Raw genomic sequence first — 57,671 nt, 5'->3', positions numbered from 1 at the left:
CCGTTTTCAGCCACCCCTGAGGCATAACCTACTGTTTTTTTACTTGCGGCGGCACAGCCCCCTTATAGCGTCGATCGAATGACCTCGGCCAGGCGCAAATGTGGGTAGGCGGCATCGATTTGCGCCAGGTCATTGTGCATTTCGGTAACGATCCAGTCCCTCACTGCCGCCACCAAGGGACGCAACGGCCGATTGCCCGGCGACACCAGGCAACAACGTCGCGCACTGACCCGAACCTGGTCCGCCGCCGGCAGCAACTCGCCCTTGGCCAGGCAATGGGAAACCACATTCAACCAGCCCAATGCCATGCCCTGGCCGAGCAAGGCGGCTTGTACCACCACCGCATAATCGGAGAACACCAGGCTGTTGTCGGCCCCCCCCGGACGCTGGCCCAGGGTGTCGAAATGCTCGACCCAACCGCGCTCCTGGCTGTCCATGCTGATCAGGGTCCGGGGCTGTTTACGCGCGCCCTGCTGGAGCAGGTCAGCGTGGTACTGGCGGTTGCACAGGGGAATGGTGATTTCTGGCAACACCAGCATATCCGTGGCTTTCAGGCTTCCGACCTCGAGGTAGCGCATGCCCAGGTCGACGTCCACCAACGGCCCGCCGATCTTCCCCGACATCAGCTGGAAGCGCAGGTCGACACTGGGAAAGGCTTCGCTGAAGCGACTCATGCGCGGCATCAACCAATGGGTGGTGAAGGCCGTGGACACCGACAAGGTAATGGTCTCCAGGCCCGTGGCCCGGGACTCGATTTCGCTGATGGCGGCCTCGATGGTGGCGAACCCTTCCTGGACCCGGCGATAGAGAATGCTGCCGCTTTCAGTGAGCCGGGCGCCGCCCCGCACACGCTCGAACAACTGCACCCCGAGGTGTTCTTCGAGGCGCGCCAGCATGCGACTGACCGCCGGCTGACTGACACAAAGTTCTTCCGCCGCCCGGGTAAAGCTGCCACAGCGGGCGGCTGCCTCGAAAACGAACAGGGAACTGGAGCTGGGGAGTTTACGACGGAGATTTGACATGACTTGATATTATGCCTGGCCCAACTATTAGTAAATTGCCGTCGCACAAAAGCCGCGACTAATCTTGCGACGCCAGACGCCCCGCCCGCCCCATTCCTGTGCCCGGCTCGCGGCGTACTTTTCAAGACCAGCAAGAGGCGCCAACTTCATGGAACACGCTCTGCAGTTCTACATCGACGGTCGCTGGGTCGAGCCCCACGGTCGCGAACGCCTGGCGGTGATCGACCCGGCCACTGAAACCGCCTTCAGCGAGATCGCCCTGGGCGACCGCAACGACGTCGAGGCCGCCGTGCAGGCGGCGAAAAAAGCCTTTCCGGATTTTTCCGCCACCTCCCCCGCCGAACGCAAGGCCTTGCTGCAGGATGTGCTGCAGGCGTACCTGCAACGCTACGACGAGATTGCCGATGCCATCACCCGCGAGGTCGGCGCGCCCCGCGCACTGTCCCATGCCTGGCAGGCCGGGATCGGCCGTATGCACCTGGAACAGTTGATCCGCAGCCTGGAGCACTTCGACTTTCAACGGCAACGGGGCACCACCCTGATCAACCAGGAAGCGGTGGGCGTGGTGGCGCTGATTACCCCGTGGAACTGGCCGATCAACCAGATCGTGTGCAAGGTCGCGCCGGCCCTGGCCGCCGGCTGCACCATGGTGCTCAAGCCCAGTGAAATCGCCCCGCTCAACGCGCTGATTTTCGCCGAGGTGCTGCACAGCGCCGGGGTGCCGCCCGGGGTCTTCAACCTGATCAATGGCGACGGCCCCACGGTCGGCGCCGCCCTGGCCGCCCATCCGGACATCGACATGGTGTCGTTCACCGGTTCAACCCGGGCCGGGGTGGAAATCGCCCGACTGGCAGCGCCCACGGTCAAGCGCGTGCACCAGGAACTGGGGGGCAAGTCAGCGAATATCCTGCTCGACGACGTGGCCCTGGAGGCCGCGGTGACCCAAGGGGTGAATGCCTGCTTCAACAACAGCGGCCAATCCTGCAACGCGCCGACACGCATGCTGGTGCCCGAGGCCCTGCACGACCAGGTGGTGGCGATTGCCGCCCGCGCGGCCCAGGCCCATCGCCCGGGCCCGCCGGATGCCGACGACACCACCCTGGGCCCGGTGATCAGCGAACGGCAGTACCTGGCCATCCAGCGCATGATCGGCATCGGCCTGGAACAGGGCGCGCAATTGGTGGCCGGTGGTTTGGGGCGCCCCCAGGGCCTGGAGCGCGGTTACTACGTGCAGCCCACGGTGTTTGCCGGAGTGACCCCGCAAATGACCATCGCCCGCGAGGAAATCTTCGGCCCGGTGCTGGTGATCCTGCCCTACAGCGATGAGGCGCACGCCATTGCCATGGCCAACGACAGCGTGTTCGGCCTGGCCGCCTACGTGCAATCGGCGGACCTGCAACGGGCGCGCAAAGTGGCCCTGCAATTGCGTGCCGGCAGCGTCTACCTCAACTACCCGGACTGGGACAGCGCCGCGCCCTTTGGCGGCTACAAGCAGTCGGGCAATGGCCGGGAATACGCCGAATGGGGTTTGGAGGCCTTTCTTGAAACCAAGGGCATCGTCGGCTACGGCCACTGACCTTGCAGCAGTAAAACCGCGACCGCCCCTCAGGCGGTCGCGGCCTTCCGGGCCTCCTGTGCCGCGTCAGCCTTGATCAGGTCTGCGATACGTTCGGCCAGCATGAGGGTCGGCACGTTGGTGTTGGCACAGGGGATCGATGGCATCAGCGAGGCGTCACACACCCGCAACTGACTGACGCCGATCACTCGGCCATCGCTCAGGGTCACCGCCTGCGGATCATCGACGCGGCCCATGCGGCAGGTGCCGGACGGGTGCCAGGTGCCACCGACCTGGCTACGCACAAACGCCCCCAGCGCCGCGTCGTCGGCCAGCAACCCTTGCAGGGTCACGCCCTGGGTCACCAGGCGCCGGATCAGCCAGCCACGCAGCGGCCCGGCCAGGTCCAGCAAGCCGCTCAAGGTGCCACGCAACAGCCCGTTGATCCCTCCCGGGCGCGCCACCTTGGCCACCCGAGGCGAATAGCTGGAAGGGAACACCACGCTGCGTTGCGCATCCAGGGAGGCGGCCCCCAGGGTGCGAGCGCCAAAGCGCAAGGCGTCTTTCAGGCGTTGAAAATCCCGCGGGTCGGAGAGCATGTCGAACTGCACATCGGGCTCTTGCAACGGGTCCGCCGAGACCAGACGTACTCGCCCTCGGGAATAGGATTTGTTGACCCAGAAAAACATCGACCCCAGGCGATAGCCGATGGAGTGCCAGCCCGAACGGGACAGGATGGCGCCGTGCATATCGCCACTGGGCGTCTGTGCCAGGCCGGAAGAGAAGCGCACGATCGCCTGCTCGTGGTGTTCGTTGGCAAAGGGCGTGCGGCCCTCGCGGGTCAAGAGTGCCGACACCGCAATCGACGGGTGCTCCATCAGGTTGCCACCCACACCAGGGCGGTCCGCCACCAGCTCGATGCCCAGGTCCAGCAATTCATTCAACGGGCCGACGCCGCTGCGCATCAGCAACGCCGGGCTGTGGATCGCCCCAGCGCAAATGATCACCTCACGGGCCTCCAGCTCCAGGGTTTGCCCATCGGCCAGGCGCAGGCATGCGCCCACCGCACGCTTGTGCTTGAACAGCACGCGTTCCACCAGGCAATCGGTGCGGATGCTCAGGTTACTGCGCCGGCGCACCTCATCGGTCAGGTAGCACACCGAGGTGGGAATGCGTTCGCCCGCCTCGCTGACGCCAATCGCACCGACGTACACCCCGTCTTCCCAGGGGCCGTTCTGGTCCGGTTTGCGCGGCAGGCCCTGCTCGCCCAAGACGCCAATCACCCCTTTGACAAAGGGTGAGAGGGCCGCGTCCGGGGTCCGACGAATGCGCAGCGGGCCGTCCTGGCCATGCAGCGGGCCGTTGAAATCCGTGTCGTTTTCCAGCTTGCGAAAGTACGGCAGGCAGTTGTCCCAGCCCCAGCCTTCGGCGCCCAGTTGCTGCCATTCGTCATAGTCGGCGGGAGCACCGCGATTGGTCATCAGGGCATTGATCGCCGAGCCGCCGCCAAGGATTCGCGCCTGCTCGTAACGCCGCTGCTGGCGCGCGCCGGTGCCCATCAAGGCGTTGAGGCGCTGCCAGATATTGCCCAGGTCCAGGTAGGCCCGGCCTGGGTAGCGACTGCGAATCTCCGGCGGCATGCTCGACGCCGAAATATCGCGCCCGGCCTCCACCAGGCACACCTGTTTGTCCGGGTCCTCGGAGAGCCGGGCCGCCAGTACGCAACCGGCAGAACCGCCCCCGAGGATGAGGTAGTCGATCATCGTGCTCATGGCATTCCCTGTGGACGACCCATCGAATCAGCAACCCCGGCCGGCACCGCCACACGGCAGCTCGCCGCCGGGTACGGCATGGCGTTACTGAACGAACTTCAGCCAGCGGTCCTTGGCGGCGATACCGGCCGGCGATGCCCACCACTCTTCGGACAGCAACGCTTGCTTGGCGGCGTTATCCGGGGCGCTAGGGAGCTCCTTGGCGCGTTCCGCGGTGATCTTGCCGGTGCTGAACGCCGCCGGGTTGCCCGGGCCGTAATCGATGTGCAACGGCAGGTTGGCCTGCAGGTCCGGGGACATGGCCTCGTTAATGAATTGCAAGGCGGTGGCGTAGTTCGGGGCGTTTTTCAGCACGCACAACTGGGTGTTCTGCAACAGCCCGTCGTTGTAGGTGAACTCGACCTCCGGCTTGTCCTTGCGCACCGCGCTGGCGCGGCCGTTCCAGATCATCAGCATGTCCACTTCGCCGTCGCTGAGCAGCTGCGCCGACTGCCCACCGGAACTCCACCACACGGCAATGTCCGGTTTGATCTGTTCCAGGCGCTTGTAGGCCCGGTCCACATCCAGGGGGTAAAGCTTGTCCCGGGGCACGCCGTCGGACAGCAGCGCGGCTTCCAGGGTGCCCATGGGGTCGTTGCGCAAGGCGCGCACGCCGGGGAAGTCTTTGACGTTCCAGAAGTCGGCCCAGCTCTGGGGCACTTTTTTCAGGGCCTTGGTGTTGTAGGCCAGCACCGAGGAGTAGAACTCGTAGGCCACCGAATACGGGGTGCGATAGGCCTCGGGCATGCTCTGCACGTTCGGCAGCTTGCTCAAGTCCAGGGGTTCGATCAGCCCTTCGCGACCGCCGCGCAGGCAGTTCGAAGGCGGGGTGTCGATCACGTCCCACAGCGGCTTGCCGGCCTCGCCCTGGGCTTTGACCATGGGCCAGGCATCGGGAACGCTGTCTTGTTTGATGGTGATATTGAGGCGTTTGGCGGCGGGGTCGAGGATGGCCTTGGTCTGCGCCTCCTGGTAAGTGCCGCCCTGGGAAACAAAGGTGATCTGCGCCGCCAGCGCCGGCAATGCGGCCCCGGCAGTCAGGCACATCACGGAGAAAACTGAACCGAGCGACAAGACTTTCATGGCAATCATCCTATTAAGTCATTTGATTCGGCAGACTCAAAAAATGCGACTGAACACCTTGGAACCTTGTGGCGGCTTCGGTCTGTTTTTTGTTTTTACCGAGCGGGCCCCACCGACGTTACAAGAGTGTGCCGTGCCGGACAACTCACCAATAGTCAGGATCACCATAGCTTCAAGTTATGCAAAAACCCTCGCAACCCTGACCGGTCATGGATGCACCGCATAAGGCAGGCGTTTGGCCAGCTGCTGAACCAGGTACTGGCTGAACACCGAGATGCGCTGGGGAATATGACGGCGATGCTGGTACACCGCGAAGATGTCCGCCCGCGGTGCCTGGTGATCCAGCAACAACCCACGCAGACGCCCATCCTCCAAGTATTGCTGGACATCCCAGCGGGATCGCAGGATCAATCCATGCCCCTCCAGGGCCAGGCTCAGGGCCACTTCACCGTCGTTGCTGGACAGGGTGCCGCTGACTTTATGGGCGTACTCGCGGCCGTCCTTGTGGAAGCGCCAGATCGCGTAATCCCCGGCAAACTGCCGCAGCACGATGCAATTGTGCTGGGCCAGGTCCGCCACCACGTTCGGCTCAGGCATGTTTTCAAGGTATCCAGGCGCTGCACATAATAGCCGCGGATTTTCCAGCAGCCGCACGCTGATCAAACGCGAATCCGGCGGCTCGCCCATGCACACCGCAATGTCGAACTGATCGTCCAGCAGGGCCAGGGGCTGGCTGCTCAGCTCCAGGGAAATCTCCAGTTGCGGGTGCAAGCGGGCGAAGCTGGAAACGATGGGCGCCAGGTGGCGGCGACCAAAACCCAGGGTGCCATTGATCCGCAGCCGCCCGTGCAAGGTCGGCTGACGCTGGTTCAGGGCGCTCTCCAATTCTTCCAGTTGCCGCAGGATCGGCCGACCGCCTTCCAGGTACAACGCGCCCTCCGGGGTCAAGGCCAGCTTGCGCGTGGTGCGTTGCAGCAACTGCACCCCCAGGCGCTGTTCCAGCTGGCTCAGACGCTTGCTCACCGCCGGCAGCGACAGGCCCAGGTGGCGCGCCACTTCGGTGAGGCTGGCGCGGCTGGCCACCTGCTGGAAGAAACTCAAGTCGTCGATGGTGCTCATGGATTCTTTCCAAAAATCTAAGAATGGCTTTCGTTTCAGGCTAATTATTTATTTCGCGGTCATACATACACTCAGTGCCGCTACCCAACAATCCCTGGAGTCGAACCATGAGCAAGTCCAGCTACAAAATCGCCGTGATCCCTGGTGACGGCATCGGCAAGGAAGTGATGCCCGAAGGTGTGCGCGTACTCGATGCCGTGGCCCGCCGCCACGACCTGGAACTGCAGTGGGACTGGTTCGACTTCGCCAGTGCCGATTACTACCTGGCTCACGGCAAGATGATGCCCGACAACTGGTTCGAGGTTCTCAAGGGTTACGACGCCATCTACTTCGGCGCGGTGGGCTGGCCCGACGTGGTGCCGGACCACATCTCGCTGTGGGATTCGCTGTTGCAGTTCCGTCGCGAATTCGACCAGTACGTCAACCTGCGCCCCTGCCGGCTGATGCCCGGGGTCAAGGCACCACTGGCCAACCGCAAGCCCGGCGACATCGATTTCTGGGTGGTGCGCGAGAACACCGAGGGCGAGTACTCCAGTGTCGGCGGCAAGATGTTCCCCGGCACCGAACGCGAGATCGTGCTGCAGGAAACCGTGATGACCCGGGTCGGGGTCGACCGCATTCTCAAGTTCGCCTACGACCTGGCCCAGAGCCGGCCGAAGAAGCACCTGACCTCGGCCACCAAGTCCAACGGCATCGCGATCACCATGCCCTACTGGGATGAACGCGTGGTGGAGATGGGCAAGCGCTACCCCGAGGTCAAGGTGGACAAGTACCACATCGATATCCTCACCGCGAACTTCGTCCTGCACCCGGACTGGTTCGACGTGGTGGTGGCCAGCAACCTGTTCGGCGACATCCTCTCCGACCTCGGCCCAGCCTGCACCGGCACCATCGGCATCGCCCCTTCGGCCAACATCAACCCGGAGCGCAACTTCCCCAGCCTGTTCGAACCGGTGCACGGTTCGGCCCCGGACATCGCCGGCAAAGGCATCGCCAACCCCATCGGGCAGATCTGGTGCGGGGCAATGATGCTTGAGCACCTGGGCCACCCCGAGGCCGGTGCCGCCGTGGTCAAGGCCATCGAAGCCGTACTCGAACAAGGACCGGAGGTGGCGCCGCTGACTGCCGACATCGGCGGCAAAGGCACCACCGAAGCCTTGGGCAAGGCCATCGCCGCCCTCTGCTGAGCCCCGAGTGGCCGCCCATTCGGGCGGCTGCTGCGGCCGGTGGAATAAAATTCAAAAGCTGCCGTCGCGGCGCAGCGATTCAAAAGAATCTACTGTCGGCGCTGGGATAGGCTGAGCACAGTCCTTCAGGCGGAGCCTTCCATGGCCCTTCTCTACAAAGCCGATTCCGAGCGTGGCCAGCAGTGGCAGGCCTTGTTCGCCGAGCACGCCCCGGACATCGAAGTCAGGCTCTGGCCGGACGTCGGCAACCCTGCGGACATCCGTTACTTGATGGCCTGGCAGCCGCCGGAAAACCTGCGGGACTTTCCCAACCTTGAAGTGGTGTTCGCCACCTCGGCGGGGGTCGATCAGTTCGACCTGCGGCAGTTGCCCGAGCAGGTGCCGGTGGTGCGCATGCAAGACCCGGGCATTGTCCAGGGGATTGTCGAATACGCCTGCATGGCGGTGCTCAGCCTGCATCGGCAATTGCCCTTGTACCTGCACCAGCAACGCCAGGGGCAATGGCAGGAACAGCCCTGGGTCCCGGCCCGGCAACGCCGCGTGGGGGTCATGGGCCTGGGCATGCTGGGCAAAGCGGCGCTGCAACACTTGCGGCCGTTCGGCTTCAACCTGCGGGGCTGGTCGCGTTCGCTGCAACCACTGGACGGCGTCGAGTGCTTTGCCGGCGTCGAGCAGTTGCCGGCCTTCCTCAGCCAGTGCGACACCCTGCTCTGCCTGCTGCCCCTGACCGAGCACACCCGCGGCCTGCTCAACGCCCGCACCCTGGGCTTGCTGCCCCGGGGCGCGAGCCTGATCAACCTGGGCCGTGGCGCGCACCTGGTTGAGCAGGATCTGCTGCAGGCCCTGGACAGCGGGCAACTGAGCCACGCGATTGTCGATGTGGTGCAAGAAGAACCGGCCCCCGAGCAGCACCCGTTCTGGCAACACCCGAACATCTGGCTGACCCCGCACATCGGCGCAGTGACCCTGCCCGAGTCGGCGTTCGCTCCATTGCTGGACAACCTGCGCCGCCACCAACGGGGCCAGGCCATGTCCGGTGTCATCGAAAAACACCAAGGCTACTGAAGAGGGACCACCCCGACACTGACGCTCTGCATAACAACAAATCAGCCCGGAACTTCGAATGTCCGGTAGAGCAACCGACGCGGCACCGACTCGTTCCCGCCCCGTCGAGCTGACACTGCCCTTAGCACTCCATTGCGGTACTACTTTTTTTGGGAGTTTCACCATGTCGAAAACACTGAAGTTTGTGCTGCTCAGCGGTTGCCTGAGCCTGGCTGTGGGCCAGGCCATGGCCAAGGACCTGACCGTGATTTCCTACGGCGGCGCGAGCAAGGACGCCCAAGTGGCGGGCTTCTACAAACCCTACGAAAAAGCCACTGGGACCAAGATCATCGCCGGCGAATGGAACGGCGAGATGGCCAAGGTCAAGGCCATGGTCGACACCAAGAGCGTCAACTGGGACGTGCTCGACATCGAAGACAACGACCTCAGCCGTGGTTGCGACGATGGTCTGTTCGAGAAAATCGACATGAGCCGCATCGGGCCGGTGGACGACTTTGTCGACGGCACCGTGCAGACCTGCGGCGTGGGGATTTTCGTCTGGTCCAACGTCCTGGCCTACAACACCGAGAAGCTCAAGACCGCGCCCCAGGGCTGGAAAGATTTCTGGGACGTGAAGAAATTCCCCGGCAAGCGCAGCCTGCGCAAATCCGCCCGCGGCGCCCTGGAATTCGCCCTGATGGCCGACGGCGTGGCGCCCAAGGACGTGTACAAGGAACTGTCCACCGACGCCGGCGTGAGCCGCGCCTTCGCCAAGCTCGACGAACTCAAGCCCTACATTCAGTGGTGGGAAGCCGGCGCCCAGCCGCCGCAGTACCTGATCTCCGGCGACGTGGTCATGAGCTCGGCCTACAACGGCCGGATCTATGCCGCCAAGCAATCCGGCGCACCGCTGAAAATCGTCTGGGACGGCAACCTCTACCAGTTCGATGAGTGGGCCATTCCCAAGGGCACGCCGAACCTGGACGAGGCCTACAAGTTCATCAAGTTCGCCATGCAGCCGGCGCAGCAGAAAATCTACACCGAGCACATGGCGTACGGCCCTTCGAACAAAGGCACCATCAGCCTGCTGAGCCCGGAACTGGCCGCCGACCTGCCGACGGCGCCGCAGAACATGCAGAACGCCCTGCAGATGGACGTGGACTTCTGGACCGAGCACGGCGAAAGCCTGGAACAGCGCTTTATTGCCTGGTCGAGCAAATAACCCCCAACGCCTGACAACCGGCCAGGGCGACTATTGCCCTGGCCCGTCGGCAACGCCCCTCTCCACCGATTGCTGCGCCGCAACCGCCCTCCTTCCCCGCCCAGGCAGCCCCTGCCCCGCCACACCCGCCGCCGCTTGTGCGCCACAGAGAATCCTTGCGCAGGGACTTCGCCCTACACTAGCATTGGGAATACTTCTCAATTGCAAAATCCGACCTGCCATGAGCGATAGCCCCGCCGCGATCCATGCCCAGCACCTGCGTACCGTCGAAGCCCTGTACAGCGGCCACCATGGCTGGCTCTACGCGCGCCTGCGAAAAAAACTCGGCAACGCCCTGGACGCCGCGGACCTGGCCCATGACACCTTCACCCGGATCCTCGCCTCCGGGGTCGCGGTGATCGACGAACCCCGGGCCTACCTGAGCTGCGTGGCCAAGGGCATCCTGGTCAACTGGTATCAGCGCCAGGCCCTGGAGCGCGCCTACCTGCAAGCCCTGGCGCAGATGCCGGAAGCCGAGGCGCCCTCGCCCCAGGCGCGCTACCTGATCCTGGAAACCCTGCACGAAATCGACGCCATGCTCGACACCTTGCCGGCCCCGGTGAAACGCACCTTCCTGCTGTCGCAGATCGCCGGCCTCAAGTACGCCGAGATCGCCGAGCAACTGGGGGTCTCGCTGATCACCGTCAAGCGCTACATGAAGCAGGCCTTTATCCAGTGCCTGGCGTTGGTGCACTAAGTGCCTGCCCAGCCGACTGTGCCCCTGGCCGAGCAAGCCCTGGACGAAGCCGCCGACTGGCTGCTGCGCTTCAGCGAAGGCGATGTCAGCGCCGCCGAGCATGAGCAATGGCAGTACTGGCGCGGCAGCAGCCCGGAACGCCAACAGGCCTGGGAGCGGGCGCAGGTGCTGCTGGGCAAACTCGGCGGCCTGCCCCCGGCCCTGGCCATGTCGGCCCTGGATCGCCCGGCCAACCCGGGCCGACGCGCCGCCGTGGCCAAGCTGGCGGCATTGCTGGCCCTGCTGCCCGGCAGCTTCGGCGCCTGGAAGCTCCTGGAAACCCAGCAATGGACCGCAGACTTCCGCTCGGCCGTGGGCGAACGCCGGGAGCTGCAGTTGGCCGACGGTTCGCAGATCACCTTGAACACCGATTCGGCGATCGACGTGCGCTTCGACAGCCAGCAACGCCGGGTGCACCTGCGCCAGGGCGAGATCCTGGTACAGACCGCCCGCGACCCTGGCGACCGGCCGTTCCTGGTGACCACCGAGGCCGGCTGGATGCAGGCCCTGGGCACCCGTTTCACCGTGCGCGAGCAAGCCGGCAGCACCCGCCTGGTGGTGCTCGAAGGCGCGGTGCGGGTGCAACCGGCCGAGGCCGGCGGTGCCCAGCAGGTGATCAACGCCGGCCAGCGCACCACCTTCAGCGCCAACCAGCTGGCCCCGCCGGAAACCGCCAACCCCGCTGCCAGTGCCTGGACCCAGGGCATGCTATTGGCCGACAACCTGCGCCTGGCGGACTTCCTCGTGGAACTGGCGCGCTACCGCAAGGGCTTCGTGCGCTGCGACCCGGCCATCGCCGACCTGCGCATTTCCGGGGCCTTCCCCATCAGCGACAGCCAGCGCTCCCTGGACATGCTGCAGCAGACCTATCCGTTGGTTATCCGTCAGCATTGGCACGGTTACTGGGTGATGCTTTCCGCCGCCTGAAAAAAAACAGCCTGGGGGGTGATACTTTTTCCGCGCTCGGCGGGCTAGGGAAGGAAGCACTTCTCAACCTTGTCGAATAGGTCCTCCCCCATGTTCGTTAACCGCCCTCCGCGTCCGGCCCGACCCCTCCGCCCCGCCCTGCGCAACGCCCTGCTGTGCCTGAGCCTGGGCACCGCTTGCAGCACAGCGGCCTGGGCCGCCGCCACACCGGCCCTGGACAACACACCGCGCAGCTACGAGATCCCGGCCGGCCCCCTGGGCCCGACCCTGTCCGGCTTTGCCCTGGCCACCGGCCTTCCCCTGTCGTTCCAGCCCAACCTCACCGACGGCCTGGAAAGCCCCGGGCTGTCAGGCCGCTACAGCCCCCGGGAAGCCCTGGAACAATTGCTCGCCGACAGCGGCCTGGAACTGGTGGCGCGCACCGACGGCAGCTACACCCTGGCCCGGCGCCCAGCCGCCGCAGACACCGGGCTGACCCTCGACGCCACCACCATCAGTGCCAATGGCCAGGCCCCCGACAGCCTGCCGTCGGTGTATGCCGGCGGCCAGGTGGCCCGTGGTGGCCGCCTCGGCCTGATGGGCAACAAAGACCTGATGGACGTGCCCTTCAGCGTCAGCAACTACACCTCCACCCTGATCAAGGACCAGCAGGCGATCACCGTCGCCGACGTGCTGGAGCGTGACTCCTCGGTGCGTTCCACCGGGCAGACCGGCGGCGTGGTGGACTCGTTCTTTATCCGCGGTTTTCCCATAGGCGAAGGCAACCTCGGGGAACTGGCTTTCGACGGTGTCTACGGCGTGGCCCCCAACTACCGGGTGTTCACCGAGTACGCCGAGCGCGTGGAGGTGATCAAGGGCCCCGGTGCGCTGCTGTACGGCATGTCGCCCAACAGCGGGGTCGGTGGGGTGATCAATATTGTGCCCAAGCGCTCCCTGGACGAAGACCTGACCCGCTTCACCGCCAGCTACGCCAGCGACAGCCAGGTCGGCGGCCATCTGGACCTGAGCCGGCGCTTCGGTGACCAGCGCCAGTTTGGTGTGCGCATCAACGGCAGCGTGCAGCAAGGCGACACCGCTATCGACAAACAATCGCGGGAGATCAACCTCGGCGCCGTGGCCTTCGATTACCAAGGCGAGCGCCTGCGTGCCAGCCTCGACATGATCAGCCAGGAAGAACAGTTCGACGCCCCATCCCGGCCCTTCCTGATCAGCCGTGGCCTGGACATTCCCTCGGCCGCCAACGGCCGGCGCAACGTCACCCAGGAATGGTCCTGGGCCAAGACCCGCGACCGCGCCACCCTGCTGAGCGGTGAATACGAGGTGAACGACGCACTGACCCTGTTCGCCCACGCCGGCGGTGGGCGCTCGCAAGTGTCGCGGCTTTCCGACCAGACCCCGACCCTGCTCAACAGCGCCGGCGACACCTCGTCGATTCCCGGCTATTACAAGTTCGAGGTCGAGCGCTACACCGTCGATGCCGGTGCCCGGGTGCGCTTCGACACCGGCCCGGTGAGCCATAACACCAGCCTGCAAGTCACCCGCTATCGCGATGAGTTGTCCCGGGCGATCATTTCCGGGCCGGCGATCCTGTCCAACATTTACCACCCGGTGCAGCGCCCGGAGCCCGAAATTGCCACCCCCGACCCACTCAAGGTCTCGGCCAGCGAACTGTCCGGCGTGGCCCTGGCCGACACCTTGTCGGTGCTCGATGAACGCTTGCAACTGACCCTCGGCCTGCGCCAGCAAAGCATCGAGTCGCACAACTACAACACCGCAGGCGCAGTCACCACCACCTACGACAAAACCGCCACCACACCACTGTTCGGCTTGGTGATCAAACCCTGGGAGCACGTGTCGCTCTACTACAACTACATCGAAGGCTTGAGCAAGGGCGACTCCGCACCGGCCACCGCCGACAACTCCGGCGAGGTGTTCGCGCCCTACATCTCCCGCCAGCAGGAAGTCGGGGTCAAGGTCGACTACGGGACCTTCACCTCAACCCTGAGCCTGTTTCAGATCAAGAAGCCAGCGGGCGAACTGGTGGCCCAGAGCAATAACCGACAGATTTTTTCGGTGCAGGGCGAGCAACGTAACCGCGGCCTGGAACTCAACCTGTTCGGCGAACTCAGCGAAGGCACCCGCCTGCTCGGCGGCGTGACCCTGCTCGACGCCGAATTGACCCAGAGCGGCACCCCGGCCTACCGCGGCAACAAACCCGTGGGCGTACCCGAGGTCCAGGCCAACCTCTGGGCGGAATGGGACACGCCGTGGATCGAGGGCCTGACCCTGACCAGCGGCGCCATCTACACCGGCAGCCAGTACATCAATCAGGACAATACCCAGAAACTCGACCCCTGGACCCGGATCGACGCCGGCGCCCGCTACAGCACCCACATCGACGGCCGCCCCACCACCCTGCGGGCCACGGTACAAAACCTTTTCGACCGCAGCTACTGGTCGGGGGTGGCGTCCTACGGCGCCTTCTCCCAGGCCTCGCCACGCACCTTACAACTGTCGGCCACGGTGGATTTCTAGGCCCACGCGAGGAGCAAGGCAAGCCCGGCACCAGCACCCTGGTGCTGGACACCATGATCAAGGTGCAGTCCCTGGCCTACCCAGTCTTCAACCTGCCCAAGCAGCTACCGGAGTTCATGACCGAAAAGGTGGCGGACTAGAAGGCCTCGCGGGCCAGGCAAGCGGGGTTTTGTCTATTTATTGACCGTGCCTCGTATCACCTGTGCTGTCGGCCTCCTGCGCAGTTATCCACAGAGATACCCACGGTTTTAGTGAATAACTTCAGGCGTTTGCGCGCGCGGTGCAGGCCCCAGGCCCGGGGCTCGGACTGCGCCGCCCCATAGCAAAATCCCCCAGGTCCCAGGCGCTTTACGCACCGGAAGCTGGGGGATGGCAGACGCTTGGCGGCTGTCGGGTTTACAGGGTGTAGGCGATGCCCAGTTGCACGGTGCGCGGTGCGCCCGGGTAGGCGTAGACGTTGCCGAAAGCGCCTTCCTCGTAGTCTTCGTTGAACAGGTTTTTCACGTCCAGGTTCAGACGCACGTGCTCGTTGAGTTTGTAGTAGCTCAACAGATCAAAGACCTGGTAGCTGCTCATGTCGAAGGCGGTGCTGGAGGTTTGCCCGGCGCGGTTATCCACGTACTTGGCCCCCAACCCCAGGCCCAGACCCTTGAGGCCGCCGTCCTGGAACTCATAGACGTTCAACAGGCTGAAGCTGTTGCGCGGAATGTTCATCAGCCGCGTGCCGGTCGGGATCGCCGTGTCCTTGGTGACCTCGGCGTCCACATAGGCGTAGCCGCCGATCATCCGCCACTCGGGGGTGAGGTTGCCGGCCACGTTGATGTCCAGGCCACGGCTGCGCACTTCACCGGCGGCCACTTTGAGCACACCGCTCGGGTCCGTCGGATCGTTGGTCAGCACGTTCTGCTTGTCGATCTGGTAGATCGCCGCGTCCACGCTCAACTGGCGCTCCAGGGCTTCCCACTTCACCCCCACCTCATAGGACTTGCCTTCTTCCGGCTTGAAGCCATTGCCCGTGCGGTCGGCACCCGAGTTGGGCTTGAACGAGCGCGCCGCGTCGGCATACAGCGCCACAGTCGGCGTCAGGTTGTAGACCAGGCCGGCCCGCGGGGTGACGGCGTTGTCGCTCTTCTCCCAGGAGGTGTTGTTGAGGTAGTTGTCGTACTGGTGCTCGAAGCGCTCCAGGCGCGCACCCAACAGAACCTTGAGGTCGTCGGTCAGGCTGACCTGATCCTGGACAAAGGCCGCGTAGGTCTTGAGGTTTTCCTTGTCATCGGTGGTGGTGCGGGTCAAGGCCGGACGTGGTTGGCCGTAGACCGGGTTGAAGATATCGATGGGGTAGTTGATGCCGGCCGCCGAGCGCTTGATGATCGACTGGTAGTCGTAGTCTTCGTACTCGACACCGGTGAGCAAGGTGTGCTCGAAACCGCCGGTGGAAAAGTGCCCGGTGAGGTTCAACTGGTAGTCGCGATCACGCCATTCCAGTTTGCGGTAGTTGAAGTTGCGCCCCAGGGTGCGGCCGTCGGGCGCAATGCCGTTGGCCTCGATGCCATTGCCGGCCAGGGTGCCGTCGAGGATTTGCGCGCCGCCGCCCAGGGTCCAGTTGTCATTGAGGAAGTGCTCGAAACGCACCTGGCCCATGTTGTTGTCGTTGTGCAGTTTGCCGACGTCCTTCTCGCCGAAGAAGGTGTCCCGCGAGGCCACGCCACGCTGTGTCGGGTAGCGGGTCAGGCCACGATCCAAAGGCGCGTTGTTGCGCATGAAGTCGCCTTCGAAGGTGATTTTGGTACGGTCGTTGACCTGCCAGCTGAGCACCGGGGTCACGCCGTAGCGTTCGGTTTCCACATGGTCACGGAAGGTGTCGCCGCCCTCGCCGATCACGTTCAGGCGATAGGCAAAGCGGCCGTCATCGTCCAATGGGCCGGAGGTGTCCAGGGTGCCGCGACGCATGCCCTGGTCGCTGATCTGGCTGCCCAGGGTGGTGCGGCTTTCGGCCAGGGGCTGCTTGGACACCACATTGAAGGTGCCGCCCGGGTCGCCACGGCCGTAGAGCATGGTGGCCGGACCGCGCAGCACTTCCAGGCGCTCGATGGTGTTGGCATCGGGCATGTTCGGGTAGCCGCGGTTGATCGGAAAACCATTGCGGTAGAACTCGCCGGTGGTAAAGCCACGCACGGTGAAGGTGGTCAGGCCCTGGCCGCCAAAGTTGTTGGCCCGGCCCACGCCGCCGGCGTAATCGAGGGCGTCTTGCAAACGGGTCGCGCTGAGGTCTTCCACGGCGTCGCGGGTGACCACGCTGATGGACTGCGGGGTTTCATGAATCGAGGTGTCGGTGCGCGTGGCGCTGGCGGAACGGGTGGCACGATAACCCTGTACCGGCCCCTGGGCCTGTTCTTCGGCGGTGCCGTTGATGTCGATGGCTTGCAGCTCGATCGAGGCCGGGTCCACCGGTACCGATTCAGCCCAGGCTGTCTGGGAAATAGCTTGGATGACACACAGGGAAACAAGAGTTCGACGCATCGACGTAACGGCCTTTTTGGAGAATCCCGGGCACTGCGGTAGCCCGGCAAGATTGTGCCGCGAATCATATAGATACAGATTCTCATTTGATAGACTTTCTCAGTCACGTGTAGCAAAAATAATACAAAGGGGCCGCCTCCTTGCAGCCCATCGCCGACGCGGGTTTCGCGCCCTGCCCTTCAGTCCGGCGTCGGCAAGCCCGCGTCGATAATCCCCTGGGCAATCGCCTCCATGCTGATGCGCCGGGCCATGGCGTCTCGCTGGATGCGCCGGTGGGCTTCGCTTTCGGCAATCCGATAGCGGGCCATCAACAAGGCCTTGGCCATGGAGATTTTCGACACCGCCGGTTGCCGGGTCTGCAACTTGCGGATCTGCGCCAGCATGTCGATCCGCGCGCGCCAGGCGGCCCGGGCCATCAACAACTGGGTCAGCAGGCCGAACGGTCGCAGGGGCCGTTCGATCACCGCCGCCGGTTGGGTTTCCAGCACCAGTTGCAGCATCGAGGGGTTTTCGTAGCCGACCACGGCAATGATCGGCGGCGCCTGCTCGTCGAGGCTCTCCACCAATGCCTGGGTGTTGGCGCGCTGGTTGAGTTCGACCGCCAGCAGCACCGCGTCGAACGCCGCCGGCAGGAAGGTGGGCACCGGCCAGCACTGTTCAACGATGCAGCCGATGCGTTGCAGCTGGCTCAGCACCACCCGGGCCTCGGCGTCCTCGGGGTGGATGACCAGCACTCGCAGGCCCTTGAGCTCGCGCAGCAGCGAAGGTGCAGTGTTCATCTCGCCCTCCTCCGCCTCACGCTTCGGCGTCCAGTTGGTACTCGACCATGTACGGGCTGGGCCGCACCGCCTCGCGGCTTTCCAGCACCAGTTGGAACTGACGCTGGGCATCGACCCGGGCAATCCGTGGCCAGAGCCAGGTGTGCTGGGTGTCGGCGTCGATACTCACACGGCCTTGAGGGGCGTCGAAGTGGGCACCGGCCAAGGCTTCGCGCAGGGCCTCCAGGGAATCGTCCGCGGCCTGGCGTGCGGCCTGGGCGAACAGGTGCACCTGAAAATACGCCGCCTCGGCCCCCGAGGTGATCGGCGCCTGCTCGCCAAACCGCGCCCGGTAGCGGGCGACAAAGGCCCGGCTCTGGGCGTTGTCCAGGGTCGAGAACCAGGGCGCCGCGCACACGTGCCCTTCGGCCTCCTCGGCGGTCATGGCGAGCACGTCCACTTCATTGGTGGCCAGGCTGACGATCGGCGTGCGCGCCGGGTCCAGCCCGGCACGGCGGTAAGCGCGGTGCAGAGCCGGGATGTCGCTGCCGACAATGGTTGAGTAGATGGCGTCCGGGGCGGTGTCCGCCACCCGCTGCATGACCCGCTGGAAGTCCTCCTCACAGGCGTGGAACGGCAGGTAGATTTCGTCCACTACTTCGCCCCCGGCCTGCTCGAACAGCTCGCGCATGATGCGGTTGGACTCGTACGGGTAAACATAGGGCCCACCGACAAACAGCACCCGCCCGCCGTAGGTTTCCAGCACATAACGCGCCAGTTGCACGGAGTTCTGGTTGGGGGCCGAGCCGGTATAGAAGCAGTACGGCGAATACTCGAAGCCTTCATAGAGGGTCGGGTAGAACAGCAGGCGACGACGGCTTTCCACCACCGGCAAGACCAGCTTGCGGGTGCTCGACATGTGGGTGCCGAACAGCACCCGCACCTGTTCCTGATCACAGAGTTGCAGGGCGCTGTCGCGGTAGCTGGCCGGCTCGGCACCGGGGTGGGCAACCACTGGCACCAGGGGCACGCCGTTGATGCCCCCCGCTTCGTTGACTTCGGCAATCGCCAGTTGGCTGGCATTGGCCTGGGTGGTCTCCACCCCGGCGGTGAGGCTGTGCTCGGAGAACAACAGCCCGACCTTGTATCCCTGAGTACTCATGACGTAAGGCTTTCCCAATTGAAGTGCTGCTCGAAAGCATGGGCCAGGCGGTACAGCGTGGCCTCGTCGTAGTCGCGAGCGACCAGCATCATGCCCACCGGCAGCCCGGCGGCCAAGCCACAGGGAATGGAGATCGCCGGGTGACCGGTGACATCGAAGGGCGCGGTGTTGGCGTTCATCTCCAGGGCGCGGCTGACCCAGGTGCTGGCCGAGACTTCAGGCTCCGGCAACCGGGGCGCCTTGAGCGGCACCGTGGGCATCAGCAGCACGTCGAAGTCTTGCAGGTGCCCGTCGTAGGCGGCGCGCAGTTGCCGCGCCGCATTCTGTGCCTTGGCGTAGTACTGCCCGGCATGGGCGCGGTAAGCGTAGTCGCCGGCCAGCAGGCAGGTCTTCAAGTCATGGGGAAAGGCCTCGGCCTTGGCCTGCCAGCCGGCCTGGGCCTGCATCAGGCTCTCCACGTAGAGGCCCTTCCAGTTGCTGGAATAGTTGCAGCCGAGCATCTGCTGGGTGGTGCCTTCCACGGCAATCGGGGTCCAGATCGCATGGCCCAGGGCGTGCATCGGAATCGACACCTCCTCGACCTCGGCCCCCAGCTCACGGAACAGACCGGCGGCGTGGCGCACCGCTGCGTCCACATCGGCTTCCGAGTTGGCCAGGCCGAAGCCCTCGCCCACCACGGCAATCCGCAACCCGGCGCAGCCTTGGCCCAGGGCCTGGGTGTAGCGCACCTCGGGCAACTGCCGCCCCTGGCGCGGGTCGAGGCCGTCGACCCCGGCCAACACCTCCAGGAGCAAGGCGTTGTCGGCGACATTGGCGCTCATGATGCCGGCGTGATCCAGGGTCATTTCCACCGGCATGATGCCGCTGTAGGGAATCAGCCCGTGGGTCGGTTTCAGGCCGTAGATGCCGCTGTAGGCCGCGGGAATGCGCACCGAACCGCCCTGGTCGGTGCCGATGCCCAGGTCCACCTCCCCGGCGACGATCAGCGCCGCGCAACCGGAGGACGAACCGCCGGTGGAGTGCCCGGGGTTGCGCGGGTTGTGCACCGCGCCGGTGGCATTGGTGTGGCTGCTGCCGGACACGCAAAAGTACTCGCAATGGGCTTTGCCGAGAATCTGCCCGGCGGCGTCCAGCACCCGGGTCGCCACGGTGGCGTCCAGGTCCGGCACGTAGCCGCGCAGGGTCGAGGCGCCGTTCATCATCGGCACCCCGGCCAGGCAGATGTTGTCCTTGAGGGCGATGCGCTTGCCCGCCAGCTTGCCGGTCGCCGCGCCTTGCACCTGGGTCTTCACGTACCAGGCGTTGTAGGGGTTGTCGCCGGGTGCCGGTTCGTGGCCCGAGCGCTGCGGGTATTTGAGCGGTGGCAGCGTGGAGCCCAGGCTGTCGAGGCGGTCGTAGTCCTGCCACACCGCTTCGAGAATGCCCGCGTACTCGTTCAGCAACGACGCATCGAGCTGCAGGCCCAGGCGAGCACCGGCCGCGTCGAGGTCGGCCAGGGAGGGACGTTGAATAGACATGGTGAAGTAATCCTTAAGAATGAAAATCCACAAACCGTTCGGCGATGGCCGCAGCGCTGGTGGTGGACGGGTCGATCTCTTCCACCAGTTGGCCCTTCTCGATGATCAGGATGCGATCCGACAGCGCCGCGAGGAACTCGATGTCCTGCTCCACCAGGATCAGCGCCAGCCCCTGCTCGCGTCGCAGGCGTTGCAGGGTGTCGATGATCTCGTCGCAGATCGACGGCTGGATGCCCTCGGTGGGCTCGTCCAGCAACAGCAGTTTCGGGTCGCCGCACAGGCAACGGGCCAGGGCCAGCAGTTGCTGCTCACCACCGGACAGCGCACCACCCGGCTGCTCCAGCAAGCGTTCCAGGCGCGGAAAATATTCCAGCACCCGCTCCATGGTGGTGGCCGCCGTGGCGAAGTTCTTCACGCAGCCCATGCGCAGGTTTTCCCTGACCGAGAGCTGGGGGAAAATCTGCCGCCCCTGGGGCACGTAGCCGATGCCCGCCGCCGCCCGCTGGTGGGCCGCCGCGCGGGTCAAATCCTGCCCGGCAAAATGCAGGGTCCCGGCCATGGCCGGCAGCTCGCCCATCAGCGCCCGAAGCAAGGTGGTCTTGCCCATGCCATTGCGCCCCAATACCCCGACGCCGCTGTTGGCGCTGGCGCTGAGCAGCACCTCGCGCAACACCGGCACCCGTCCATAACCGGCACACAGGCCTTTGACTTCAAGCATGTTTGATCTCCTGCTTGCCGAGGTAGGCCTCGCGTACTGCCGGGTCCTGGGTGACCTCGGCGAAGCTGCCCTGGGCGAGGATCGCCCCCTGGTTGAATACGGTGACGGTGCCGGCGATCAGGCGAATGAACTCCATGTCGTGCTCGACCACGATCACCGTGCTGTGGGCATTGATTTCCTTGATCAGGGCAGCGGTCTTGCGCACTTCCTGGTGGGTCATGCCGGCCGCCGGCTCATCCAGCAGCACCAGGGCTGGACGGGCCGCCAGGATCATCCCCAGCTCGACCCACTGGCGCTGGCCGTGGGCCAGGTCGCCGACGTTGCGCTGGCGCAGTTCGCTCAGGCCGATCCGTTCCAGCGTCGCTTCAGCGGTGGCCCGGGCCTCGGCCGGCCCTTGCAGGCGGCTGGCGGCCAGGCGCAGGTTTTCCAACACATCGAGGCCGTCGAAGACGCTCGGGGTCTGGGTTTTCACGCCGATGCCCAGGCGCGCGATGCGGTGCAGGGGCAAGCCGGAAATGCGCCGACCACGAAAATGGCAATCGCCACGGCTGGGCTGCAACTGACCGCTGAGCAGTTTGAAAAAGGTGCTTTTACCGGCGCCGTTGGGGCCGATCAGGCAGCGCACCTCGCCGCTGTGGACGGTGAAGTCCACCGCCTTGACTGCGTGCACGCCACCAAAGCTGACGCCCAGGCCACGGGTTTGCAAAAGGACTTCACTCATGCCGAGCGCTCCTGTGGTTGGGCGGTGGCGCGGCGTGGCCGGCGCAGTGTCGACAGCAGGCTGGCCAGGCTTGGCAGCAGGCCTCGGGGCAGGAGCATGACGAAGGTCAGGAGGATCACCCCGAGCACCAGGCCGCTGTCCAGGCTCTGCTGTTCACCCAGGCGGGCCATCAGCGCCTGGATGACGATGCAGGCCAGGATCGGCCCGAACAGGGTGCCGCGACCGCCGACAATCACCCAGATAATGATCTGCGCCGATTGCGCCAGGCCGAACACCCCGGGGCTGACGAAGGCGCCCCAGTTGGCGAACAGGCAACCGGCCAGGCCGGCGATGCCGCCACCGAGGCTGAACACCAGCAGCTTGTGCAGACGGGTGTCATAGCCCAGCAGGCCGGCGCGCTGCTCGTTCTCGCGCACCGCCACCACCACCTTGCCGAAGCGGCTGGCCAACAGGCCGCGCAACCCCAGGTAGCAAAGGATCAAGGCAGCGCCGATGACCTGGAACAGGGTCTCGGGCTCCAGCACCCGGTCCGGCTCGAAGGGCATGTTCAGGGTGGGGATCGCCGGGATGCCGTTGAAACCGCCCAGCAAGGCGCTGCCAATGTGGTAGGCCGAGCCCGAGGTGGAGTTCATCACGTTGAACAGGATCAGGGTCACCGCCAGGGTGATCACCCCCAGGTACACATCACTGATGCCGCCATAGAACATGAAGTAACCCATGGCCGCGGCGAACAGCGCCGGCACCAGGACTGCCAGCAACACCGCCCAGGTGCTGTCGCCGAAGTTCAACACGCCAATGGCGTAGGCGTAGGCGCCCAGGCCGAAAAACGCCGCCTGGCCGAAGCACAGGATGCCGCCAAAACCCCAGACAAACGCCAGGCTCAGGGCGAGCAAAGCCATCACCAGGTAGATCGACAGCGACAGCAGGCTGAACAGGTCCAGCCACTGCGGCAGCAGCACCAGCAACAGCGCGGCCAGCAGGCTGCCGCCCAGGGGCAGCAGGTTGGGAGAGGAGATCGTCATCAGAATGCCCTTTTGAAAAAACGCCCGGTGATGCCCTGGGGCAAGACCCGGATCAACACCACCGCCGCCAGCAACAGCGCCACTTCACCGAACACCGGGGTGCTGAAGAAGGTCACCACCTGGTTGATCGAGCCGAAGGCCACCGCCGAACTCAGGGTGCCGGTGATCACCGCGCTACCGCCGCCGATCACCGTGATGAAGGCCTTGGCGATGTAGCTGGCGCCCAGGGTCGGAATCACCCCGGTCAACGGCGCCAGCACCGCGCCGCCGAGGCCGGCCAGGGCCGCACCGAGGCCGAAGGTCAGGCTGTAGATGCGCCCCGGGTTGGCCCCCAGGGCCGCGGCCATCTTGGCGTTCTGCATGGTCGCCCGGGCACACAGGCCGAAATGGGTAAAGCGCAGCAAGGCCCACATGCCGAGGACCACCGCCACCGCCACGCCGATCACGAACACCCCGTAGCCGCTGGTTTGATAGGCGCCAATGCTCAGGCCCGGCAAGGGTGAAGAAATGCCCACCGTGGTGTTGCCGAAAAACATCGTGGCAACCCCGGTCAGGGCCAGGCTCAGGCCCCAGGTGGCGAGCATGGTGTCGATCATCCGCCCGTACAGGTGGCGCACCAGCAGGCGCTCCACCAGCATGCCGAACAGGCCCACTGTCAGGGGCGCCAGGACCAGGATGGAAATCCAGATCGGCACGTGCAGTTTGTGGGTGGCGAGGATCGCCACATAACCGCCCAGCATCATGAATTCGCCATGGGCCAAGTTGATGATTTTCATCATGCCGAAGACCACCGCCAGGCCGATGCTGAGGAGCACCAAGGTGGCGATGGCGCCCAGTATTTGCAGGGAAAAAACCGCTGCCCAATCCATACCCGCCTCCTTACAGCGTCACGCTGTACTGTTTTGCATCCCGGGGGTTCTTGATCAGGTCGCACACCGACGCGGTGTCGGCCGGCGGCTGCTGGGCAAAGCTCTGCACCACCTCCAGGCGTCGATCACGGACCTCGGCGATGTGCACATCGAGAATGCAGTGGTGGGTTTGCGCATCCACCGAGACCTTGCCGCTGGGCAGCTCCAGGCTCACGCCCTGCTCCAGCGCCTCGATCACCGCCTGGCGCTCCACGGTCCCGGCCCGGCGCACGCCTTCGGCCCAGAGCTGCATGCCCTGGTAGGCGCCCATGGCCAGTTCGGTGATGTAGGGGTAATCGGCGCCGAAACGCTGGTGGAATTTGCTGACAAACGCCTGGTTGTTGGGCGTCGCCAGTTCCTGCACGTAGTTCTGGCAGATCAGGATGCCGTTGCATTCTTCCGGGGCCAGCACCACGTGCTCGTTGCCCCCGGCGAAGGTGGTGGAGGCAATCGGCAACTTGCCGGCCATGCCTGAGGCTTTCCACTGACGGTAGAACGACATGTGGGCACCGCCCACCAGGGCCGACCAGACGAAGTCCGGCTTGGCTTCCTGGATCTTCGAGATGGTCGCGCCGAAGTTGGTCACGTCCAGCGGGAAGAACTCCACCGCCAGGGTTTCGCCCCCCGCCTCGGCCACGTACTTCTTCACGTGGGCGGAGACGATCTGCCCGTAGTTGTAGTCGGCGGCGATGATGTAGACCTTCTTGCCCCAGGCCTTGGTGACGTGCTGTACGAGCTTTTCCACGGTCTGCGCAGGGGTCACGCCGGTGCCGAAGAAGTTGCGGTCACAGACCCCGCCCTCGTACTGGTTGTCGTAGAAGTACAGGGTTTTGTAGCGGTCCAGCACCGGGCGGATCACCTCTCGGGACGACGAGGTAATGCCACCGTGCACCACCGCCGCCCGATCCTTGAGCGCCGCCTGCTGGGCGTACTGGGCATAGAGCTGCATGTTGGACTGGGTGTCGTACTTGATCAGGTTCAGCGGGCGGCCCAGCAAGCCGCCCAAGGCATTGATCTCTTCAGTGGCGAACGTCAGGGCGTCGACGATCGGCTTGCCATAGATGTCCAGGCCGCCGGAGCTGTCATACAGCGCGGCGACATTGATCGCGTCGTCGGCGGCAAAGGCCGACAGGCTCTTGAAACTCAGCGTCGATAGAGCGGCCGCAGAGACAGCGGACGCGCGAAGGAACGTACGACGATTGATAGCCATGGAGGATGCTCCTGGAGGCACCCGGCCCAACCCAAGCGTCACCCGCGTTCAGCCGAACGCCCACGCCAAAGGCGTGCTGGGGATGCTTGAGGGAGGTGGGGTGAACGGGGAATGCAGGGCGAGGTTTAAGCCTGATTCCACCCGCCGACGACGCTGTCGGCTGAACGATTGAGGTGCGTTTCAGTGCAGGCGACGATCTCTCCATTGAGATCGCCCAGCCCTCCGAGGGAACAACGTGGAGGGTGAAACGCGGGCCGCGTGGCGCGGCAGTCGAATGACAGCAAAAAACACGCCACAAAACATAAACAACTGATTTATATGATTTTTTATAAAAATCAGCGCTGCCTTATCAGCCTGCTGGCGCCCGACCTGGGTAAAAACGCCCCATCGGCGAACACAGGGTGCACACCAACGGTTCACCCTGGCGCAACAGCGGTAACAGGCCGGCCACGGTGCGCAAAAACAACAACGCCACTCTCTTGGAGTGGCGTTGTCACTCAACGACGGCGGGCGCAGCGCCGGTCAGACCGACCCGGCGATGCCCTGATGCCCGCCTACACCTGCTGCTTGAGCGTCTGGAAATGCGCCTGGAACGCCACGTGCCGAGCCTGTTCCTGACGCCAGAGCTTGATCAGCAACGGCACGTGCACCAGCACCAGCCCCAGGGCCAGGAGCAGCCAAAGCACATGGGCCAGGGCCGACCATGGGTTATCCAGGGTGCGCGAAGGATCCAGCACAATCTCCGGCGTGTCGCTGGCGTCGCGGCCCAGGTAGACGACCATGCCTTTGACCTTGAACGGCGTGCTCACTTCCCCCGAGATCATCCGTTGCTGCTGCTCCCAAACCTCCAGCAAGTCCTCGTCATCGGAGTAGCTGACCGCCAGGTCACCGTAGACGCCTTCTTGAATCAGCACCACGCCGCCGCGCTGGGCGAGCAAGGCCGGTTGCAGGGCCTTGCTGATCGCTTGCTGGACCAAGGGCTGCATGCTGGTCTTGGCCTGGCGCCGCAGCTCCTCGGCAAAGCGTGAAACGATCATGGCCTCATCGCTATGCCCCTTGGCTTTCAGCGCGCCGTCCTGGGCCAGTTTGAGCAGTTGCTCCCAGGTCTCGGGCTGCTCGGCCTCGCCGATCAGCAGCCGCTCGACGAAGCGCCGCTTGAAGGCCGTGCAATTGGCCGAGACGCCGTCGATCACCAGGGCGCAGGCGCTCTCGATCCGCAGCACCGTGTCGCTCAGGCCCACCAACAACTGGGCCTTGATGTCCCTCATGTTGTAGATCGCCGACGGGTCGCTCTCCATCTGCCGGTACATCTGGGTCTTGAGCATGATGTCGAGCATCGCGTTGGACTCGGTGCGCAGGAACGTCCCCGAGTACAGCTCGCGCACGGCTGGGTCCAGCGACAGGCTGGCCTGGGGCAAGGGGTCGCCGCCCCAGCGCAGGCGCTGGCAATCAAAGCCCAGGGTCACGCCATCCTGGCGGTATTGCAGGTCACAACGGCCCTGGCCCTGTTGCTCAAGGAAACCGCCCAGGCCCGGAGGGTCTTGCAGCAGCGCCGCCGCCGAAGGGTAGGAACGGGCTTCGTTGCCGCTGATCCAGGCGCCGGTCTGGGCCAGATCGGCCCCCAGGTCGTCGGCCACGGCCCACAACCCCAGGCCGGCCAGCAGCCCCACCAGACTCAGGCTCAGTTGGCGCCCCCAAAAGGCGTGGGGGAACAGGCGCTGCTCCTCGTCCACGGAAAACTGCTGGCCCAGGCGCAGCACGCCGTAGTCCTCGACCCGCATCTCGACCTCGACCCGGCCATCGTCAGGCAGCAGCATATGGGCGGCCCAATGGGCCGGCAGGTTCACCGGCACCTTGTCGCCGAGAAACAGGTGCTCGGTCATGAACAGGCTGTTGTCCGGGTTGGCCAGTGTCACGCTGTGCAGCACGCCACGGCTACGGTTGACCTTCTGCGGCGTGCCCAGGGAGCGTTTGCGCCAGGTCAGCCACAGCGCCAGGGCGCCCAGGGCAAACGCCAGGAACAGCCAGATAAGGCTCGCGCCGTCGTCGGTCAAGGCCAGGCAGATGCACACCAAAAACCACAGCACGGAGGGCCAGAAGGCAATGCCTGGCTGGCGGCGATAGCCGATTTCGGCGGGGGTTTCATCGCGCTGGCTAAGGATCTCGACCCGCCCGAACGCCTCAGTCGGGGTCGCCTCAGCGGCGGGTTTGGCAGCGTTGCTGTCGGTGGCCGGGGCATCCCCGTCCACCACGTCCTGCAAGGCCCCGACTTGGCCGTGGGACCACTGCTGGTGTTGCTTCTGCCGACGCAGTTCGCGCTCGCGCCCGGCGCTGAGGTCGAACTGGCCGTTGAGGGCGACGACGATGGCGAACTTCTCGGTCATCACCACTTCGGCTTCGTTGTATTCGGCCTGCAGGAAACTGCGAGCGTCGTAGGGCAGCACCACATCGACGTCACCCAGAGTGTCGTGCAGGGTTGTGCCGCCCTGCCCCGTCTCCAGGCCGTGGCGGATAAACTCGCCAGTCAGGCTGAACACTTCGGGGCTGATCAGGCTTGCGGGCTTGTCCGGGTTGGCCGGGTGGAACAGGAACGGCTGCACCAGGGTCTGTTCTTCAGCGCTCAACTGGCGAAGCGATTCACCGCTTTGCTTGAGGTCGCGCAGGGCTCCCTTGTTGTCACTGCGCCGCGCCGCGTAGGTGATCAGGCTGAAGGCCGACCACACCAGCACTACCACAAACAAAATGACCTGGATGGTATTCAAATCCATTAGCTGCCTTGTCCTTGATTAAAAATCGCCGCGGATGATAACCACATTTGTGCGAAAAACCAGAAACCTCCGGCAAAACAATTAATGGCCGACGGCGGCCGACGCCGTGAACGCCGCCGTAGTAAATGCCAGGCAAAAAAAACGCCACTCAATGAGTGGCGTTCTTTCACAGCGGCAACAAGCCGCCGGCGACTTCCCAGGCAACCGCAGTTGCCCAAGGCCTTGGCTTACAGCGCCATGTCGGTCGCAGCGTTGCTTTCACGCTCAGCCTTGGGCTGGGCGGCGGCAGGTTGTGCCGGAGCAGCCTGGCCGTTGACGGCTGGCGGTGGTGTCAGTTGCAGGACCTGGCTGGTGTAAGCCCATTCTTGTGCAACTTTTTCCGGGCTGTCGTTGAGCTTGGTGCCGTAGCTCGGGACGATCTGGTGCAGCTTGGCTTGCCACTCAGGCGTCGCGACTTTGTCTTTGAAGACCTTTTCCAGCACGTTCAGCATGATCGGTGCAGCGGTCGAAGCGCCTGGCGATGCGCCCAACAGACCGGCGATGCTGCCGTCCTGGGAAGCCACGATCTCGGTGCCCAGTTTCAGCACGCCGCCCTTCTCTTCGTCACGCTTGATGATCTGCACGCGCTGACCGGCCTGCCACAGACGCCAGTCTTCAGCCTTGGCGTTCGGGAAGTATTCCTTCAGGGCGTTGAGGCGGTCTTCATCAGACAGCATCAGTTGGCCAGCCAGGTACTCCACCAACGGGTATTCCTTGATGCCGACTTTGGTCATCGGCCAGAAGTTGTGGGTGGTGGTGGTGGTCAGCAGGTCCAGGTACGAACCTTCCTTGAGGAACTTGGTGGAGAAGGTCGCGAATGGGCCAAACAGGATCACGCGCTTGCCATCCAACACACGGGTGTCCAGGTGCGGAACCGACATCGGCGGTGCGCCCACCGAGGCTTTACCGTAGGCCTTGGCCAGGTGCAGGTCGGCAATGCTTGGGTTCTCGGTCACCAGGAACGAGCCGCCCACTGGGAAACCGGCGTATTCCTTAGCTTCGGCAATGCCCGACTTCTGCAGCAGGTGCAGGGCACCGCCACCGGCACCGATAAACAGGAACTTGGCGTCGGTCTGGGTTTCAGTACCGTCTTTCAGGTTCTTGTAGGTCACGCGCCACGAGCCGTCTTCATTGCGCTCGATGTCTTGCACTTCGCTCGACAGTTTCAGGGCAAAGTTCGGCTGGGCTTGCAGGTGAGCGACGAACTGACGAGTGATCTCGCCGAAGTTGACGTCGGTACCGATCGGGCTCCAGGTGGCCGCGATTTTCTGGTTCGGGTCACGCCCTTCCATCATCAGCGGAACCCACTTCTTGATCTGAACCGGGTCTTCGGAGTACTGCATGCCGCTGAACAGCGGGCTGGCTTGCAGGGCCTCGTAGCGTTTCTTGAGGAACTTGATGTTGTCGTCGCCCCACACGAAGCTCATGTGCGGTGTCGAGTTGATGAACGAGCGCGGGTTCTTCAGCACGTCGTTCTTGACCTGCCAGGACCAGAACTGACGGGAGATCTGGAAGGCTTCGTTGATTTCAACGGCCTTGGGGATCTCGACTTTGCCGTTGGCATCTTCCGGGGTGTAGTTCAACTCGGCCAGGGCAGAGTGACCGGTACCGGCGTTGTTCCAGCCGTTGGAGCTTTCCTGGGCGACGCCGTCCAGGCGCTCGACCATCTCCATCGACCAGCTCGGCTCCAGCTCATTGAGCCAGACGCCCAGGGTGGAACTCATGATGCCCCCGCCGATCAACAGCACATCGACCTTTTTTGTCTCAGCAGCGTACGAGGACGAGAACCCTATCGTCATCGCCAGGCCCAGGAGGGCCGTGTTCACTTTTTTCAACATAATTGTAATTACCTACGATAGAACGCCATCCGCCCCTGCCGCCTTGCTGATGGGGGTGCTCCCGACACATGCCGAACAACGCAATGGATCGTGGACGCCCTCACTGCACAAAACTGCACGGTGGGCACACAAGGCCGACATGACACACTCGACCTCACTTTTATGTCGCTCCTGCGCTGACTTCTTATTCGTATTGGCTTCAGCTACTTGAGTGACATGAATTCTTCTTGATACGTCGGCGACGCCGGACGTGAACCGGGCTGGCCCGACCACTGCGGCCTTCCTCATCCTGCGCCAACGGGCGGCGCAACTGCCGTGGAAACAGTCTAGCCGGTCGTCGAGCGACTGACCGGGGACACCCGAGGAAAGCCGAAGAACACTGTTCGGTCATGCTGCGACCGTGGATTCGGCGCGCATTTTTGCACAGAAAAAGAATCGGTTCAGCAGAATAATCCGACCAAGACGCTTGGGCACTCCCCGTCCGCCCGGCAGCCGCCACCGACAGATGGCAAAAGGCCCTGCCCGATTGCTGGCAGAACAGCAGGCGATCAGCACGGCACTGCTGCAACAGGCGCATACAGCAAGCTCCAACCCCCATCATTCAGGGCCCCGGGCCCGGCCACGCGGGCGCCGAACGGGTGGCATGGTTTCTGCGTTATCGCCCCTGGCCCGATCCGGGCCCTGCCGATTAACCACCGAGGCCTTGCATGAAACACTCCCCGCTCACCCTGGCGATCAGCGCCGGACTGCTGATCACCCCCTGGCTGGCGGGCAACGCCCACGCCGCCAACGTCGCCCCCCAGCGCCTGCAGGTGCTGGAGCAGGACATTCAGAAAGCCACGCCGCAACTGATCGAACTGCGCCACGACATCCACCAGCACCCGGAACTGGGCAACCGTGAAGTGCGCACCGCCAAGCGGGTGGCCGAGCGCCTGCGCCAGTTGGGCCTGGAGGTACAGACCGAGGTCGGGCACACCGGCGTGGTCGGCGTGCTGCGCGGTGGCAAGCCGGGGCCGGTGGTGGCGATCCGTTCCGAGTTGGACGCATTGCCGGTGACCGAGCAGACCGGCCTGCCCTATGCCTCCCGCGTAACCCAGGCCTACAGCGGCAACGACTTCAGCCAAGCGGGGAAAACCGTCGGTGTAATGCACGCCTGTGGCCACGACGCGCACATCGCCATTGTGCTGGGGGTGGCCGAGGTGCTGGCCGCGCACAAAGACAGCCTGCCGGGCACGGTGAAGTTCATTTTCCAGCCAGCCGAGGAAGGCGTACCCGTTGGGGAAACCGGTGGCGCGCGGCTGATGATCGAGCAAGGCGTGCTGGCCAACCCGGCCCCCGAGGCGATCTTCGGCCTGCACGTCGGCCCGGGCGTGTCCGGCAGCCTGTCGGTGAGTCGGCAACGCACCACCGCGGCCTCGGACAATTTTGTCGCCACCATCAAGGGTGAACAGACCCACGGTGCGTTCCCCTGGGCCGGGATCGACCCCTTCCCCCTGGCCGCGCAGATCATCCTCGGCTGGCAGACCATTGCCAGCCGCCAGATGAACCTGGTAGCCCTGCCGGCGCCAGTGATTTCCGTGGGCAAGATCGACGCCGGGGTCCGCAGCAACATCATCCCCGCCGAGGTGCGCCTGGAAGGCACCCTGAGAACCCTCAGCGACGCCCAGCGCGACGATGTGGTCGCCCGCCTGCAACGCACCGCCAGCAAGATCGCGGAAAGCGCCGGGGCCAGCGCCACGGTAGAGATCCTGCCCGGCAGCTACCCGGCCGGCTACAACAACACCGACCTGGTGGATAAGCTGTTGCCGGAGCTGCAAGCCTCGTCCAAGGGGCCGGTAAGCCTCGGCACCGGGGTCTATGCAGCCGATGATTTTGCCGAATATTCGCGACGCATTCCGGCGCTGTTCTTCGGCCTGGGCGTCACCCCCGAAGGCACGGACCCGGCCAAGGCCTGGCCCAACCATTCCCCCAAATTCCTGGTGGATGACCAGGCCGTGCCCGTGGGCGTACGCGCCTTGTCGCGGGTAACCCTGACCTACCTGGCGAACAACGGCTACAAGTAGCCCCGAGCAGACCGACGTACCGCACAACAGGGGCGGTACGCACGGCCTGGCATGATCAGAAGTGCGTGGTCACGCTCATGCCATAGGTCCGTCGATCGCCCCGGGCATCCCAGGCAATGTCGAAGGGCAGCGGCACCGAGTCGGTCTTGTATTGCTTGTCGGTGAGGTTGTTGACGTAGGCGGTCAAGTCCAGATCCTGCTGCCCGCCGAAGTGGTAGGTGGCGCTGGCATTGCCCAGGGTGTAGCCGCCCTGGGACACGCTGTGATCCTCCTGCGCGGTCGGCAGGAAGAAAATCCGGCTCTGGTAGCGCCAGTCAGTGCCGAAGTTAAGGCTGTCGCCGCCTTCCAGCGGCACCCGGTACGCCGCGCCAACCGCCAGGGTGCGTGCCGGTGAACGGGCGATGCGGTTGCCGGAGTAATCCACGCCACCGGAGACAAAGTCCTGCAACTCGGTGTGCAGCAGGCCGAGGGAGGCATTCAGGTGCAGGTTGGCCAAGGGCAGCGCCTCCAGCTCGAACTCCGCACCGCGAATCACCCCCTGGCCACTGTTGGTCAAAAGCGAAACCACCTGGCCGTTACGCACCGACACGGCATTCACCTGGATGTCCGAATAGTCGTAGTAGAAGACGTTGGCGTTGGCCGTCAGGCGCTCATCGAACCACTCGCTCTTGATCCCCAGTTCGTAGGCATCGACGTTCTCCGGCGCCACCACCGTGGCCTCGGCCTGGACCTGGGCGCCGCCGCTGAAACCGCCGGAGCGAAAGCCCTTGGCGTAGCGGAAATACACCCGCGCGTTGTCATTGAGCTGGTACTCGGGGGTGAAGTCGTAGGTGAGTTTGTTCCAGGTGCGTTGTTCATCCTGGACCACGGTGGTCGCCAGGGGCCCGGTGTAATTTTTCCACCAGTCACCGCTGCCGCCGAACGACACATCCGCCGCGCTCGGCGCTGCCACCCGCCGCAGGTCGATGTCCTTGGTTTCGCGGGTCCAGCGCAGCCCGGCGGTCAGGCTCAGGTTGTCGCTGGCCCGCCAGGTGCTGCTGCCGAACAGCGCGACGCTGTCGGTGCTTTGATCGATGCGGGTCTGGCCGTAATCGGCCACGCCGAACGCCTGGTTGTAGGCGGTGGGCAACAAGGCACTGCTGGACTGGCTGTCCAGTTGCTCATGGAACAAGTGGGTGCCAACGATCCAACTCACGTCCTGGTCCTTGGACGACGATAGGCGCAACTCTTGAGAGACCTGTTGCCAGTGATCGTCGGAGTAGGAACGGCCGAATTCATAGATGCTCATGTTCGGTCCCTGGGCTCGCTCCGTGACATTGTCGAAGGCGGTGATCGAATCCAGTTGCAAGTTCCCCAGGTCCCACTTCAAGGCCAGTTGCAGGCCGTAATGCTCAATCAGGTCCTGGGCCTTGCCGGTGAACGCCGCTTCGTCAGTGTCCGGTTTGGGGGCGGGGCCGAACAGCGTGCTGCCGCCTGGCCCGGCGCCCCAAGCCCGGGTGGCGATGCCTTGGCCCTTGTAGTCACGGCCATGCAATTGCAGGGTGGCCTGCAGGTCGTCGTTGATCTTGGCCAGCAGTTGCAGGCGTACCGCCTGGTCGTGGAGATCACCTACCGTGTGCCCGTCCACCTGGTTCTTCAATTGACCGTCGCTGCTCTGGTCGATGAAGGCCACACGGGCGGCCAGGCGATCCTCCACCAGCGGCGCGCCATAGGCCCCTTCGTAAATCCGCGAGTTGTAGTTGCCGGCGTCCACCTTGAAATACCCATCGGCGCTGTCCAGGGTCGGCTTTCGCGATACGAAGTTGATGGCGCCACCGGTGGTGTTCTTGCCCCACAGGGTGCCCTGGGGGCCGCGCAAGATCTCCACCCGCTCCATGTCATACAGCGGGAAACCGGTGGCCACATGGGGATCGATGTACACGTCATCGGTGTAGATGCCCACGGGGTAGACCGTGGTCGAGGCCATGTCGCCGGAGCCCATGCCACGGATGTACCAGCGCGGACGCTGATGCCCGGCGAACTCCGGGGCGATGGCATTGGGCACATTTCTCAAGGCCTTGCCGGCGCTGAAGCCGCCGCCGGTATTGACGATGTCGTCGGCACTGACCGCCGACACGGCGGCCGGCACATCCTGCACCGACTCTTCGCGCTTCTGCGCGGTCACCGTCACAGTGGGCAAGGCGTCGCTGCTGGCAGCCTGTTCCGGGGGCGCCTCTGCCGCCTGGGCCTGCAAGGTGATCAGGCTGGCAATGACCCAGGCCAGTTTATTAAGGGGAAGGTGGGGAGACATCAGGTTGGATTCCTCAGGCCGGCGCGAAGTGCGCTGTACCGGCCCCGGTGCAACGTCCACGCCAAAAATCCAGGTCCTTGATTTACAAGATATTTAGTCTGTTTTCCCACCTCGACCAGGCCGTACTTGCTGCACAGGCAGCAAGGCAACAACAGCCGTTGCTGCCCATCGAGCAAGCATCCTCTCGAGCACCTATACCCGGCGTCGACCAATGATTCCGGGGCTCTGGTTAGCTGCAACGCACACTTGCGTGTAAGCACAGCGCGCATTTTTTGCCAAGTTATTTAGTTTCTGATTTTTTTCATTTGGGGCCCTTCCAGTAATGATTCTTACTACGAGAATGGATATTCTCCCCTGCAGCGGGCGCCCAACTCGCTTCAGTGGAGAAGGAACGTCCGCTTATGGAAACGCAGTATCTGCTGCGTGACCGACTCAATTTAATCTAAGGATCAGATTAATTATGGTGAAGTCTTCAAAGACCGCGTCTTGCAAAATCGCCGGTGGCCTTCTCGGTTCACTCCTGCTTGCCAGCGTCCCTGCACATGCCGCCGATATCTGGCTGGATGTAGCAACCACAGGCTGGGCCACGCAGAACGGCGGCACCAAAGGCGGCTCCCGCGCCGCGGCTAACAACATCTACACCGTTAAAAACGCCGCTGAACTGAAAACCGCCCTGGCGGCTTCGGTAGGCACCAACGGCCGCATCATCAAGATCACCGGGATCATCGACGTCAGTGAAGGCAAGGCCTACACCAACACCGCGGACATGAAAAAACGCGGCCGTCTGGACATCCCCGGCAAGACCACCATCGTGGGCACCAGCAGCACTGCAGAGATCCGCGAGGGTTTCTTCTATGCCAAGGAAAACGACGTGATCATCCGTAACCTGACCATCGAGAACCCGTGGGATCCGGAGCCTATCTGGGATGCCAACGACGGCAGCGCCGGTAACTGGAACTCGGAATACGACGGCCTGACCATCGAAGGCGCCAACAACGTGTGGGTCGACCATGTCACCTTCACCGACGGCCGCCGCACCGATGATCAGAACGGCACCGCCAACGGGCGTCCGAAGCAGCATCACGACGGTGCCCTGGACGTGAAGAACGGCGCCAACTACGTGACCATTTCGTACACGGCGTTCAAGTCCCACGAGAAGAACAACCTGATCGGCTCCAGCGACAGCCGGACCACCGATGATGGCAAGCTCAAGGTCACCATCCATAACAGCTTGTTTGAAAACATCTCCGCCCGTGCGCCGCGCGTACGTTTCGGCCAGGTGCACCTGTACAACAACTACCACGTGGGCAGCACCAGCCATAAGGTCTACCCGTTCTCCTACGCCCACGGCGTGGGCAAGAGCTCGAAGATCTTCTCCGAGAAAAACGCGTTCGAGATCAGCGGCATCAGCGGCTGTGACAAGATCGCCGGCGATTACGGTGGCAGCGTTTATCTTGACAGCGGTTCGACCCTCAACGGCACTGCGTTGAGCTGCAAGTGGAGCACCAGCATCGGCTGGACCCCGCCTTACAGCTACAACCCATTGGCAGCCGACAAAGTCGCTGCTGACGTCAAGGCCAAGGCCGGCGCCGGCAAGATCTGATCTAGCCGCGTAACACCGTAAAAACCAAAGCCCTCGGAAACGAGGGCTTTGTCGTTGTAGGAGCCGGCTTGCCGGCGATGGCGTTCTCGAAATCGCTATCGCTGGCAAGCCAGCTCCTACACAGGGAGGGGTTTGGCGGAGCGTCCGTGAAAGATCTAGGTCACCAGTTGGTTGATTTCGATGATCGGCAACAGCACGGCCATGACGATCACCAGCACCACTCCCCCCATGACCACGATCATCAGGGGTTCGAGCAAGGCGGTCATGCCCATGGCGCGGCGTTCGATGTCGCGGGACAGGGTCAGCGCGGCACGTTCAAGCATCGGCGGCAAGGAGCCGGTCTTTTCGCCGCTGGCAATCAGGTGAATCAGCAACGGCGGGAACACTTTCTCCACCCGTAACGCCGCCGCCAGGTTAGCGCCTTCGCGGACCTTGGCCGTGGCATCGCTGACGCTCTGGCTCAGACGGTCGTTGGACAGGGTCTGGCGCGCCGCTTCCAGGGCCCGCAACAGCGGCACCCCGGCCCCGCCGAGGATGGCCAGGGTCGAAGCGAAACGTGCGGTGTTCAGGCCAAGGACGAAACGCCCGATCAAGGGCAGGCGCAACACCCGGCTGTGCCAGCGCAAGCGCGCCTGGGGGTTGCGCAGGTAAAGGCGCCAGCCCCACAACCCGGTGACCAGCCCGGCAAAACACAGCGCGCCCCAGGCCCGGACAAAGTCACTGGCATTGAGCATGGCCAGGGTCAGCCCAGGCAGGTCCTGGCGCGCCTGGGAAAAGGCACTGACCACCTGGGGCACCACGTAACTGAGGAGGAAGATCACGATGCCGATCGACACCAGCCCGACCACCCCGGGGTAGATAAAAGCGGTCAGGATCTTGCCCCGCAGGTTGTTGCGTTCTTCGATGTAGTCCGCCAGGCGCTCCATAACCTGCGCCAGGTCACCGGACTCTTCACCGGCGGCAATCAGCGCCCGGTAGATTTCCGGAAAGTCCCGGGGCCGTGCCGCCAGGGCATCGGCCAGGCGCAAGCCACTGCGTACATCGGCGCGCACCGCGCTCAGGGTCTGGGCAATGTGTTTGCGCTCGGCCTGCTCCACCGTGGCACTCAAAGCCGCTTCCAGCGGCAGGCTGGCTCCCAGCAGACTGGCCAACTGGCGAGTGGCCCAGGCCAGGTCATTGTCCGAGAGCCTGGGGCTGAACAGGCCTCCCGCACCACTGGCGCCCTGATTGCTGTCCAGTTGCACCTGCAAGGCGGTCAAGCCGCGGCTGCGCAGGTTGGCGAAGGCCGCCCGCTGGCTCTCGGCCTCAAGGTGGCCGGACTCGACCTTGCCCTGGGCATTGGCAGCTTCGTAGCGATAGCGATTCATCAGGCGTCCCGTGTCACACGGAGGATTTCTTCCGGCGCGGTGGCACCGCTGCGCACCCAGCGCTCGCCGTCCTCACGCATGCTCAACATCCCCACCTTGCGCGCCGCCGCTCGCAGCGCCTGCTCGTCAGCGCCCTGGTGGATCAGGCTGCGAATATCATCGTCGATGCAGAACAATTCATGGATCCCGGTGCGCCCGCTGTAACCGGTCTGGTTACACGCCGTGCAGCCCACCGGGCGCCAGGTGCCGGGCACTGCCGCGTCTTCCTGTTTGCAGTGCGGGCACAGGCGCCGCACCAGGCGCTGGGCCAGCACGCCGAGCATGGACGAGGCCAGGAGAAACGGCTCCACGCCCATATCGATCAAGCGGTTGACCGCTGACACCGCGTCGTTGGTGTGCAGCGTCGCCAGCACCAGGTGCCCGGTCAGGGACGCTTGCACAGCGATCTGCGCCGTCTCCAGGTCACGGATTTCACCGATCATGATGATGTCCGGGTCCTGACGCAGGATGGCGCGCAAGGCCAGGGCAAAGGTCATGTCGATCTTGGCGTTCACCTGGATCTGGCTGATGCCCGGCAAGTCGTATTCCACCGGGTCTTCGACGGTGAGGATATTGCTGGTGCTGGCATCGAGGCGTGCCAGGGCCGCATACAGACTGGTGGTCTTGCCGCTGCCGGTGGGCCCGGTGACCAGGACAATGCCGTGGGGCTGGCGGATCAGCCCATCGAGCCGGGCCAGCACTTGGGCGTCCATGCCCAGGGTCTCCAATTGCAAACGCCCGGCCTGTTTGTCGAGCAGGCGCATCACCACCCGTTCGCCATGGCCGGTGGGCACCGTCGACACCCGGATATCAATGGGCCGCCCGGCCACCCGCAGGGCAATGCGACCGTCCTGGGGCAGGCGTTTTTCCGCAATGTCCAACTGGGCCATGATCTTGATCCGCGACACCAGGGCCGCGTGCAACGCCTTGCGCGGCGACACCACGTCACGCAGGGTGCCATCGACCCGGTAGCGCACCACCGAATGGCTTTCATAGGGTTCGATATGAATATCGCTGGCCTCGTCCCGCGCCGCCTGGGTCAGCAAGGCGTTGATCATGCGGATCACCGGCGCGCCGTCCTGGGTGTCCAGCAGGTCGGTGATCTCCGGGATGTCTTGCATCAACCGGTCGAGGTCGACCTCGTTCTCGGCCGCGCCCACCACGGCGGCGGCACTGCCGGTGTCGGCGTAGGCGCTGTTGAGCAACCCTTCGAGCTGCTCCTCGCGGATCGACTCCAGGCGCGTCGGGCCGAACTGGCGCCGCACCTCGTTGATCGCCCAGCCCGGTGTCGACGGGCACACCAACAACAGCGTGCCCTGTTCGTCACTGCGCAACAGCACACGCTGGGCCTTGGCCCAGGCGTAAGGCAACTGGGTCACGGATGCACCTCTGGGATGAAGGGAAGTGGAAAGGGCGGCGGCCCCTCGATGTCGCCGTCAGCACAACGCCGGATCCCTAGGCCGTTCATTGCACCGGCACCGCGCGAATCGTCGCTCGCAACCCCGGTACGGGCGCCGGTGCCGAAGCCGCCCCAGGAATCGCCTTCTCCACCGATGGCAATTGCGGCGCCTGCATATCCGGCATGGCCCAACTGCGCTCGGGCTGCAACTGCCCCTGGGACCGCCGCATGAAGTCATAGCGATTGAGGGTAATGGCGCGCCCTGCCCCACTGTCACGAATGATGTAAGGCCGCAAAAACACCATCAGGTTGGTCTTGGTGATCTGCCGCTTCTCATTGCGAAACAGCGCGCCGATCCCGGGAATGCTCGACAGCCACGGCACCGCATCATTGCTCTGGCTGTAACCGTCCTGCAGCAAGCCGCCAAGCACCATGATCTGGCCGTCATCGAGCAAAATACTGGTGTCGATCGCCCGTTTGTTGGTCACCGTGCCGGCGTCCACCGAGGCCCGCACATCCACGCTGCTGACTTCCTGGTAGATGTCCAGCTTGACCGTGCCGCCCTCGGAAATCTGCGGCCGCACATTGAGTTTGAGCCCCACCTCTTCGCGCTGCACCGTCTGGAACGGGTTGTTGCTGGTGCCGCCCCCGCCCGTGACATAACTGCCGGTGACAAAGGGAATGGTCTGCCCGACAAAAATGCTCGCGGCCTCGTTGTCCAGGGTCAGCAGGTTCGGGGTCGACAACACATTGGTTCCGCCCTTGCTCTTCAAGGCCCGGGCCAGGACCTTGAGGTCCAGCACTTCACCGACGCCCGGGATGGTCACGGTGCCCTTGACCACACCAAGGTTCAGGCCCTGGGGCAACACATCGATCGCGGTGCTGCTGGCCGGGGTACTGACCAGGCCGCTGCCCCCCAGGTTGACGCCGCCGAAGCCGCCGCTGCCACCCAGGTTGCCGGCCTGCCATTGCACGCCGAACTCACTGGCATCGTCTTCGCCGACCTCGACGATCAGGCTCTCGATGACCACCTGGGCCCGGCGCTGGTCCAGTTGATCGATGACTTCGCGCAGGTTGCGGTACAGCGGCTCCGGTGCGGAAATCAGCAAGGTATTGGTGGTGGCGTCGGCCTGGATCGTGACCCCGCCGGCCGTGAATGCAGTGTTCTGATTGGCCGATGCCTGGGCACTGCTGCCACTGCTGGCGCTGGCTTGCCCGTAACTGCTGCTGGCACTGCCGTCGACGCTGCCGGAGCTGCTGGAACTGGAGCTGGAACTGCTGCTCTGGCCACTGCTCTGACTGCCGCCGACGCTGCCGCCCATGCTGCTGAGCATGGCCCGGGCACCGTCGCTGGTGCCGCTGTCGCTTTCGCCGGTCAGCAGCCCGCGCAGGGCCTGGGCCAGCTTGCCGGCCTGGGCGTTGCGCAGGTAGACCACGTGCAGGTTGCTGGGGTTGCTCTGGGCGTTGTCCAGCTTGTAGATCAGGTTGCGCGCCAGCTCGGTGCGCTCCGGGCTGCCGGCGCGAATGATGATGGCGTTGGAACGCGGGTCGCCGACCAGGCTGATTTTTTGCGTCGGGTCGCTGCCCTGGGTATCCAGCAGCTCGGCCACCATACTCGCGATGTCCACAGCGATGCCGTTTTCCACGGTCACCACGTCGGTGTCGATGGCGCTGGGGGTGTCGATGCCTTCGATGATCTGCGCCACCCGTTGCAGGTTTTCCGCGTAGTCGGTGACCACGATGGTGTTGTTGCCCGGATAGGCGTTGATCGGGTTGTTGGGCGAAACGATGGGCCGCAGCACCGGAATCAGGTTCACCGCGTTTTCGTATTGCAGGCGAAAGGTCCGGGTCAGCATGCCATTGCCCCCCGGCTTGTCGGCGCTGTAGATCGGCCCGGCGAGAAGCTTGGCATCGGCTTCGGGCACCACCTGGGCGACCCCGCCCACATCCACCACGCTGAAACCTTGCATGCGCAGGGCCGCCAGCAGCATCTCGTAGGCCTGGTAGGCCGGGACCGGGCCTTCGCTGACCAGGGTCAGGTTGCCCTTGACCCGCGGGTCCACCAGGAACTGTTGCCCGGTGGCGCGGGACAAAGCGCGGATCACTGCCTGGATATCGACGTCGAGAAAATTCAATTGCACCGGCTGATCGCCCAGCGGCGAACGCGTGCCGGCGCCGCCACGCCCCGCCGTGCCTCGGGCACTGGCGGTGACCGGGTGCTGCACCCGTGGCCGCGACTCTTGGCGGTTTTGCAGGCGCTGGCGATCCACCAGGGCGTCACCGCCGCGACGGGTATCGGCCAGGGGTTGGCCCAGCTCGCTGTCCACCAGCAAGGGCGGCGTGGCGGAGGGACTGGTGCTGCACGCACCCAGTGCCAGCAACAGGATCGGCGCGGCCTTGCGACACTGACGCAGATAATTGGAACCTTGCCACTTCATGAAGCTTCCTTAGCGTTCAGCGTGTGATCCATACGAACCGTCCCGGACAGCGTGCCTGCCGAGTCCTGGGTGTCAGCGCCGGCGGCGCGTTGCAGTTGCGCCTGCACCACCCGCAGCGAAAACTGCCGGGGCCAGCCCAGCAACCAACCGACCACGGCATCGGCCGGGGCCTGGGTAAAACTCAACTGCCATGTCGCCGGGTCGGCCGCCTGCAACTGGTAATGGTCCTTGAGCCCGGCCTCGTCCAGGGTGCGACGCAGGGCCTGCTCCAAGTCCTCGCCCTGGGCCTGGCCGGCACCGCTCTGCTCCTGTAGCAGCGCGTCCAGGGCCTGGGCTTGGGAGCGCAACTTGGGGGTCTCGGCCTGCCAGTGATCGATGGTCTGCAAGGCCGGCTGCACCCAGAGCAAACCGACCGCCAAGCCCAGCAACAACGTCATGCTGGCGCCCAGCAAGCGCTGCTCACGCAACGACAAGCCGCGCCAGGCCACCCGGGCCTGTTGCAGCAGGTCGCGGCAGCGTTGTCGATACAGGGCCAGGAGCGGCTTATTCATCGTCGTCCTCCGGGCGGGTGTCCGTGTCGCTGGCCGGCGCTTCAGCCGCCAGGCGCAAGGTCCAGTTGTTCGCCTCTCGGCTGGCGTCCACTCCGGCCTGGGCCAGGGCCGCTTGCCAGGTGGCATCGGCCGGAGCGTTGGCGGCGTCGGCCAGCAGCGTCAGGTGCAACTGGCCCTGGTCGTAGTCCAGACGCTGCACATTGCCCACCATAAACGGCATGGCCGCACCGGCCTGCTGCACCAGGGCGGCAAAGGCATCCTGAGGATCAGCCTGCGCCCCGCTCTGCCGGGCTTCCAGTTGCTGACGGGCCTGCTGCAAAGGGTTGAGGATCACCGGCAGTTCCGGAAAGGCCTGCTTGACCCGTTGGCTCATGTGCGCCTTGAGTTGCTGGCCTTCGGCAGCCTCGCGGGCGGCATACAGGTTGAGGCCGAGGGTCCACACCGCCAGCGCCAGGGCGCAGCAAACCAACGCCCGCCCCCAGCCCGGCGCCGACTGCGGGGCCTGGGCAACACCGCCGTGCAGCCCCCAGGCCGCCGCGCCCCGCTCCAGCGCTGTTGCGCCGGCAAGGCCTGGTCCACCGACGGCGGCGCGCCGTCACCGATCCATGACCAGGCCAGGCCGTCGTTCAACAAGGTTTCCAGCGGCTGACCAAGCAAAGGTTGCACGGCCGCTTGCCCAAGGTTGTGACGCAGCAGCAAGTGCCCCTCCCATACACAGGCACTGACCTGGCCCGGCGGCGGCACCGGCAACACATAAGGCGCCGGGTACAGGCCACGTAGTTTCAGGCGGGCCTCGGCCAACAGGCCACCCAACGCCTGAAGGCTGGATGTGCCGAGCCAGGCCAGGTGCACCTGGCCGCTGGCCTCTCGCAGGCTGTGGGCCACGTGCATCTGCTGCGGCTGGCCGAGGATCAGTGCATCAGCGGCGCAGGCCACGGCCAACTTCAACCGCGACGCCGACAACGGCGGCAGTTCGATGCTGGCCAAAAGGCTGTCCTGGGGGTGGAGAAAGCATTCCAACGCCGGGGTTTTAGCGCCCTGGCCCAACTGCGCCAGGGTGCACTGGCCAGTGGCGCTGACCTGGCCGTTGCGGTCCAGACGAGCGTATTCACAGGCACTGTCCAGGCTCAGGCTGTGCAGCGGCGGCAAGGCCAGCAGTACCCGGCTCATACGCCCACCCGCGACCAGATGACCTGGGGCAGGCGATCTTCCGGACGGTGCAGCAACGCCTGCACGCTTACCCGGCGCCGGTCATGCCGGGCCTGGCCGCGCAGCAGGAACCAGTCGCTGCTGATACCGACATTAAGGCTGTCCACGCTCAACCCGGGAATTTGCAGACGGTTGAGAAAATCCCCACGATTGATAAACCACTGCCCGGCGTCACGCTGCGCCACCAGGGCCTTGGCTTGGGGCAACGACAGCCCGGGCACGGCCACTGTCAGCACTTCCGCGCTGGCGGTGTTGGCATTGAGCCGGGTGTTGCCCGGCAACAGGCTGAGGTACGGGGTCAGGCGGGCCAGGACGGTGTCGTCAAGCCCGTCGATACCACGCAACTCTTCCAGGCTGCGCAGCATCGGCTGGGTCGCCGGCAGCCATTGCTGGCCGCCATTGGGCGAGGTGTCGCGGCCACTGTTGAAGGTTGACGCGCTGCCCGACTGGCCAGGGGGCGTAGGCAGGCGCCGGGGATAAGACGCGATAACCCGCTGGCTGATGCGCTGGCTGATCACCGCATTGACCCCGAGCAAGGCGCACAGGCGTTCGAGGTTGCGCACCTGGCCGCCATCGACTTGCTCTTCGCTGACCAGATTGCGCAGGTTGAACTTGCCTTGCTGATCTTCCAGGCGCCCTGAAAAGCCCCCTTCTTGAGGGTTAAAGGCGGTGGTCTGGATCGGCTGGGCCCAGAGCTGGTCGAGGCGGGTCACGGCGTTCTGCTGGCGGGCCTGCCAAAGCAATTGCCGACTGGCTTCAAGCCCGCCGAGCAAGGCGCCGCTGCCCTGGACCCGGGACTGCTCGGCTTCCAGGGTACGGGTCAGCGCGGCCTGGCGCGTGAGCATGCCGCCGGCGATGACCGCGACCACGGCAGCGATCAGCAAGGCGCCAATAATCGCCATGCCACGTTGTTTCGCCATTGGCGGCGAAGCGCTGTTCACAGGCAGCCCTTAGAGCTGCCAGGACCCAATATCAGCGTTCACGCCTTCACCGTCCGGCTGCCCATCGGCACCCAGGGAGAACACATCCACTTCGCCGTTGGCGCCTGGATTGAGGTAGTGATAAGGACGGCCCCAAGGGTCGTTGGGCAAGCGCTCCAGGTAGGAGCGCCACTGGCCGTTCTGGGCGTCGGCGGGACGTTCCACCAGCACCTTGAGGCCCTGGTTGAGCTTGGGGTAGGAGCCGTGGTCAAGACGGTAAAGCTTGAGCGCCTGCATCAGGCCGGCGATGTCTTGCTTGGCGGCGGTGGCCCGAGCCTGGTCCGGGCGGTCAAGCACCTTGGGCACCACCATGACCGCGAGAATCCCGAGAATCACCACCACCACCATGATTTCGATCAGGGTGAAACCGCGCTGGCCGCGTGGGCCTTTGGGCAGGGACTTTACACAAGCGATATCCATATCGACTTCCTTGAGTGATTCGTATTCGGCGCGCAGTGTAGCAAAACTACATGGCTGGAAAAGGGAAAATAAACATCCGTTTTTGCTCGCCATCGCGCCCTGTCCCAGTGCTATTCTGCCGACCTGTTTTTGCCGCAAAGAGTCACCCATGGAGCGGTTGCGCAAGGAGCGTGGTTTTACCCTGATCGAGGTGCTGGTGGCCTTGGCAATCGTTGCCGTGGCCATGTCGGCGGCCGTGCGTGTGGCCGGCGTGATGACCCAGAGTAACGGCCTGCTGCGAGACCGCTCCCTGGCCCAGTTGGCCGCGCAGAACCGGCTGGCGGAATTGCGCCTGGAAGAGCGTTTGCGCCCCGGACGCAAAGCCTTCGATTGCGACCAGGGCCCACTCAAGTTGCGTTGCGAGCAAGCCATCAGCCCCAGCGCCGATGAACAGTTGCTGCGAGTCAGCCTGCGGGTCTGGGACCGCAGCCGCGAAGCACCGCCCCTGGCGCGCATGGACACCCTGCTCAGCCGGCCCCTGGTGCAGCGCCTGTGAAGGTCTTCAACGGCGGATCAACGACGGCAGCGCCACGCTGTCGGGCAAGGTGCCGACCTTGAGCTGCGTGCGCTGCGAACCTTGCTCGATCACCACTCCGTCCGCCTCGATGGCGACCAGGCGCACGCCCTGGGTCAGGCGCTCGCCCGGTATGACACTGCGCGGCGGGCCGTCATTGATGCTGAGCACCGCGACCGAACCATGGGCCCCGGCCATGACCCCGGACACCTTGATCGACACCGCCGCCGGCTGGCTGGAAAACCACTGCAACGACGGGTTATCGGAACGCGGTGCCGGCATCGGCGGTACTGCTGCCGGCGCGGATGACTCGGCGCGGGTCAGCAGCAGCGAGGACCAGGTGACCACACCGGCCAGGGCCACGAACAAGGCCACGGCCTGCAGCAGACGTGGGGCTGATAGACGAGTGGCGAATGCCATGGCGGGACCTCCTGATTGTCCGTGGGCGCAGTCTACAGGACAACGCGCGCCTGGCTATTTCCAGCGCGCGATTCTTCCCGGCAACGGCCTTGACCCTCGGCACAGGAGCCCGGTTTGATGCGCAACATCCGTCAGCGCGGCTTCACCCTGATCGAATTGATGGTGGTGTTGGTGATCATCGGCATCGCCAGCGCCGCAGTCAGCCTGAGCATCCGCCCCGACCCGGCGGCCGTGTTGCGCAAGGACGCCGAACGCCTGGCGCAACTGCTGCGGGTGCCCAGGCCGAGGCCCGGGCCGATGGCCGCCCGATCACCTGGCAGGCCAATGCCAAGGGGTTTGCGTTCAGCCGACACCAGGAACAGGGAACCGGCATCGAACGTTTCGACAACGACCCGCAACTGCGGCCACGGCCTTGGCAGTCAGTGCCGATGCAGGTGCGCATCACCCCTCGACAAACCCTGGTGCTCACCGCCGAATGGATCAACCCGCCGTTACGGGTGGTGCTTTCCGACGGCCAGCACCGCGTCAGCGTGGAGCGTAACGGCGCCGGCGAACTGCGCGTGGTGAACCGCCCATGAACAGTCGGCAACGCGGATTTACCCTGATCGAAGTGATGGTGGCGATTATGTTGATGGCCATTGTCAGCCTGATCGCCTGGCGTGGCCTGGACAGCGTGACCCGCGCCGACAGCCATTTGCAGGCCAGCGCCGAACAGACCGAAGCCTTGTTGCGCACCCTTAACCAGTTGGAGCGTGATGTGGCCCTGCGCGCCGGAGTCGAGTTGCGCGAACCGACCTTGAACGACAGCCCGCCAGCGGAGGCTGTCACACCGGCAGCGCTGAGCGTGCGCAGTTCCGATGCCCGGGTATTTCGCCTGGACGTGATTCGCAGCGCGGCCACCCCAGGGGATGGCTTGCAGCGGGTGCGCTGGTGGCTCCAGGGCGACACCCTGTACCGCGCGGCGGCGCCGGCCCGTGATCGTTACCCGCTGCCGGCGCCCAAGGACGCGGTGGCGGTGTTGACCCAGGTCCGTGACCTGCAGGTGCGCGTCTGGGAGCCGGACGAGGGTTGGCGACAACTGAGCGGCAACCGCAAGGACAATCCCCAGGGCCTGGAAATCATCCTGACCCGGCAGACCTCTCAGGGTGAGGAACGCTATCGCCAGGTGTTGGGGCCGCTGCCGTAGCCGCGCCCTGCCCTTTTCAGCCCCGGCGGCAGTCAGGGCTTAACACAGGGTTCGTTGCAGGGCTTTTTTCCACTCCAGGTACAGGCCGTCCAGGTTCGAGCCGGGGTTGGGTTCGAAGCGTTCACGCGGACGCTCCAGGGCTTGCAGCGCCGCATCACTGGCCCAGATGCCCAGGGCCTTGCCCGCCAGGTGCGCGGCGCCCAGGGCCGAGACTTCCGGAGACAGGCTGCGAATCACCGGGCGTTGCAGCAGGTCGGCAAGAAACTGCATCAGCCAGCGATTGCGCGTGGCGCCGCCGTCCACCCACAGCTCCTTGAGCGGGCTGCCGATGTCAGCCTGCATGGCGTCAAACACATCACGAATCTGATAACCAATGGATTCCAGCGCGGCACGCAAGATGTGCGCACCGGAGGTGCCTTCGGTCAGGCCGCAGATCAGCCCCCGGGCCTCGGCCTGCCAGTGCGGCGCGCCAAGCCCGGAAAGCGCCGGGACAAAGTACACCCCGCCATTGTCCGGCAGTTGCGCGGCGTGCTCGGTCAGTTGGTCCAGGGATTCGCCGGCCACCAGCCGTGAGGCCCACTGCACCGCTGCGCCGGTGTGCACAATATTGCCTTCCATGGCGTAGGTCGGCGCCGTGCCATCGTGCCAGGCCAGGGTGGTGGACAGCCCGTGACGGGAAGCAATCGGCCCGGCCATCGGGGTCATCAGCGACGAACCGGTGCCCAGGGTGGCCTTGACCAGCCCCGGCGCGAAACCGCCCTGACCGAACAACGCGGCATGGGAGTCGCCGATCATCGACAGCACCGGAATGCCTGCCGCCAGCCGCCCGGCTGCCACCGTGTGGGCGAACAGGCCGGCACTGGGCTGGATCGGCGCCAGGGCCTCGGCGGGGATCGAGAACAGTTCGAGCAATTGCCCGTCCCAGTCGCCGGTCTGCAAATTGAACAGTTGGGTGCGGGCGGCGTTGGAGCCGTCGGTGGCAAAGACCTCGCCGCCGCTGAGCTGCCACAACAGCCAGCTGTCCATGGTGCCAAGGCAAATTTCCCCGGCGGCAGCACGGGCGTGACCGTTGTCCAGGTGATCGAGGATCCAGCGGAACTTGCCGGCGGAAAACATCGGGTCCAGGGCTAGCCCGGTCTTGGCCAGGATCGTCGCTTCATGGCCCTGGGCATGCAGCTCCGTGCACAACGGCAGCGAGCGCCGGCATTGCCAACTGATGCAGGGCGACAGCGGCTCGCCACTGGCCCGGTCCCAGGCCACCACCGACTCGCGCTGGTTACTGATGGCCAGGGCGGTGATGGGCCGCTCCAGCCCCGCCAGGCACTCGTCAATGGCGGCCAGGGTGGCGTGCCAGATCTGCAACGGGTCCTGCTCCGAATAGCCGGGCTGCGGGTGGCTGATGCTCAGGGGCCGCGAACCGCGGGCAATCACCTGGCCGTGCTCGTTGACCAGCACCGCCTTGGCGTTGCTGGTGCCCTCATCGATCGCCAGGATCAGCGGGGAGTGTTCATTCATGGTCTGGTTACTCGACATGGACCGCCTCAGCGCAAACGTGCAGCGGCCGCCACAATCCCAGCCGCGTCGATGCAATGCAAGGCGCGGGTGGGCTCGCGGGCGCCGGCGGCGGCGTACTCACCGTCGCCGATGCCCAGGCGGATCAAGGCAATGCCCACCGCCCCTTCGGCCAGCACTTCCGCCACCAGGCTGCCCAACCCACCATTGATGTTGTGTTCCTCGACGGTAATCACCCCGCCCGTGCCGCGCAGGGCCTCAAGCAACACGTCGCGCTGCAACGGGCGGATCGACGACAGGTTGATGACCTGGGCCTGGATGCCCTGCTCGGCCAACTGCGCTGCAGCGTCCACCGCTTCGTGGACCACCGAGCCCAGGGCAACGATGGTCAGGTCCTGGCCCTGGCGCAGAATGTCCACCTGCCCGGGCACGAAACGGTAGCTGGGGTCATGCAGTTCGGGCAGGGCCTTGCCGTCGAGACGGATGTACACCGGCCCCTGGTAGCGCAAGGCGTAGTCGGCGATCTGCCGGCATTCCAGCGGGTCGGCCGGGGCAAAAATCTGCACATTGCCAAAGCCGCGCATCACCGAGATATCGTCCAGGCTGTGGTGGGTGCTGGCCAGCGGGCCGTAACTGGCGCCGGCATTGAGGCCGAACATTTTGACGTTGGCCTGGTTGTAGCAAACGTCCACTTTGATCTGCTCGTTGGCCCGGGAAATCAGGAACGGCGCAGCGTTGCAGGTGGCGGCGATCTTGCCGCCCAGGGCCAGGCCAGCGGCCACCCCCACCAGGGATTGCTCGGCAATGCCGACGTTGATCAGGCGCTCGGGAAAACGCTGCATGAAAGGCCCGATCTTGGCGGTGGACGTGGAGTCGCTGACCACCGGCACCAGGTCCAGACCCTCTTCGACGGCGGCGATGAACGCCTCCACCATGACACTGGCCAAATGTTCACTCGCCATGATTCAACTCCTCCAGTGCCGCGTTGATTTCATCACCCTTGGGCACCCGGTGGTGCCATTCGGGGCGACCTTCGATAAACGACACGCCTTTGCCCTTGATGGTGTGGGCGATCAATACCTGGGGCGAGCCCTTGTGGCTCTGCATCTGCTCCAGTGTGGCCACCAGTTGGCTGACGTCGTTGCCGTCGCACTCGCTGACCTGGAAGCCAAAGGCCGCCCATTTCACGTCCAAAGGGTCCAGGGGCATGATCTCGGCAGTCAGGCCGGCCAGCTGCAACTTGTTCTTGTCGACGATCACGAACAGGTTATCCAGGCCGTACTTGGCCGCCGCCATGGCCGCTTCCCAGTTCGAACCTTCAGCCAGCTCGCCGTCCCCGGTCAGCACATAAATGCGCCGCGCACTGCCGGACATCTTCGCCGCCAGCGCCAGGCCCACCGCCACCGGCAAACCGTGGCCCAGGGCGCCGGTGTTGAGTTCGATGCCCGGGGTTTTCTGGCGCACCGGGTGGCCCGGCAGATGGGAGTTGAAGTGCTGGTAAGTCGCCAGCCACTCCTTGGGGATATAGCCGGCCTGGGCCAGGCAGCAATACAAACCGCCGACACCATGGCCCTTGCTCTGGATGTAGATGTCGCGCTCCGGGTCTTCAGTGCGCTCAGGCCCGGTATTGAGGATGCGGAAATACAGGGTCGCGAGGATGTCGGTTTCCGACAGGTCGGCGCCGGTGTGCCCGCCCGCCGGCGACTCGGCATTCAGGGTAATCACATGGCGCCTGATCAGGCGGGCCTGTTCTTTGATCTGCTGGGCGTCGTACTGGAAGGCATTCATGCAGCGGCTCCTGTGGGGCTGACCACGCGGGGTAAAAGTGTCCAAAGCTGTCTTTTGAATATTTATTCAGCAGTGACAATATATTTCTATTTAGACGCCGTTCGCTCAGCAGGTCAAGGGAGCCCGGTGCGGAAAAATCAAAAAACCACACCGCCAGTCGCCTCGACAGGTAGCCTGAATAGCCGGCGCGAGCGTCTGGAAAGAGGCTTACAGGGAGATTCGCAACGGTGCCGAGGGGCAGCGCAGAAAATTAAACCGCTTGACTTTGCCTCGCCGGAGCCGGAATCTGAATTAACAGTCAGGCATGCATAAATATTCAAGCAGCCCGAACGAACTCCAAAAAAAATAAATCAGGAGAACAATGTGGACGCCAAAGCCTCTGTCCATCAGGCCGCTGTCAAGCCGTCCGGCCGTTCGCGGTTACTCAAACTGCTGCCCAGCAACATCGGTGGCCCGCTGATCGGCCTCGCCCTCTTGGTGCTGGTCTTCTCCTTCAGTTCCGAATTCTTCTTCTCCTTGCGCAATGGCCTGAACATCCTCGATCAGGTCACGGTGCTGGGCATCCTCGCCATCGGCATGACCGCGGTGATCGTGATCGGCGGCATCGACCTCTCGGTGGGCTCGGTGCTGGCCTTCTCGATGATGATGCTCGGCTGGCTGTACCAGGATCAGGGCTTGCCCCTAGGCCTGGCGATCCCGGTGTCGATCGCCACCGGCATGCTCGCCGGGCTGGTCTCCGGGTTGCTGATCAGCTACGCCAAGCTGCCGGCCTTTATCGCCACCCTGACCATGATGTCGGTGGCCCGGGGCCTGGCCAATATCCTCACCGAAGGCCGGCAGATTGTCGGCTACCCGGAGTGGTTCACCAGCCTGGCCACGGTGCGTCACTTCGGCTTTCTCTCGGCCACGGTCGGGCTGTTCCTGATCATGCTGGTGGCGGCCTGGGTGTTCCTGCGCTTTCGCGCCGGTGGCCGCAACCTCTATGCCATTGGCGGCAGCCCTGAAGTGGCGCGCCTGTCCGGGATCAAGGTGCGGGCCATCACCCTCTGGGTGTACGCCATCAGCGGCGCCCTGGCCGGCATTGCCGCGGTCACCATGGCCGCCCGCCTCGACTCTTCCCAACCCAGCGCCGGGCTGACCCTGGAACTGGACGCCATTGCCGCCGTAGTGATTGGCGGCGCCAGCCTCAGCGGCGGCGTCGGCAGTGTCGGCGGCACCCTGGTGGGTGTGCTGATCATTGGCGTGCTGCGCAATGGCCTGAACCTGCTCGGGGTTTCCCCCTTTATTCAACAGGTCGTGATTGGCGTGGTGATTGCCCTCGCCGTGACCATCGATACCTTGCGTCGCCGTTCCAACACTGCTCGATAAGCTGTTCCGTTGTGCGCTTGATCCTTGTTGACACCACCAAAAATAAAATCAGGAGTCACCGCCATGTTCATGACCAAAAAACTGCTGCTCGCGACGGCCTTGGCCGCTGCCACCCTCACCAGCGCCGGCTCGACCTGGGCCAAGGAGCTGACCATCGGCCTGGCCGTGGCCAACCTGCAGGCCGACTTCTTCAACCAGATCAAACAGTCGGTGGAAGCCGAGGGCAAGGCGCGCGGGGTGAAGATCATCACCGTCGATGCCCAGGGCAACTCCTCGACCCAGGTCAGCCAGATTGAAGACCTGATCACCCGGCAGATCGATGCCTTGATCTACATCCCCGCCGGGGCCACCGCCGCTGGCGTTCCGGTGAAGGCCGCCAAGGCCGCCGGGATTCCGGTGATTGCCGTGGACCGCAACGCCCCCGACGCTCCGGGCGATACCTTTATTGCCAGCGACAGCGTGGCCGGCGCCCGCACCCTGGCCGAGTACGTAGGCAAGATCACCGAAGGCAAGGGCCGCATCGCCATCCTCCAGGGCCAACTGGGCACCACCCCGGAAAACGATCGCGCCAAGGGTTTCCAGGAAGGCCTGAAAGGTTTCCCGGGCCTCAAGGTGGTGGCGGAACAACCGGCTGAGTGGGCCCAGGACAAAGGCTTTGCCGTGGCCCAGGACCTGCTGCAGCGTGACCCCAACATCACCGTGTTCTTCGGCCGCGCCGACGCCATGGCCCTGGGCGCCGCCCAGGCGGTGAAAGTCGCCAACCTGCCGCAGCCCGTGGTGGTGGTCGGTTTCGACGGTGACGTGGCCGGGCTCAAGGCCGTGGCCAGCGGCGTGCTGCAAGCGACCATGACCCAGCAGACCCAGAAAATGGGCCGCATGGCCGTGGCCTCCGCCCTGGACCTCAAGGCCGGCAAGGCCGTGCCCAAGGAACAGTTGCTGGAAACAGTGCTGACCACCAAAGACAACGTCGCGCCTTTCCTGCAACAGCACCCCTGAGCCCGGGAGTTCGGTATGCAAGCAGCTCTGGATAACCGCCAGCGCCAGGACACCACGCCGCCTGCGGTGTTGTGCCTGCGCGACATCGGCAAGTCGTACGGCACGGTGCAAGTGCTGGCGCAGATCAACGTCGACATCCGCCCCGGCGAGGTGCTGGCCCTGCTCGGCGAGAACGGCGCCGGCAAATCGACCCTGTCGTCGATCATCGCCGGCGTGGTCCAACCCGAGCCGGGCGGTGCCATGACCTGGCTCGGCGAGGCCTATGCCCCCGCCTCGCCGGGGGCCGCCCTGGGCGCTGGCATCGGCCTGATCCACCAAGAGATTCGCTTGCTGCCGCAGCTGTCGATTGCCGAAAACATCTTTGTCGGTCGCCTGCCCATGCGCCATGGCCGGGTCGACCGCGAGTACATCGAGGCCCAGGCGCAGAAGCAACTGCAGCGCCTGGGGCTGAATGTGCCAGCGTCGCGCAAGGTCGAAGGCCTGAGCGTCGCCGCACAGCAATTGGTGGAAATCGCCAAGGCCCTGACCCTCAACGCCCGGCTGCTGATCCTCGACGAACCCACCGCGGCCCTGGGTGGCGAGGAAACCGAGCTGTTGTTCCGGCAGGTCGAACGCCTGAAAGCCGAAGGCGTGTCGTTCATCTATATCAGCCACCGGCTGGAAGAGATCGCGCGGATCGCCGACCGCATTTTGGTGCTGCGCGACGGCCGGCAGATTGCCCTGCATGCCAACGCCCAGGTGCCGGTGCGCGAGCTGGTGGAGCAAATGGTCGGGCGCAGCCTGGAACGGATATTCCCGACCCTGCAAGCGCCCCAGGAACGGGTGATGCTGCAGGTCAAGGACCTGACGTGCCGAGAGTTCGCCTTGCACGGCATCGACTTCAGCGTGCGCGCTGGGGAAGTGTTCGGCATTGCCGGGGTGGTCGGTGCCGGTCGCACGGAACTGGTCCGGGTGATCGCCGGCGCCGCCCAGGACATTCATGGGCAGATGCAACTCGACGGCCAGCCCCGTCAGTTGCGCTCACCTTCGGAAGCGATCCAAGCCGGCGTGGTGCTGGTGCCCGAGGACCGCAAGCAACAAGGGGTGGTGGTCGAACACCGCATCGAAGACAACCTGGTCTACGGCAACACCGACCTGCTGCAAAGCGGCAGTTGGGTGCTGCCCAAGCGCCTGCGGGAGTTCGCCCAGACCGCGGTGTCGCGCCTGGGGGTCAAGGGCGCGCCGGAGCAACGCATCGGCGCCCTGTCGGGGGGCAACCAGCAAAAGGTCATCATCGCCAAGTGGCTGGCGCGCAACCCCAAGGTGTTCATCCTCGATGAGCCGACCCGGGGCATTGACGTCGGCGCACGGGCGGCGATCTACGAGGTGATCGCCGAACTGGCGGCCACCGGCATGGCGGTGATCGTGGTCAGTTCCGACCTCGACGAAGTGCTCGGGCTGTCCCACCGGGTCATGGTCATGAGCCGTGGCCGGCAGATGGGCATCCTCGAACGCGGCGCCGCCACCCCCGTATCGGTCATGGAAATGGCCACGGCATAACGCTGCAAAGGCGATTAACGCCTAGCTGTAGAGGCCAGCTTGCCGGCGATAAGGCCGGCAAGGCTGGCATAACGATCCACTGCACACCGTCATCGCTGGCAAGCCAGCTCCTACATAAGGGGGGGTGCGGCGGGATGGATATCACGACTGACACGGAGCAACCCATGCAACTTTTTAGTCTTCAAGGCCAGGTAGCCTTCGTCACCGGCGCCGGCAGCGGCATTGGCCAGGCCATCGCCGTGGGCCTGGCCGAAGCCGGGGCCGATGTGGCCTGCTTTGACTTGCCCAACAGCCCGGGCATCGACAGCACCGTGGCACGCATCAACGCCCTGGGCCGTCGCGGCCTGGCCCTGGCCGGCACCGTGACCGACCGTGCCGCCCTGGATGCCGCCGTGGCCCGCACCGAAGCCGAACTGGGGGCGCTCAGCGTGGCGGTGAACTGCGCCGGCATCGCCAACGCACAGGCGGCCGAAGAACTGGAACTGCAACGCTGGCAAACCACCCTGGACATCAACCTGACCGGGATCTTCCTCAGTTGCCAGGCCCAAGCCGCCGTAATGCTGCCACGGGGCAAGGGGGCCATCGTCAACATCGCCTCGATGTCCGGCAGCATCGTCAACCGCGGGCTGCTGCAGGCCCACTACAACACCTCCAAGGCCGGGGTCATCCACCTGAGCAAAAGCCTGGCCATGGAATGGGCGGACAAGGGCTTGCGGGTCAACTGCATCAGCCCCGGCTACACCGCCACGCCGATGAACTCGCGCCCCGAAGTGGCGGACCAGGTGAAGATCTTTGAACAGACCACGCCCATGGGCCGCATGGCCAGCGTGGAAGAAATGGTCGGCCCGGCGATCTTCCTGGTCAGCCAGGCCTCGTCCTTCTGCACCGGCGTCGATCTGCTGGTGGACGGTGGTTTTGTCTGCTGGTAAGCCAGCCCCTGCGAACAATTGGAGCACCCCTCATGTCCCAACGTTTTAGCGGAAAAACCGTGGTCATCACTGGTGCCTGCCGAGGCATCGGCGCCGGCATTGCCGAGCGCTTCGCCCAGGAAGGCGCCCACCTGGTGCTGGCGTCCAACGACCTGGAACGGGTGACCTTCACCGCCGACCAACTGGCGCGGGAATACGGCATCAGCAGCCTGGCCTTGGGCCTGGACGTCACCGACGAAGGCGATATCCAGCGCCTGTACCGCAGCGCCCACGAGCGTTTCGGCAGCATCGACGTGTCGGTGCAGAACGCCGGCATCATCACCATCGACCACTTCGACAGCATGCCCCGAGCCGACTTCGACAAAGTCCTGCAGGTCAACACCACCGGGGTCTGGCTCGGCTGCCGCGAGGCCGCCAAGTACATGGTCAAGCAAGGCAGCGGCCGGCTGATCAACACCTCGTCGGGCCAGGGCCGCCAGGGTTTCATCTACACCCCCCACTACGCCGCGAGCAAAATGGGTGTGATCGGCATCACCCAGAGCCTGGCCCTGGAGCTGGCGCGGCATAACATCACGGTCAACGCTTTCTGCCCCGGCATCATCGAAAGCGAAATGTGGGACTACAACGACCGGGTCTGGGGCGAGATTCTCAGTACCGAGGAAAAACGCTACGCCAAGGGCGAGCTGATGGCCGAGTGGGTGAAGAACATTCCCCTGCGCCGCGCCGGCAAGCCTTCGGACGTGGCCGGGCTGGTGGCTTTCCTGGCCTCCGATGACGCCGCCTACCTGACCGGCCAGGCGATCAATATCGACGGCGGGCTGATCATGTCGTGATTTCGGCGGCGGGCACGACCCGCCGTCGGTTTGCTATCCTCGCCGGCACGTTAGGTATTGATTTCATTTATTGGGGCCTGCATGAGCCAAATCGAAGAACAACGGCTGATCACCAAGATCGCCAGCCTCTATTACGAAGAAGGGCTCAAGCAGTCCGAGATCTCCACGCAGCTCGATTTGTCCCAGTCTTTTATCAGCCGTGCCCTACGCCGTGCCCTGCAGGAAGGCGTGGTGAAAATCACCGTAATGCGCCCCCAGGGCCTGCACCTGGAACTGGAAAATCAGTTGCAGCGCCTGTACGGCGTGCGCCGGGTGATCGTGGTCGAAGCCACCGAAACCGGCAACGAAGAAAGCATCAAGCAGGCCATCGGCTCGGCCGCCGCCCATTACCTGGAAACCAGCCTCAGCCCTCAGGACCACATTGGTATCTCGTCCTGGAGCAGCACCATCCGCGCCATGGTCGGCCATATGCACGCCCAGCCCGGCAAGCAAGGTGCCCAGGAAGTGGTGCAACTGCTGGGGGGCGTGGGCAACAAGGGCGCCTTCGAAGCCACCTTGCTGACCCAGCGCCTGGCCACCCTGCTCAACTGCCCGGCCTTCCTGCTGCCCTCGCAAAGCATCGAGCAGTCGGTGGAAAGCAAACAGCGCATCGTCGAGATGGAAGAAGTCAAGGAGGTGCTCAACCGCTTCGACAGCATTACCCTGGCGATTGTCGGCATCGGTGAGCTGGAGCCCTCGCAACTGCTGCGCAACAGCGGCAACTACTACACCGAAGACATGCTGCGCCTGCTGGCCGAGCGTGGCGCGGTGGGCGACATCTGCCTGCGCTACTTCGACGCCCAGGGGCGCCCGGTGTTGGAGGAAGACGAAGAATTCGTGGTTTCCGTGGCCCTGCCCAAGCTGCGCTCGATCAACCGGGTGCTGGCCCTGGCCGGCGGCCAGCGCAAGGTGCAGGCCATTCGCGGCGCACTCCAGGGCGGCTACCTGGACGTGCTGATCACCGACCTGGAAACCGCCCAGGCCCTGAACCAGTAGCCCCTTATCAATCACCTGCGACGTGGATAGACCCTGCCCATGACTTCCAAACTGCAACAACTCAAGCAATTCACCACCGTCGTCTGTGACACCGGCGACCTCGACGCCATCACCCGCCTGCGCCCGGTGGACGCCACCACCAACCCGTCCCTGCTGCTCAAGGCCGCGGCCATTCCTCAATACGCCGAGCTGTTGCAGCGCGCGGTGACCCACGCCAAGGGCGATGTCGGCCTGGCCTGCGACCAGTTCGCGGTGTCGGTGGGCTGCGGCATTCTTGAGGTGATTCCGGGGCGCATTTCCACTGAAGTCGATGCACGCCTGTCCTTCGATGAAGAGGCGCTGTGGGCCAAGGCCAACCAGTTGATCGGCCTCTACGACCAGGCGGGCGTCAGCCGCGAGCGGGTACTGATCAAACTGGCCTCGACCTGGGAAGGCATCCGTGCCGCCGAACGCCTGGAGCGCGCCGGCATCCAGACCAACCTGACCCTGCTGTTTTCCTTCGCCCAGGCCGTGGCCTGCGCCGATGCCGGGGTGTTCCTGATTTCGCCTTTTGTCGGCCGCATCTACGACTGGTACAAAAAAAATACCGGCCAGGACTACACCGGCGCCGAGGACCCGGGCGTGCAGTCGGTGACGCGGATCTACAACTACTACAAGGCCAACGCCATCCCCACCGTGGTCATGGGCGCCAGCTTCCGCACCCTCAGTCAGATCGAGCAACTGGCCGGCTGCGACCGCCTGACCATCAGCCCCGAACTGCTGCAAAAACTCGATGAAGACGTCGCCCCGCTGCAACGCAAACTGCTTCCCGGCCAGGCCGGCGAACCGCGCCAGCACCTGGATCAGGCGGCGTTCCGCTGGGCGTCCAACGAAGACGCCATGGCCACCGAAAAATTGGCCGAAGGCATTCGCCAGTTCGCCCGTGACCAGGAAAAACTCGAAGCCCTGCTGACGGCGCACTGAGTAACGCCGCCCCGTCCAACCCTGGAAGATGCCCCGCCATGGATGCAAAAACTGCCGAACTGATCGACGTGCTCGAACAACTGGCCCTGGTACTGGAAAGCGACGACGACACCCATTGGAGCCGCTGGATGCGCACCGCCCGGGGCCGCCTGCTGGAGGGCGATGACTCGGGCCTCGATGACCTGCGCCGCGCCTATGGCGGCATGGGTTCGATCAATGACCTGGTGCTTGGCCAGGCCTATGCAGATGGCGTGTTGTCCTGGAAAGCCGGCTATGGCGACCTCAACCAACGCTTCGTCGAACTGCGCGACCGCGCCGCCAGCCTCGCCGACGACCTCCTACGCGCCCGAGCCTAACCCCCGTTGTAGGAGCTGGCTCGCCAGCGATGGCGTCCCCAAGACCCATGCAAATCTCAAGGGCCTGATCGCCGGCAAGCCGGCTCCTACAGGATTGTGCGTCACCATCGCTCACACAGCCCCCTTGTAGGAGCTGGCTCGCCAGCGATGGCACCCCAAGACCCACGTAAATCTCAAGAGCCTCATCGCCGGCAAGCCGGCGCCCACAGGATTGTGCGTCACCGTCGCTCACACAGCCCCCTTGTAGGAGCTGGCTTGCCAGCGATAGCGCCCCCAAGACCCACACAAATCTCAAGAGCCTCATCGCCGGCAAGCCGGCGCCCACAGGATTGTGCGTCACCGTTGCTGACGCAGCCCCCTTGTAGGAGCTGGC

45 protein-coding genes and 2 pseudogenes are annotated in these 57,671 nt (G+C 64.6%); 20 read left to right on the top strand and 27 right to left on the bottom strand.

Features of this window, described 5'->3' with window-relative positions:
- Positions 1 to 62 precede the first annotated feature (62 nt).
- On the bottom strand, positions 63 to 1,022 hold the full coding sequence (locus M1B35_RS30640; RefSeq protein ID WP_268263932.1) for a LysR family transcriptional regulator: 960 nt from the start codon (positions 1,020 to 1,022) through the stop codon (positions 63 to 65).
- Between the two features lie 148 nt (positions 1,023 to 1,170).
- On the opposite strand from M1B35_RS30640, the gene M1B35_RS30635 reads away from it, so the two are divergent.
- Positions 1,171 to 2,598, top strand: coding sequence for an aldehyde dehydrogenase family protein (locus M1B35_RS30635; protein ID WP_268263931.1), 1,428 nt, complete (start codon positions 1,171 to 1,173; stop codon positions 2,596 to 2,598).
- 29 nt (positions 2,599 to 2,627) lie between these two features.
- Here the strand turns inward: M1B35_RS30635 and M1B35_RS30630 are convergent, their stop codons facing one another.
- The 3 genes from M1B35_RS30630 to M1B35_RS30620 form a co-directional block, all read right to left on the bottom strand.
- Positions 2,628 to 4,349: a GMC family oxidoreductase gene (locus tag M1B35_RS30630; RefSeq protein WP_268263930.1), complete on the bottom strand. Its 1,722-nt coding sequence runs from the start codon at positions 4,347 to 4,349 to the stop codon at positions 2,628 to 2,630.
- A gap of 84 nt (positions 4,350 to 4,433) precedes the next feature.
- The gene (locus tag M1B35_RS30625; RefSeq protein ID WP_268263929.1) at positions 4,434 to 5,471 is read right to left on the bottom strand and encodes an ABC transporter substrate-binding protein; all 1,038 of its coding nucleotides are present in this window, start codon (positions 5,469 to 5,471) and stop codon (positions 4,434 to 4,436) included.
- A gap of 207 nt (positions 5,472 to 5,678) precedes the next feature.
- Positions 5,679 to 6,590 carry a LysR substrate-binding domain-containing protein gene (locus M1B35_RS30620; protein WP_268263928.1) on the bottom strand — a complete coding sequence of 304 codons (912 nt, stop codon included), beginning with the start codon at positions 6,588 to 6,590 and terminating at the stop codon, positions 5,679 to 5,681.
- A gap of 107 nt (positions 6,591 to 6,697) precedes the next feature.
- Between M1B35_RS30620 and M1B35_RS30615 the strand changes: the two genes are divergently transcribed.
- The 6 genes from M1B35_RS30615 (at position 6,698) to M1B35_RS30590 (ending at position 14,280) form a co-directional block, all read left to right on the top strand.
- Positions 6,698 to 7,777: a tartrate dehydrogenase gene (locus M1B35_RS30615; protein WP_268263927.1), complete on the top strand. Its 1,080-nt coding sequence runs from the start codon at positions 6,698 to 6,700 to the stop codon at positions 7,775 to 7,777.
- A 141-nt stretch (positions 7,778 to 7,918) separates the two neighbouring features.
- Positions 7,919 to 8,842, top strand: coding sequence for a 2-hydroxyacid dehydrogenase (locus M1B35_RS30610; RefSeq protein ID WP_268263926.1), 924 nt, complete (start codon positions 7,919 to 7,921; stop codon positions 8,840 to 8,842).
- Positions 8,843 to 9,005: 163 nt separating this feature from the next.
- Complete coding sequence (locus M1B35_RS30605; RefSeq protein WP_268263925.1) at positions 9,006 to 10,043, top strand: ABC transporter substrate-binding protein; 1,038 nt, start codon at positions 9,006 to 9,008, stop codon at positions 10,041 to 10,043.
- A gap of 220 nt (positions 10,044 to 10,263) precedes the next feature.
- Positions 10,264 to 10,779, top strand: coding sequence for a sigma-70 family RNA polymerase sigma factor (locus M1B35_RS30600; RefSeq protein ID WP_123333754.1), 516 nt, complete (start codon positions 10,264 to 10,266; stop codon positions 10,777 to 10,779).
- Complete coding sequence (locus M1B35_RS30595) at positions 10,780 to 11,745, top strand: FecR domain-containing protein (protein ID WP_268263924.1); 966 nt, start codon at positions 10,780 to 10,782, stop codon at positions 11,743 to 11,745.
- A 90-nt stretch (positions 11,746 to 11,835) separates the two neighbouring features.
- Entirely contained in the window at positions 11,836 to 14,280 is a 2,445-nt protein-coding gene (locus tag M1B35_RS30590; RefSeq protein ID WP_268263923.1) for a TonB-dependent receptor, read from the top strand.
- Between the two features lie 396 nt (positions 14,281 to 14,676).
- On the opposite strand, the gene M1B35_RS30585 is transcribed toward M1B35_RS30590, so the two are convergent.
- From M1B35_RS30585 to mqo, 11 genes are all read right to left on the bottom strand, one after another.
- Positions 14,677 to 16,800 carry a TonB-dependent siderophore receptor gene (locus tag M1B35_RS30585; protein WP_123333760.1) on the bottom strand — a complete coding sequence of 708 codons (2,124 nt, stop codon included), beginning with the start codon at positions 16,798 to 16,800 and terminating at the stop codon, positions 14,677 to 14,679.
- 179 nt (positions 16,801 to 16,979) lie between these two features.
- The gene (locus M1B35_RS30580; RefSeq protein ID WP_268263922.1) at positions 16,980 to 17,579 is read right to left on the bottom strand and encodes an ANTAR domain-containing response regulator; all 600 of its coding nucleotides are present in this window, start codon (positions 17,577 to 17,579) and stop codon (positions 16,980 to 16,982) included.
- Positions 17,580 to 17,595: 16 nt separating this feature from the next.
- A complete protein-coding gene (locus M1B35_RS30575; protein ID WP_268263921.1) occupies positions 17,596 to 18,720 on the bottom strand; it encodes a transporter substrate-binding domain-containing protein in 1,125 nt (374 codons plus the stop codon).
- Positions 18,717 to 20,237, bottom strand: coding sequence for an amidase (locus M1B35_RS30570; RefSeq protein ID WP_268263920.1), 1,521 nt, complete (start codon positions 20,235 to 20,237; stop codon positions 18,717 to 18,719). Before M1B35_RS30570 ends, M1B35_RS30575 begins: the two co-directional genes overlap by 4 nt.
- Before the next feature lie 13 nt (positions 20,238 to 20,250).
- Positions 20,251 to 20,955, bottom strand: a complete 705-nt coding sequence (locus M1B35_RS30565) for an ABC transporter ATP-binding protein (protein WP_123333769.1) — start codon at positions 20,953 to 20,955, stop codon at positions 20,251 to 20,253.
- On the bottom strand, positions 20,948 to 21,676 hold the full coding sequence (locus M1B35_RS30560) for an ATP-binding cassette domain-containing protein (RefSeq protein WP_268263919.1): 729 nt from the start codon (positions 21,674 to 21,676) through the stop codon (positions 20,948 to 20,950). The genes M1B35_RS30565 and M1B35_RS30560 overlap by 8 nt, the downstream gene beginning before the upstream one ends.
- A complete protein-coding gene (locus tag M1B35_RS30555; RefSeq protein ID WP_268263918.1) occupies positions 21,673 to 22,698 on the bottom strand; it encodes an ABC transporter permease subunit in 1,026 nt (341 codons plus the stop codon). Before M1B35_RS30555 ends, M1B35_RS30560 begins: the two co-directional genes overlap by 4 nt.
- Positions 22,698 to 23,567 carry an ABC transporter permease subunit gene (locus M1B35_RS30550; protein ID WP_268263917.1) on the bottom strand — a complete coding sequence of 290 codons (870 nt, stop codon included), beginning with the start codon at positions 23,565 to 23,567 and terminating at the stop codon, positions 22,698 to 22,700. Before M1B35_RS30550 ends, M1B35_RS30555 begins: the two co-directional genes overlap by 1 nt.
- Positions 23,568 to 23,577: 10 nt before the next feature.
- Complete coding sequence (locus tag M1B35_RS30545; protein ID WP_123333785.1) at positions 23,578 to 24,816, bottom strand: urea ABC transporter substrate-binding protein; 1,239 nt, start codon at positions 24,814 to 24,816, stop codon at positions 23,578 to 23,580.
- A gap of 554 nt (positions 24,817 to 25,370) precedes the next feature.
- The gene (locus M1B35_RS30540; RefSeq protein ID WP_268263916.1) at positions 25,371 to 27,584 is read right to left on the bottom strand and encodes an IgaA/UmoB family intracellular growth attenuator; all 2,214 of its coding nucleotides are present in this window, start codon (positions 27,582 to 27,584) and stop codon (positions 25,371 to 25,373) included.
- Positions 27,585 to 27,811: 227 nt separating this feature from the next.
- Positions 27,812 to 29,461: a malate dehydrogenase (quinone) gene (mqo, locus tag M1B35_RS30535; RefSeq protein ID WP_123333790.1), complete on the bottom strand. Its 1,650-nt coding sequence runs from the start codon at positions 29,459 to 29,461 to the stop codon at positions 27,812 to 27,814.
- A 707-nt stretch (positions 29,462 to 30,168) separates the two neighbouring features.
- On the opposite strand from mqo, the gene M1B35_RS30530 reads away from it, so the two are divergent.
- Positions 30,169 to 31,524 (top strand): amidohydrolase, encoded by a 1,356-nt coding sequence (locus M1B35_RS30530; protein ID WP_268263915.1) that lies wholly within the window; start codon positions 30,169 to 30,171, stop codon positions 31,522 to 31,524.
- Between the two features lie 55 nt (positions 31,525 to 31,579).
- Here the strand turns inward: M1B35_RS30530 and M1B35_RS30525 are convergent, their stop codons facing one another.
- Complete coding sequence (locus tag M1B35_RS30525) at positions 31,580 to 33,814, bottom strand: TonB-dependent receptor (protein WP_268263914.1); 2,235 nt, start codon at positions 33,812 to 33,814, stop codon at positions 31,580 to 31,582.
- A gap of 460 nt (positions 33,815 to 34,274) precedes the next feature.
- Here M1B35_RS30525 and M1B35_RS30520 point away from each other — a divergent pair, with 460 nt between their 5' ends.
- Positions 34,275 to 35,417, top strand: a complete 1,143-nt coding sequence (locus M1B35_RS30520; protein WP_123333796.1) for a pectate lyase family protein — start codon at positions 34,275 to 34,277, stop codon at positions 35,415 to 35,417.
- A 155-nt stretch (positions 35,418 to 35,572) separates the two neighbouring features.
- Here M1B35_RS30520 and gspF read toward each other — a convergent pair whose 3' ends face one another.
- From gspF to gspG, 7 genes and pseudogenes are all read right to left on the bottom strand, one after another.
- A complete protein-coding gene (gspF, locus tag M1B35_RS30515) occupies positions 35,573 to 36,784 on the bottom strand; it encodes a type II secretion system inner membrane protein GspF (RefSeq protein ID WP_123333798.1) in 1,212 nt (403 codons plus the stop codon).
- On the bottom strand, positions 36,784 to 38,202 hold the full coding sequence (gspE, locus tag M1B35_RS30510; RefSeq protein ID WP_123333800.1) for a type II secretion system ATPase GspE: 1,419 nt from the start codon (positions 38,200 to 38,202) through the stop codon (positions 36,784 to 36,786). Before gspE ends, gspF begins: the two co-directional genes overlap by 1 nt.
- Positions 38,203 to 38,287: 85 nt before the next feature.
- Positions 38,288 to 40,660, bottom strand: coding sequence for a type II secretion system secretin GspD (gene gspD, locus M1B35_RS30505; RefSeq protein ID WP_268263913.1), 2,373 nt, complete (start codon positions 40,658 to 40,660; stop codon positions 38,288 to 38,290).
- On the bottom strand, positions 40,657 to 41,211 hold the full coding sequence (gene gspM / locus M1B35_RS30500) for a type II secretion system protein GspM (protein ID WP_268263912.1): 555 nt from the start codon (positions 41,209 to 41,211) through the stop codon (positions 40,657 to 40,659). The genes gspD and gspM overlap by 4 nt, the downstream gene beginning before the upstream one ends.
- Positions 41,204 to 42,381: pseudogene (gene gspL, locus M1B35_RS30495) on the bottom strand (type II secretion system protein GspL). The gene gspM and the pseudogene gspL overlap by 8 nt, the downstream one beginning before the upstream one ends.
- Entirely contained in the window at positions 42,378 to 43,361 is a 984-nt protein-coding gene (gene gspK / locus M1B35_RS30490) for a type II secretion system minor pseudopilin GspK (protein WP_123333808.1), read from the bottom strand. Before gspK ends, gspL begins: the two are co-directional and overlap by 4 nt.
- Before the next feature lie 9 nt (positions 43,362 to 43,370).
- Positions 43,371 to 43,820: a type II secretion system major pseudopilin GspG gene (gspG, locus tag M1B35_RS30485; RefSeq protein ID WP_123333809.1), complete on the bottom strand. Its 450-nt coding sequence runs from the start codon at positions 43,818 to 43,820 to the stop codon at positions 43,371 to 43,373.
- Between the two features lie 148 nt (positions 43,821 to 43,968).
- On the opposite strand from gspG, the gene gspI reads away from it, so the two are divergent.
- Positions 43,969 to 44,355 (top strand): type II secretion system minor pseudopilin GspI, encoded by a 387-nt coding sequence (gspI, locus tag M1B35_RS30480; protein ID WP_123333811.1) that lies wholly within the window; start codon positions 43,969 to 43,971, stop codon positions 44,353 to 44,355.
- Between the two features lie 6 nt (positions 44,356 to 44,361).
- Here the strand turns inward: gspI and M1B35_RS30475 are convergent, their stop codons facing one another.
- Positions 44,362 to 44,793: a general secretion pathway protein GspC gene (locus M1B35_RS30475; protein WP_123333813.1), complete on the bottom strand. Its 432-nt coding sequence runs from the start codon at positions 44,791 to 44,793 to the stop codon at positions 44,362 to 44,364.
- A gap of 117 nt (positions 44,794 to 44,910) precedes the next feature.
- On the opposite strand from M1B35_RS30475, the pseudogene gspH reads away from it, so the two are divergent.
- Positions 44,911 to 45,371, top strand: a pseudogene (gene gspH / locus M1B35_RS30465) (type II secretion system minor pseudopilin GspH).
- Positions 45,368 to 45,979 carry a prepilin-type N-terminal cleavage/methylation domain-containing protein gene (locus M1B35_RS30460; protein ID WP_123333817.1) on the top strand — a complete coding sequence of 204 codons (612 nt, stop codon included), beginning with the start codon at positions 45,368 to 45,370 and terminating at the stop codon, positions 45,977 to 45,979. The pseudogene gspH and the gene M1B35_RS30460 overlap by 4 nt, the downstream one beginning before the upstream one ends.
- A 39-nt stretch (positions 45,980 to 46,018) precedes the next feature.
- Here M1B35_RS30460 and M1B35_RS30455 read toward each other — a convergent pair whose 3' ends face one another.
- The 3 genes from M1B35_RS30455 to M1B35_RS30445 are packed head-to-tail and all read right to left on the bottom strand — an operon-like array spanning position 46,019 to position 49,279.
- A complete protein-coding gene (locus tag M1B35_RS30455; RefSeq protein WP_268263911.1) occupies positions 46,019 to 47,494 on the bottom strand; it encodes an FGGY family carbohydrate kinase in 1,476 nt (491 codons plus the stop codon).
- 26 nt (positions 47,495 to 47,520) lie between these two features.
- Positions 47,521 to 48,453, bottom strand: a complete 933-nt coding sequence (locus M1B35_RS30450) for a transketolase family protein (RefSeq protein ID WP_268263910.1) — start codon at positions 48,451 to 48,453, stop codon at positions 47,521 to 47,523.
- On the bottom strand, positions 48,443 to 49,279 hold the full coding sequence (locus tag M1B35_RS30445; RefSeq protein WP_268263909.1) for a transketolase: 837 nt from the start codon (positions 49,277 to 49,279) through the stop codon (positions 48,443 to 48,445). Before M1B35_RS30445 ends, M1B35_RS30450 begins: the two co-directional genes overlap by 11 nt.
- 363 nt (positions 49,280 to 49,642) lie before the next feature.
- Between M1B35_RS30445 and M1B35_RS30440 the strand changes: the two genes are divergently transcribed.
- The 8 genes from M1B35_RS30440 to M1B35_RS30405 all read left to right on the top strand — a co-directional run bounded on the left by M1B35_RS30440 (position 49,643) and on the right by M1B35_RS30405 (position 57,298).
- On the top strand, positions 49,643 to 50,647 hold the full coding sequence (locus tag M1B35_RS30440) for an ABC transporter permease (protein ID WP_123333822.1): 1,005 nt from the start codon (positions 49,643 to 49,645) through the stop codon (positions 50,645 to 50,647).
- A 63-nt stretch (positions 50,648 to 50,710) separates the two neighbouring features.
- Positions 50,711 to 51,643 carry a sugar ABC transporter substrate-binding protein gene (locus M1B35_RS30435; protein ID WP_123333824.1) on the top strand — a complete coding sequence of 311 codons (933 nt, stop codon included), beginning with the start codon at positions 50,711 to 50,713 and terminating at the stop codon, positions 51,641 to 51,643.
- Between the two features lie 15 nt (positions 51,644 to 51,658).
- Entirely contained in the window at positions 51,659 to 53,182 is a 1,524-nt protein-coding gene (locus M1B35_RS30430; RefSeq protein WP_268263908.1) for a sugar ABC transporter ATP-binding protein, read from the top strand.
- Between the two features lie 164 nt (positions 53,183 to 53,346).
- The gene (locus M1B35_RS30425; RefSeq protein ID WP_123333828.1) at positions 53,347 to 54,111 is read left to right on the top strand and encodes an SDR family oxidoreductase; all 765 of its coding nucleotides are present in this window, start codon (positions 53,347 to 53,349) and stop codon (positions 54,109 to 54,111) included.
- 32 nt (positions 54,112 to 54,143) lie between these two features.
- On the top strand, positions 54,144 to 54,944 hold the full coding sequence (locus M1B35_RS30420; protein ID WP_268263907.1) for an SDR family oxidoreductase: 801 nt from the start codon (positions 54,144 to 54,146) through the stop codon (positions 54,942 to 54,944).
- Between the two features lie 81 nt (positions 54,945 to 55,025).
- Positions 55,026 to 55,979, top strand: coding sequence for a sugar-binding transcriptional regulator (locus M1B35_RS30415; RefSeq protein WP_268263906.1), 954 nt, complete (start codon positions 55,026 to 55,028; stop codon positions 55,977 to 55,979).
- A gap of 39 nt (positions 55,980 to 56,018) precedes the next feature.
- Positions 56,019 to 56,942 (top strand): transaldolase, encoded by a 924-nt coding sequence (tal, locus tag M1B35_RS30410; protein ID WP_268263905.1) that lies wholly within the window; start codon positions 56,019 to 56,021, stop codon positions 56,940 to 56,942.
- A 38-nt stretch (positions 56,943 to 56,980) separates the two neighbouring features.
- Positions 56,981 to 57,298 (top strand): DUF6966 domain-containing protein, encoded by a 318-nt coding sequence (locus M1B35_RS30405; protein ID WP_268263904.1) that lies wholly within the window; start codon positions 56,981 to 56,983, stop codon positions 57,296 to 57,298.
- Positions 57,299 to 57,671: the final 373 nt, after the last annotated feature.

It is taken from the genome of Pseudomonas morbosilactucae (genome assembly GCF_023241665.1).
GTDB lineage: Bacteria > Pseudomonadota > Gammaproteobacteria > Pseudomonadales > Pseudomonadaceae > Aquipseudomonas > Aquipseudomonas morbosilactucae.
This window is presented reverse-complemented; position numbering and strand designations above follow the sequence as displayed.

Excerpts from the sequence above, each read along its gene's own strand:
- M1B35_RS30640 (WP_268263932.1), bottom strand. The coding sequence starts at position 1,022 with ATGTCAAATCTCCGTCGTAAACTCCCCAGCTCCAGTTCCCTGTTCGTT.
- M1B35_RS30635 (WP_268263931.1), top strand. The coding sequence starts at position 1,171 with ATGGAACACGCTCTGCAGTTCTACATCGACGGTCGCTGGGTCGAGCCC.
- M1B35_RS30630 (WP_268263930.1), bottom strand. The coding sequence starts at position 4,349 with ATGAGCACGATGATCGACTACCTCATCCTCGGGGGCGGTTCTGCCGGT.
- M1B35_RS30625 (WP_268263929.1), bottom strand. The coding sequence starts at position 5,471 with ATGAAAGTCTTGTCGCTCGGTTCAGTTTTCTCCGTGATGTGCCTGACT.
- M1B35_RS30620 (WP_268263928.1), bottom strand. The coding sequence starts at position 6,590 with ATGAGCACCATCGACGACTTGAGTTTCTTCCAGCAGGTGGCCAGCCGC.
- M1B35_RS30615 (WP_268263927.1), top strand. The coding sequence starts at position 6,698 with ATGAGCAAGTCCAGCTACAAAATCGCCGTGATCCCTGGTGACGGCATC.
- M1B35_RS30610 (WP_268263926.1), top strand. The coding sequence starts at position 7,919 with ATGGCCCTTCTCTACAAAGCCGATTCCGAGCGTGGCCAGCAGTGGCAG.
- M1B35_RS30605 (WP_268263925.1), top strand. The coding sequence starts at position 9,006 with ATGTCGAAAACACTGAAGTTTGTGCTGCTCAGCGGTTGCCTGAGCCTG.
- M1B35_RS30600 (WP_123333754.1), top strand. The coding sequence starts at position 10,264 with ATGAGCGATAGCCCCGCCGCGATCCATGCCCAGCACCTGCGTACCGTC.
- M1B35_RS30590 (WP_268263923.1), top strand. The coding sequence starts at position 11,836 with ATGTTCGTTAACCGCCCTCCGCGTCCGGCCCGACCCCTCCGCCCCGCC.
- M1B35_RS30585 (WP_123333760.1), bottom strand. The coding sequence starts at position 16,800 with ATGCGTCGAACTCTTGTTTCCCTGTGTGTCATCCAAGCTATTTCCCAG.
- M1B35_RS30580 (WP_268263922.1), bottom strand. The coding sequence starts at position 17,579 with ATGAACACTGCACCTTCGCTGCTGCGCGAGCTCAAGGGCCTGCGAGTG.
- M1B35_RS30575 (WP_268263921.1), bottom strand. The coding sequence starts at position 18,720 with ATGAGTACTCAGGGATACAAGGTCGGGCTGTTGTTCTCCGAGCACAGC.
- M1B35_RS30570 (WP_268263920.1), bottom strand. The coding sequence starts at position 20,237 with ATGTCTATTCAACGTCCCTCCCTGGCCGACCTCGACGCGGCCGGTGCT.
- M1B35_RS30565 (WP_123333769.1), bottom strand. The coding sequence starts at position 20,955 with ATGCTTGAAGTCAAAGGCCTGTGTGCCGGTTATGGACGGGTGCCGGTG.
- M1B35_RS30560 (WP_268263919.1), bottom strand. The coding sequence starts at position 21,676 with ATGAGTGAAGTCCTTTTGCAAACCCGTGGCCTGGGCGTCAGCTTTGGT.
- M1B35_RS30555 (WP_268263918.1), bottom strand. The coding sequence starts at position 22,698 with ATGACGATCTCCTCTCCCAACCTGCTGCCCCTGGGCGGCAGCCTGCTG.
- M1B35_RS30550 (WP_268263917.1), bottom strand. The coding sequence starts at position 23,567 with ATGGATTGGGCAGCGGTTTTTTCCCTGCAAATACTGGGCGCCATCGCC.
- M1B35_RS30545 (WP_123333785.1), bottom strand. The coding sequence starts at position 24,816 with ATGGCTATCAATCGTCGTACGTTCCTTCGCGCGTCCGCTGTCTCTGCG.
- M1B35_RS30540 (WP_268263916.1), bottom strand. The coding sequence starts at position 27,584 with ATGGATTTGAATACCATCCAGGTCATTTTGTTTGTGGTAGTGCTGGTG.
- mqo (WP_123333790.1), bottom strand. The coding sequence starts at position 29,461 with ATGTTGAAAAAAGTGAACACGGCCCTCCTGGGCCTGGCGATGACGATA.
- M1B35_RS30530 (WP_268263915.1), top strand. The coding sequence starts at position 30,169 with ATGAAACACTCCCCGCTCACCCTGGCGATCAGCGCCGGACTGCTGATC.
- M1B35_RS30525 (WP_268263914.1), bottom strand. The coding sequence starts at position 33,814 with ATGTCTCCCCACCTTCCCCTTAATAAACTGGCCTGGGTCATTGCCAGC.
- M1B35_RS30520 (WP_123333796.1), top strand. The coding sequence starts at position 34,275 with ATGGTGAAGTCTTCAAAGACCGCGTCTTGCAAAATCGCCGGTGGCCTT.
- gspF (WP_123333798.1), bottom strand. The coding sequence starts at position 36,784 with ATGAATCGCTATCGCTACGAAGCTGCCAATGCCCAGGGCAAGGTCGAG.
- gspD (WP_268263913.1), bottom strand. The coding sequence starts at position 40,660 with ATGAAGTGGCAAGGTTCCAATTATCTGCGTCAGTGTCGCAAGGCCGCG.
- gspM (WP_268263912.1), bottom strand. The coding sequence starts at position 41,211 with ATGAATAAGCCGCTCCTGGCCCTGTATCGACAACGCTGCCGCGACCTG.
- gspG (WP_123333809.1), bottom strand. The coding sequence starts at position 43,820 with ATGGATATCGCTTGTGTAAAGTCCCTGCCCAAAGGCCCACGCGGCCAG.
- gspI (WP_123333811.1), top strand. The coding sequence starts at position 43,969 with ATGGAGCGGTTGCGCAAGGAGCGTGGTTTTACCCTGATCGAGGTGCTG.
- M1B35_RS30475 (WP_123333813.1), bottom strand. The coding sequence starts at position 44,793 with ATGGCATTCGCCACTCGTCTATCAGCCCCACGTCTGCTGCAGGCCGTG.
- M1B35_RS30460 (WP_123333817.1), top strand. The coding sequence starts at position 45,368 with ATGAACAGTCGGCAACGCGGATTTACCCTGATCGAAGTGATGGTGGCG.
- M1B35_RS30455 (WP_268263911.1), bottom strand. The coding sequence starts at position 47,494 with ATGAATGAACACTCCCCGCTGATCCTGGCGATCGATGAGGGCACCAGC.
- M1B35_RS30450 (WP_268263910.1), bottom strand. The coding sequence starts at position 48,453 with ATGGCGAGTGAACATTTGGCCAGTGTCATGGTGGAGGCGTTCATCGCC.
- M1B35_RS30445 (WP_268263909.1), bottom strand. The coding sequence starts at position 49,279 with ATGAATGCCTTCCAGTACGACGCCCAGCAGATCAAAGAACAGGCCCGC.
- M1B35_RS30435 (WP_123333824.1), top strand. The coding sequence starts at position 50,711 with ATGTTCATGACCAAAAAACTGCTGCTCGCGACGGCCTTGGCCGCTGCC.
- M1B35_RS30430 (WP_268263908.1), top strand. The coding sequence starts at position 51,659 with ATGCAAGCAGCTCTGGATAACCGCCAGCGCCAGGACACCACGCCGCCT.
- M1B35_RS30425 (WP_123333828.1), top strand. The coding sequence starts at position 53,347 with ATGCAACTTTTTAGTCTTCAAGGCCAGGTAGCCTTCGTCACCGGCGCC.
- M1B35_RS30420 (WP_268263907.1), top strand. The coding sequence starts at position 54,144 with ATGTCCCAACGTTTTAGCGGAAAAACCGTGGTCATCACTGGTGCCTGC.
- M1B35_RS30415 (WP_268263906.1), top strand. The coding sequence starts at position 55,026 with ATGAGCCAAATCGAAGAACAACGGCTGATCACCAAGATCGCCAGCCTC.
- tal (WP_268263905.1), top strand. The coding sequence starts at position 56,019 with ATGACTTCCAAACTGCAACAACTCAAGCAATTCACCACCGTCGTCTGT.
- M1B35_RS30405 (WP_268263904.1), top strand. The coding sequence starts at position 56,981 with ATGGATGCAAAAACTGCCGAACTGATCGACGTGCTCGAACAACTGGCC.